We start from the raw sequence: 44,838 nt of genomic DNA, 5'->3' as shown, positions 1-44,838 counted from the left end.
CCCCCCAGGATGTACAGAAAGCCACGGTCGGCCAGGAAGGGCGGGGCGTTGCGCGCCCTCAGGTTCTGCTTGCCGGCGACATCCTCCAGCAGGGCGGGGCCAAGGATCGCGCAGATCACGACCAGCAACAGAAACAGCGCAGCGGCAAAGGCGAACTTGTCTGCCCAAAGCATCATCAGCACATGGCGGAACCGGCCCGGTATGTGGTTTGTCGCGACAGCGGTATTCGAGCTTGTGTCGGTCATGATGCCCCCTCAGGTGCGGATGCGCGGATCAAGCAGCGCATAGGCGAGGTCGATCAGCAGGTTCATCAGAAAGATCGCCAGCGCCGTCACCATGATCGCCGCAAGGATGACGTTGAAATCCCGTTGCAGGATGGAATCGATCATCAGTTTTCCGACGCCGGGAAAGCCAAAGATCGTCTCGACCACGACGGCACCGTTCAGCAGTGCGGCGGCCTGATCGCCGATCACTGTGATGACCGGCAGCATCGCGTTGCGCAGCGTATGGACGAATATGATCGGGCGGTTGCGGACCCCCTTGGCCCGCGCCGTCTTGACATAGGCCGATCCAAGCGCCGAGATCATCGACCCGCGCACCACTTGCAGGATCAGCCCGAAGGGCCGCACGAAAAGCACCGCCACCGGCAGGATCCAGTGCCAGACCGAGCCGGTCCCCGAGGTCGGCAACCAGCCAAGTGTCACCGAAAAGACCACAATCCCGACGATGGCGACCCAGAAATCCGGGGCGGACGCGCCGATCAGCGAAATCAGCGACGTCACCCGGTCGGCAAGCGAACCGACGTGAAAGGCGGCCAGCGACCCAAGGACGATGGCCGCCCCGGTCACAAGCGTCATCGTGATCAGCGCCAGTTGCAGCGTCCAGACAAAGCTTTCCAGCACCACGTCGATGGCAGGCCGCGCCTTGCGGATGCTTTCGCCGAAATCCAGCCGCAGCAGATCGCCGATATAGGTCGCGAACTGCACCGGCAGGGGTTCGTTCAGGCCGTGGATCTCGCGGAAATTCTGCCGCATCTCGTCAGACGCATCGACGGGCAGATACAGCGCCGCCGGATCGCCCGTCAGGCGCGACAGAAAAAACACCATGACCACCAGCACCAGCAGCGACACAAAGCTTGAAACGGCACGTTTTCCCAGCATGGACGACATCGGGCACCTCTTGGGCGGGATGGCGGGCAGATGCGCGGCAGGGCCGCGCATCACGGGGGTGTCGGCTTACCTGAAGCCGATTTCGGACAGTTGCAGGGAACTGTTCGTCGCGATGGTCGGGGCAAAGTCGATCCGTGGGTTCACCCGCGCATGCCCGACCATGTGGAACAGCAGGACATCCGCGACCACGTCGTCATGCAGATAGGCGAACAGCTCTGACCACAGGGCGCGGCGTTCGTCCCCGGTGGCGGCGGTGGCCTGCGCGATCAGCTCATCGGCATGGGTATCGCTGATCCCGGACTGGCGCCCCTGGGAATCGTATTTGAAATACATTGAAAAAACCGGATCGCCGCGCGAATTGTCATGCTGCGCGCCGACAAGGATCGGCCGGTCCTGGACAAAGGGCCTGGAATAATACTGCTCGTGTTCGGCGACCTCGACCATTTGCAGCTTTACGTTGAAACCGACCTCGGAAAGCATGCTTTGCACCGCCTCGTAAAGTTCGGTCGCGCCGGGGAAATTGCCGGTCCGACCGATCAGCGAAATCTCGGCCTCGACGGGAACACCGTCGGCCTTGGCAGCCGCCAGCAATTCGGCGGCCCTGTCCGGATCATAGGGCCAGGCCTTGACATCCGGGTTCCAGCCCAGGGTCGTTGGCGGCACGATCGCGGTGGCGATCTGCGTGCCCTCGGCAAGGATGGAACCGATGAACGCCTCGCGGTCCAGCGCAAGGTTCAGCGCCTCGCGCACCCGCTTGTCATCCAGCGGAGGAACCTTGTGGTCGATGCGCAGATAGGTGGTTTCCGAATTGGGATAGGCAAAATCCATCGCGGGATCGGTGGCATCCACCGCCGAAATCGAGGGCGATATGTCCGCCTCGCCCGTTGCCACCATCGCCGCACGCACCGCCGCATCGCTGCGGAACAGGTAATTCGCCCCGGTGACCTGAGGCGCGTCGCCCCAGTAATCGTCACGTCGCACCAGCCGGATATTCTGGCCGGGGTTCCATTCGGCCAAGGCATAGGGACCGGTTCCAACCGGATTGCGGGTAAATTCGACCGGCGTTTCGGATGGAACGATGGTCAACAGCGACAGCAGCAGCGGCAGGATCGGCTGTGCGGGCTGGGTGGTAAAGTCGATGGTGGTGGCGTCCACGACGGTTGGCGTGATCTCGATCCCTTCGTAATAGCGCGAAATCTCGCAGGTGATCTGATCGCTGCGCGCCCGTTCAAAGCTGTGCCGCACATCCTCGGCATCGAAATCCGTCCCGTCCGAGAATTTCACCCCCTGCCGCAGATGAAAGCGCCAGGTGGTGTCGCCGGTCATTTCCCAGCTTTCGGCAAGGCGGGGCATCAGCCCGCTGTCGCCGCGCACGTCCAGTTCGGTCAGCGTCTCGGATATGTTCTGCAACACCACCCGCCCGATATTGGACCGCGTGGACATGCAAGGTTCGACAAGATCGACCTCTTCGCCAAGAACGATGGTCACGTCGCTGCTGTCCTGTGCAGAGGCGGGGCCAAGGGCCGCAGCGGCCAGAAGAAAACCGGCAAGAAATATCTTGTGATCCATCTGTTCCTCCCTGGATCGGACTGCAATCGCATATGTCGGCCGAGCTTGCCCGACAGCATGAGTCGATAGTGGTAAAGTTGATAACGAAAGTCAAACATCATTCGCTGTTTGCTTGGAATAAGCACGAGAAAACTGCGCAAAAATATGTTAATACAAGCATTTTTTTCTGCGCGGGACCGGTAATTTTGGCGTATGAACATATCAACTTGACAAATTCATGGGTGACTTGTTTCCTGAATGCCAACGAAGCAGAGGAATTGCACCATGGAGCCGACAGAAATCGCGCAGCGGATGACGGGCTTTCTGCTGGCCCGGCCTGGCGGGGCCGAGGCCCTTTTGCCCGCCCCGACGATTCAGAACCATGCCGCCTTTCTGGCACGTCTGCCCGATGGCGCGCTGGCCTGCCTGTGGTTCGGCGGCACGCTTGAGGGCAAGTCCGACATCTCGATCTTTGCGGCGCTTCTGGATGAGGGCGCGGGGCAATGGGCGCCGGCGGCGCGGCTGACCGACGATCCCGACCGTTCGGAACAGAATCCGGTGCTGTTCGTCGCGCCCGACGCGCGGATGTGGCTGTTCAACACCGCGCAGCCCGCTGGCAATCAGGATCAGGCCCGCGTCCAGATGCGTCAGGTGATGCGACAGGGCGACCGGCTGGTTGCGAAGGCCGCCCGCGATACCGGTTTGCCATCGGGCACATTCATCCGCGCCGCGCCGCTGATCCGCGATGACGGTGCATGGCTTTTGCCGCTGTTTCGCTGCAATGCCCGCCCCGGCATCCGCTGGACCGGTGCCTTCGATACCGCCGCGACGGCATTATCGGCGGATCAGGGAAAAACCTGGTCCGTCAGTGACATCGCGGATTCCGCCGGTTCCGTCCATATGAGCCCCGTCAACCTGCCCGATGGTCGCCTGGCCGCATTATATCGCCGCCGTCAGGCCGACTTTGTTCACCGTTCCGAAAGCGTCGATGGCGGCCGTACATGGAGCGCGCCCGAACCGACCGACCTGCCGAACAATAACAGCTCGATCGGCGTTGCCGCGTTGCCGGACGGGCGGATCGCGCTGGTCTGCAATCCGGTATCGGCGGCGGAATCCTTGTCGCGCCGGGCCTCGCTTTATGACGAACTGGATGAACTGGATGAAACGGATGATCGCCCCGAGGCGCGGCAGGGCTGTTTGCCGGTCTGGGGCGTAGAACGCGCGCCGCTGTCGCTGTGCCTGTCGGATGACGGCGGCAAGACCTTTCCGGTCCGCCATGTGATCGAGAACAGCGCCGGAACATGCGTATCGAACAACTCGCTTGATGGCAGGAACAAGGAACTGTCCTACCCCGTTATCCTGCCTCGCCCCGATGGCGGTCTGGACATTGCCTATACGCTGCACCGGCGCGCAATTCGCCATGTGCGGCTTGAAGCCGGTGCCATTGCCGATCCGGTCCGCTGAGTCCCGGAAACAACCACAAAGGAACCGCGCCATGAGTGGAATGGATCGTCCCATCACCCTGTATCAGCCCCCGCGGCTGGAAATCGGCCCCGATGCCGCGCGCATGCTTGGCGCATGGGCCGATGGCGCGGAACGGCCGCTTGTCATCGCCAGCGGGCCGACCCGTGCCTATGTAGAAAGGCTGGGGCTGTCCGGGCGGGTCCGCGTGGTGGACGACGTGCCGCCCGAACCCGACATCCCCGCCTTTGACGCGGTTCTGGCCGTCGCGCGCGATCACCGGCCCGATCTTGTGGTCGGGCTTGGCGGTGGCTCGGTTCTGGATGTGGCCAAGCTGGTGGCGGCGTTGTGGGATGGTGATCAGACGCTTGATCAGGTGGTCGGGCCGAACCGCGTGGCGGGGCGGCGTACCCGGCTGGCGCAGGTCGCGACCACTGCCGGAACCGGGTCCGAGGCCGGGATTCGTGCGCTGCTGACCGATCCGCAGACCAAGGTCAAGGCAGCCGTCGAAAGCCCGTATCTTCTGGCCGATATCGCCATTCTGGATCCGGTGTTGACCTATTCCGTCCCGCCCGCCGTGACGGCGGCGACGGGGATCGACGCGATGGCCCATTGTGTCGAGGCATTCACCAATATCCGCGCCCATGACCTGATTGACGGCTATGCGCGGATGGGTATCGCGCTGGTCGGAAAATACCTGCGCCGCGCGGTCGAAAACGGCGCGGATACCGAGGCGCGGGCCGGGATGATGCTGGCCTCGTATTACGGCGGGCTGTGCCTCGGGCCGGTCAATACGGCGGCGGGGCACGCGCTGGCCTATCCTCTGGGAACGCGGCTGTCGCTGCCGCACGGGCTGGCCAATGCGATCATTTTTCCGCATGTCCTGGCGTTCAACCAGCCGGTCCGCCCCGAGAAGACCGCCGAAATCGTCGCCGCCCTCGGCCTGCAAAATGTCCGAGATCCGCAGACGTTGCTGGCGGCTGCGCATGGCTTTTGCGCCGGGCTTGGGGTCGAGATGCGGCTGTCAGCGCATGGGGCCGACGCCGTTGCGCTGGAAAGCTGGGCGGCCGAGGCCCATGCGATCCGCAGGCTGATGGACAACAATCCGCGCGACATGACCGCAGGCGACGTCCTGACCATCTATCGCGCGGCTTTCTGATCGCAGCTACAGCGACAGATCCAGCGTCCCGCCACCGAACAGACGCTGGCGCGAATTGGTGATGTGGCTGCGCATCACCTCTTGCGCGCGGGCGGCGTCGCGGTCGCGGATCGCCTCGTATATGGCCTGATGCTCGGCCAGAACGGCGCGCAGCGCCGCAGCGCCATCCGACATCAGGCTTTCGCCATGCAGTTTCATCCCGACATGGATGTGATCACGCAGCGCACCAAGCGTTTCGGCGTAATACTGGTTGTTCGATGCCTTGGCGATGCCCTGATGAAAGGCGAAATCGGCATCTTCGCGGTGCAGATGCGATCCGGTGGCGTCCTTCAGCAGATGCAGGGCGTCCCGGATGTCCTGTAGCGCAGCCTCGTTATGGCGTTCTGCCGCCAGCCGCGCGGCGGCAGTTTCAACCGTCAGGCGGAATTCATAGCAGCGCTGGATGTCGGCGATGGTTTCGACCGGCGTGTACCCAAGCGCCGCCTCGCGCTTGACCCGCACGAAATTGCCGGCCCCCTGTCGGGAATAGATCAGCCCCTCTTCGCGAAGCTGTTCCAGTGCCACCCGCAGAACCGGGCGCGACACGCCGAACTTGACCGACAGATCCTTTTCGGGGGGCAGCTTCTCGTTTGCGCCGAAATCGCCGCGCATGATCCGGCTGTGCAGGGCGGCATAGACCTTGTCGGACAAGGGCGCACGGGTGCGTGCCTGAGGGGTATCTGCCCTGGCCTCGGTCGCTTTGTTCACCCTTGCCTCCCTCGGGTTGTCATGACGCGCCGTCTGACGACAGCAGGATATCCCGCAGCAGCGATGGTGCGCCAAATCCGCCGGATTTCGTGACCAGCCGGACCTGCCCCCATGATGTGCCGATGATACACATGGGCAAACCCGGACGAAACTCGGCGATAACTTGTAAATGATCGACCCGCAACTGGTCCAGCACCGCCTGCGCCGTTTCCCCGCCGCAGATCAGCAGGCCGCGCGGCTGTATCCGCAGCGCCGCCGCCGCAGTTCCCTGCGCAAAGCTGCGCCCGGCCCCGGCCCCGTCCAGCCCGCCGCCGCCATCTGTAATCGAGATCACCGCCACAGGCCCCGTGACGCCCTCGGGCACATGGCCATCGGGGGCCTGTGCTACAGGCACCACCCCCGCAAGCGCAGCAATCTGTGCCTGTGTGATCGGATCGCGCGAGCCATTGGCGATCAGGACCGGTGCGTTCAATCCGGGTGCGGGCGTCGCGCCAATCCCCTGCCGCCGTGCCAACGCCATGGCCAGCCCCCGCGCCCCGACCCACAGGACCGGGCCGTCCCCAGCGGCGACAAGGGCATCCAGGTCGGACTGGTCCAGACTGTCGGGGCATTCGACGGGTTGGGTGAAACACGAAGCGATATCAACAGGACGCGGCACATCCGGCCCGATCAGAAGGCCGCCGCTGACCACCCGCCCCATATCGGGGATTGCCGGGGCGGCGACACAGCGGGCCGCGCCCATCCAGATGGCCAGTTCGGCGGTCTCGGCACCCGGATGTCCCTTGAGTCGCGAATCGACCTTTTTCATCACCACCTGAAAATCGTCCGGCGACAGATGCGCCAGCGCCGCCTTGACCTGCGCGCTGGCCGCACCGGCCGCCACTTCGCGGCTGCCGGTGTTGACCGCCAGAACGTCAGGGGCCGCAGCCAGCGCCGCAGGGACCGCCGAGGGGCTGCGCGCCACCAGTACCCGCCATCCGGGCGACGCGAAAGCCACAGCAGAATCCAGCGCGCCGGTCAGGTCATCGGCAAGAACAAGGACTAAGGGCATCCGCCTGCCTCTTGGTTAAGTTGTAAAATTTATGACATATCAAAGCCGGGCATAAAACCCAATTCCGCCCGGACGCTGTGGAAAATCGCTGTGCCCTGCCGGAACCAATTTGACAATTCGACCGCAGGCTGGCGGCGGTGCTATTTCAGCTTGCGTGCGACATTGGCGAATGACTGCCGGATCTGGCGTTCGAATTCGTCGCTGTCGATCCAGTCGGCAAGCTTTTCCATCGTGCGGATAAAGGCAGCAACCTCGTCCGGTTCCAGCTTGAGGAACAGCATTTCCAGCCCCAGTTCCGAAAGGACATCGGCGGCGTTTCGTTTCTGCTGGCCAAGGCTGGTGATATAAAGCCCAAAGCGCCGGGCGTCGTTTTCGTCATTGCGGCGTTCGACCAGCCCGTTGCGCACCAATGTCTGAATCAGCCGCGATGTCAGGCTGCGTTCCAGCGCGCCCAGTTTGGCGATCTCGGCAAAGGTGATGCCGGGATTATTGCCGATCAGACGCAAGACACGGATCGTTCGAATATCCAGCCCGACGATATCGACAAACCGCTCCTCGACCGAATCGACCGTGGCATTCGCCAGCATATTCAATTGGTAAACGGCATTCCCCTGCCGAAACCCTTTTGACCATTCCCTGTTCATTCGGCCCCGCAAATCAGCACATCGCGCAGCATATCAGCGCCATTGCCGCGCCTTACGCAATCAAAAAACAAATTATTCTTTGGTGCAATCATCTTATTATGCAAAGATTGATACATGCAATTAACTTAGGGTGATTCGAGGAGATCGGAATGGGCATGATCAGGGACATCGTCGCGCAGCATGACGAGTTTTCCGGCTGGCGGCAGGCAATGCACGAAAATCCCGGTATCGGCTTTCAGGAAAGTTTTGCCGCCGATCTGGTCGAAACCAAGCTGAAGGAATTTGGGCTGGACGAGGTTCATACCGGCATCGGAAAGACCGGTGTGGTTGGCGTGTTGCGCGGCAACCGTCCGTCAAACCGCGCCATCGGCCTGCGCGCCGATATGGACGCCCTGCCCATCGCCGAGGAAACCGGCAAGCCCTATTCCTCGAAAATACCGGGGGTGATGCATGCCTGCGGCCATGACGGGCACACCGCGACCCTGCTGGCGACCGCGTGGCATCTGGCGCGGAACCGCGATTTTGCGGGCACGGTCTATTTCATCTTTCAGCCCGCCGAGGAAGGTCTGGGCGGCGCGCTGGCCATGATCAAGGACGGGCTTCTGGACCGTTTCCCCTGTGACCGGCTTTACGCCTATCACAATTTTCCGGGGATGGAGCTGGGGCATATCTATACCCGCGCCGGACGGATGATGGCCGGCTGCGCCTTTTTCGACATCAAAATCCAGGGCAGGGGCGGTCACGCAGCCATGCCGCAAACGACGATAGACGCCGCGCAGATCAGTTCGAACATCGTGATCACGGCGCAAAGCATCGTGGGGCGCAACCTGAACCCGCTGGATGCGGGGATCGTGTCCTTTACCGACGTTTATGCCGGCAGCAACAGCTATAACGTCATCCCCGACAAGGCCGCGATCAAGGGTTGCTTGCGCTATTTTGACAAATCGGTCGGAACCCTGCTGCGTGATCGCCTGACCGAGGTGGTCAAGGGCGTCGCCGCCACCTATGACGCCACCGCCACCATCGAATTCGATGAAAATTTCGTGCCGCTGGTGAATGACAGTGCCGCAACCGAGGTCGCGCTGTCCGTTGCCGCCGAAACGGTCGGGGCCGACAAGGTGCATGACGACGTTGCCCCCTTCACCGGCAGCGAGGATTTCGCCTTCATGACGGAAAAGGCCCCCAGCAGCTATGTGATGGTCGGCGCAGGCCCCGGCGCGATGCCGCATAATCCGGCCTATGATTTCAACGACCAGATCATTCCGACCGCCGCCAGCTATTTCTGTCGGCTTGTCCAGACCGAATTGGCCTGACCACAATGCCCGCAACCGGGTGAAAACCAACAGGGAAACACTATGGACCAAGTATTGCAGATCGCGAATGGCCCGGCCTTGTGGCTGCTGGCCACCCTGATCGTCAGTATCGTTGTCGTGCAGGCGTTGCTGTATTTGCGCATGACGCTGAATTTCTCGAACCAGTTCCAGATTCTCACCCCCGAGGACCGGCGCGTCGTTTACAAAACTGCCGTCATCAACTCGATCGGCCCGGCTGTCGCGATCTTTTTCGTGGCGGTCTCGCTGATCGCGATGGTGGGCGGGCCGGTCACGCTGATGCGGATTGGCGTTATCGGCTCGGCTATCTTCGAATTTGTCGCCGCCGATCTGGGTGCCAAGGCCGTGGGCGCCGAACTGGGCACCGAAAGCTATGACCTGCAGGCCTTTACCACCTCGGTCTGGGTGATGACGCTTGGCGGTATGGGCTGGCTGGTGACGACGCTGCTGCTGACCAGAACCCTTGATCGCACGCAGGACAAGCTGAGCGTCAGCAATCCCGCCCTGATCAAGGCCGTGGGAACCGCAACCCCCATCGCGATTTTCTTCATCCTCGGCGCGCAGCGGGCGATCAACAAGCAATGGCTTAGCAATATCTCGGTCAGGATCGACGATCTTGCCGCCATTCTGGTCAGCGCCGGGTTGATGGTGATCCTGCACCGCGCGGGTCATCACCGCCCCTGGCTGCGCGAATGGGCAGTCGGCTTTGCGCTGATCGCGGGCATCTCTGTTGGTTATCTGCTTGGTCGGACACTGGCCTGACGTCACATCACAGGAGTATCGATCATGTCTGACCAGAATATCGACATTTTCTATAAATCGACCTTTATCCCCCGCGCCCATCGCATCGGACGCGTGACCCTGATGATCGCCATCGTGATGTGCCTTGTTCCGGCCCTTTACCTGTCCTTCGGCCTGGGCGGTTTTCCCGGAATCGGCCCGATCCTGACCGGTTTTCTGGCCGTCGTCGCCTTCGTCGGAGTCGTCTGGGTGGTGGAACCGATCTCGTATTTCCCGGTCCTTGGTGTCTGCGGCACATATATGAGCTTTCTGTCCGGCAATATAGGCAATATGCGAATGCCGGTCGTGATTGCCTGCCAAAGCGCCATCGAGGCCGATCAGGGATCGCGCAAGGCCGAAGTCGCCGCCGTGATCGGGATTGCGGTTTCGGTTCTGGTGAACCTTGGCTTCGTGATCCTGCTGGTGCTGGTCGGCGGCGCGTTGATCGAGATCCTGCCGGATCCGGTCGTCGACGCGGTCAAGGGCTATACCCTGCCGGCGCTTTACGGCGCGGTTTTGGTCATGTTCATCAACAATGCCACGCGCCGCAACGCGCTGACCGGCGTTCTGGTTGGTCTTGCGGTATTCCTGTCGCCGGTTCCCGTCCCCTCCGGCTCGGCTGCGGCAGGGCTGCTGGCAATCGTCGTGACCGTCGCGATGAACTGGGGCAAACGCGAGGCACAGCCCACCACCTGACCTTGCCGAAAACCAGCCGCCGGAATCGCCTTCCGCGATCCCGGCGGCGCGCTGTAACGGCATCAGACCAGTCCTGCCGCCTCTGGTTGGGCCCTTCAGTCCTCGTCCATCTCGCGGTCGCGCCGCAGGGGCAGGGCGATGCCCATGGCAAAACCGGCGATGGCGCCGCCAAGATGCGCCTCCCATGCGATAGAGGGCATCAGCAGTGTCATTGCCAGGTTCAGCCCGCCGATGATCAGCACGCCGCGCCAGACCGGGCGCATGGACAGGCCGCGCCAGCGCCGCCAGATGACCGCCTGTCCGATCAGCGCCCCCGCCAGCCCGAAGATCGCGCCTGACGCGCCCACCATCGGCCCGCCCTGCGGCGACATCAATGCGAACAGGGCAGCGGCAGCAATCTGGCTGATCAGATAGATCAGCGCCATCTGCCGGGCAGTGACAAAGCGCCCCAGTTCGCGGGCGACGGCGGCCAGCGACAGCATATTCATCGTGATATGCGCCAGCCCGGCATGCAGCAGCCCATAGGACAGGAACATCGCTGCGGGCTGGCCGGGAAAGATCGCCTGCCCGCCATGCAGCAGCCCCGACCAGAAGCCCAGCAACTGAAACACCACCTGCTCGATGGGTAGCGAGACGTAAAAGCTCATCCGCCAAGGCAGTCCCGTGGACCTTTCCATCCGCATCGGGATGCCGTATCCCAGCAGGTCAGCAAGCGTCAAAGCGGCCTGAATTGCGCAGCACAGCACGATCAGGACAATGATCCAGCGTGGCAGCGACGGAGCGTTACGGTTCGATGTCATGGGGTTGACCTATCTGCTGCATGATGCAATGACAATCGGCCCCTGCACCGGGTGGCCTCAATCCGCCTTGATCTGCCGCGCCTCGTCGATCAGCATGATCGGAATCCCGGCGCGAATCGGAAAGGCCAGTCCGGCGGCGGCCGAAATCAGTTCCTGCCGCGCCGCGTCAAAGCGCAGCGTTGTGTGCGTGACCGGGCAGACCAGCGCCTCAAGCATGTGGCGGTCATAGGCCGGGGTGTCGCCTTCAGTCATTGCAGCCTGTCCTCGTGGTTTTCGCTGTTATGCAGCGCAAATTCGATCAGCCCGTCCAGCAATTCGCGCCGCTGGGTCAGTGTGGGGGCCTCTAGCAGGGCCTGCTTTTCAGTGTCGGAAAAGGGCAGCATCATCGACAACGCATTGACTAGTGCCTCGTCCCCGGCATCGCGGATGGCGGCCCAGTCGGTGGACAGGTCGTTGCTGGTCATATAGCGATCCAGCCTGGCCAGCAGCGTGTCGCGGTTCAGCCCGTCATCGCTTTCGGGTCCGCTGCGGTCGCGCTTGAATTCGGACCAGTCGATGCGGGCCTGAAGATAGGGCAGAAAGCCGTCCTCGACCTCGGACAGGCGAAAGCGCGACACGGCCTCAAGCGCGATCATCATTCGCCCGTCATCGTTTTCCGAAAACGCGCGGATCCGGCCTGCGCATCCGATCGAGGCCAGCCCTTCGCCCTCGGGCTGGATCATCCCGATCAGGCGGTGATCGGTTTTCAGCGTATCGTCCAGCAATTGCAGATAGCGCGGTTCAAAGATGTGCAGGGGCAGCCGCGCGCGCGGCATCAGCACCGCCCCCGATAACGGGAACAGCGCGATCCGCGCGGGCAGGTCGAACGGCAGGCGCATCACGCGAAGATCAGCGATGACAGACGCCGCCGGCCCTTTTGCGCGACCGGATCGGTCGGCTTAAGGCTGTCAAAGATGGTCAGAAGCTGCGCTTTGGCCGCGCCCTCGTTCCAGTCGCGGTCGCGGCGGAAACTGTCCAGCAGCATGTCGATGGCATCCTCGACCCGCCCGGCGGCATGCAGCGCCCGCGCCAGATCCAGCCGCGCCTGCTGATCGGCGGGATCAGCATCAACCCGCGCCTGCAATTCGCCCAACGGCCCGGCATTCGCGGCCTGCTGCGCCAGTTGCAACTGCGCGCGCGCGGCCTCGACCGGGGCCGATCCGGCGATGGCGGCGGGTACCTGCACCAGCGCGGCCTCGGCGGCCGCCACATCGCCCGCAGCCGTTTGCGCGCGGATCAGGCCGCCCCAGGCTTCGGCGTTTTCCGGTTCCTCCTCGGCGATGGCGGCAAAGGTTTCCGCTGCATCGGCGGCTGCGCCCTCGTCCAGCATCGCCTCGGCTGCGGCCAGCGCTTCGGCCAGCCCGCCATCGTCGCCGCCAAGTGCGGCCAGCTTGTCCACGAACTGCTTGATCTGGCTTTGCGGCAGCGCGCCCTGAAAGGCATCGACCGGGCGGCCCTGAAAGAACGCATAGACCGTCGGGATCGACTGAACCCGCAATTGCCCGGCGATCGCCTGGTTTTCGTCCACATTGACCTTGGCCATCCGCACCCGGCCCTTGTGACGCGCCACCTCGGCCTCAAGCTGCGGACCCAGGGTCTTGCACGGCCCGCACCAAGGTGCCCAGAAATCCACGATCACCGGGACGTCCATCGATTTCTCGACCACCTCGGCCATGAAGTCGGCCTCGGTGACGTCCTTGATCATATCGCCCGGCACCGGCGCATTCTGCGCCCCCTCGAAAAGCATCGTCATGTTGCCACCGTCCTGTTCAAAGTCGTTGGCGGCAATATGGGCAAAGATCACCGCGAACGAAAGGGGCGGCTTGCGAAAATGCCCCGATTACAGATCGAACCGGGCAAAGACCGGGGCATGATCGCTGGGTTGTTCCCAGCCGCGCGCGGCCCGCAGGATCCGGCTGTCATGGCCCGCGCCTGCAATATCGGCGCTGGCCCAGATGTGATCCAGCCGCCGGCCCTTGTCGGCGGCGTCCCAGTCGCGGGCGCGATAGCTCCACCAAGAATACAGCAACCCCTCGGGGATGTCCTTGCGGGTGATGTCGATCCAGTTCCCGGCCTCTTGCATTTCGGCAAGATGTTCGACCTCGATGGGCGTGTGGCTGACCACCTTCAGCAACTGCTTGTGCGACCAGACATCATCTTCGCGCGGGGCGATGTTGAAATCGCCGACCATGATCGCGCGCTGCGGGCGGTCGGCGCGAAAGGCGTCGCGCATTTCGGTCAGGAAATCCAGCTTTTGCCCGAATTTCTCGTTCTGGTCGCGGTCGGGAATATCGCCGCCCGCCGGGATATACATGTTGTGGATGACTACGCCATTTTCCAGCCGGGCCGCGACATGCCGCGCATGCCCTAGCCCCGCCCAATCGCGCGAACCCGCATCCTCGACCGGCAGCCGCGACAGGATCGCAACGCCGTTATAGCCCTTTTGCCCGCGCGCGACCATGTGCCCATAGCCCAGTTCGCGGAACCTGTCGAAGGGGATTTTCTCGACCGGAGATTTGCATTCCTGCAAGCACAGCACATCCGGCGCTTCTTCGCCCAGCAGCCGCGCCACCAGCCCCTCACGCAGACGGACCGAATTGATGTTCCAGGTGGCGATGGTGAACATGGGGCGCTCCTTTTTTCGGGAACCTAGAGGGATTGGTCGCCACTGTCGAGGCGGGGGAAGGCGATGGGCAAGCGGTCATCCGGACCGGCCCCGCCATCCGCAGCCCTACAGCGCGCAAAGCGCGCGCCCGGCCGGGCGGCAGCGACGGGACGGGCTTTGCCCGTCCCGCACCCCCTATCCACAAATACAACGCCTGCCGGTCTGGTGATCGCTGGCCCTGCGCCGCGCCCGTGATCCTTGCGTCAACCGGGCGCGACCCGAATCGGCCATTGGCCATACCTCGCGCGCAGATCTGCCGGCGGTCGCGGTGGCTGACGGCCGGTTTTCGGCAGGACGGTACAATCCTTGTTGAAAACGCAAGCGCTGTGTATTGCATTTTGGTCGATGCTTCCCGGAAATATCCGGGATATGTGAATTGTCAGTCCGCAGCTATTTTGAACAGGCTTTCAATAACAACCCAGGCTTACCTAACGGCCTCTGGCGACAAGGCGTGCAACTTCTGCACGCGCTGCATATTGGTGGTATCGCCTTTGCGGATCCCTCATCTGCGGCCTTTTCCAAATTGCGGGTCTTTCCTTCGACCCGGCCCAGGGCCACAACCCGCGCGCTGTCCGGCAGCGCACGCAGGCGTTGCACGGCACCGCGTCGGCAAGCTGATCACGCGGCATATCGTGACAAGTCGTCCCGGCCTGATGCCGACAGGCCCGCGCGCCTCTGTCAGGCCCGTGCAATCCCTGATGTCGCGACCGGAAGGATCGGTGCCTTTTTCCGGCGGAATGGCTTTTATTCGAACGACACGGCATGGTTCTTCCGGTCGGGTCTTTCGGTGTCAAAGCATTGCGTGAAATGCTCGCAGCGCCTTGAAAAAAACCCGCAAAGACGGTGCGTTTTTTTATCATGGTACCACACGTACGATCACATAACAGCACGGTTTAGTTGAGTTTTTCCAGTTGACACAACCATGAGTGCAAAGCTACCGATGGGGGGTTAACTGTGTATATTTTCCGAGTAAATATTTGATGAGGCAAGCAAATGAACTCTGTCGCGGTTGTTGGCTTGGCATGTCGTCTTCCCGGTGGTCTGGATAGTATCCCCGAACTCTGGCAAGCTCTTCTGAACAAGGTGAATACAGCGGATACCGTCCCGAAAGATCGCTGGGATGCCGAAAGATACTATTCCGACGACCCCGCGATGCCTGGCAAGGGTTATGTCCGGCGCGGAAATTTCCTGAAACAGGATTTCCGCAGTTTCGACGCAGCCTTTTTCGATCTGCCGCCGCGCGTCGCCGAAAATCTGGATCCCCAGCAAAGGCTGATGCTTGAGGTCGTCTGGGAGGCGTTCGAGAACGCCGGTCTGGACCTGCCCGCACATGCCGGGCGCAATATCGGTGTCTATACCGGCGGGTTCATGCTGGATCACATGATCACCATGATGTCGCTGCCGAACCGGGCGCTGATCAACCAGAATACGGCGGCCGGAATGATGATGACCATGCTGTCGAACCGCGTGTCTCATGCCTTCGACCTTCGTGGACCCAGCCTGTCGATCGACACGGCCTGTTCATCCTCGCTGACGGCGTTCAACTATGGTTTTCAGGACATCCGCAGCGGCAAGGCCGAGATGGCGGTGATCGGCGGCGTCAACGTGATGACCCGGCACGAATATCCTGTCGGGATGTGCAAGGGCCAGTTCCTGTCGCGCGACGGTGAATGCAAGTCTTTCGATGCGCGCGGCGATGGCTATGGGCGCGGCGAGGGGGCGGGGGTCGTCATCCTCAAGGATTATGACAAGGCGGTGGCTGATGGCGACCTGATTCTGGCAAAGGTGCTGGGGGCCGGGGTCAATTCCGACGGGCGGACGCCGGGCATCTCGATGCCCTCGGGCGAGGCGCAGGGGCGGCTGATTGCAGATGTGTGCCGCGAATACGACATTGCACCGCAATCGGTGCACTACGTCGAATGCCACGGCACGGGCACCGCCATCGGCGACCCGACCGAGGCGCAGTCGGTCGGATCGGTCTTTGGTGCCGGTCGCTCGGCGGACAAGCGGGTCGTGATCGGATCGGTCAAAAGCAATATCGGCCATACCGAGGCCGCAGCAGGAGTCGCGGGCGCGATCAAGGCGGTTCTGACGCTGCAAAACCGGCTTGCGACGCCTTTGGCGAACCTGATCGAACCGAACCCCGAAATCCCCTTTGACGATCTGGGGCTGCGCCTTCCGGTTAAGGCGGTTCCCCTTGGGACGCCCGGCGAGGCGTTGCGCGCGGCGGTCAATTCCTTTGGCTATGGCGGCACCAATGCGCATGTGATCCTTGAAAGCGTGCCCGAGCTTTCGGGCAACACCCAAAGCGCCGAACGGCCGGATTTTCCCTATATGCTGCCCATCTCGGGGCGATCGGCTACCGCACGGTCGGAACTGGCCGCGCGTTACGTACGCTTGATGACGCAGCCGGATGCGCCCGATCCTGACGACCTGACCTATTCGGCCTCGCAGCGGCGCGCGCATCTGAGCCATCGCGCCGTTGCCATCGGCGCGACGCGGGACGAACTGGCCGCGGCGCTTTCGGCGCTGGAGGCAGGGGGCGACCATGACGGCCTGGTTACTGGCGAGGCGGATTTCGCCGCAAGTGACGCGCCGGTTTTCGTCTATACCGGAATGGGTCCGCAATGGTGGGGGATGGGGCAAAGCCTCTACCGCGAAAATGCGGTTTTCCGCGATGCCCTGGACGAGGCGGACGCGATTTTCCGCGACATCTCGGGTTTTTCGATCCTTGCCGAATTGCAGAAGGATCAGGCCGCATCGCAGATTGCGCGCACTGCCTTTGCGCAGCCCGGCAATTTCATGGTTCAGCTTGGGCTGACGCGGCTTTTGCAGGCGGCAGGCGTGTCGCCCGGCGCGATTGTCGGGCACAGCGTGGGCGAGGTTGCCTCGGCCTGGGCCTCGGGCGTGCTGTCGCTGAAGGACGCGCTGACCGTCAGCTTTCACCGCAGTCAGGCACAGGCCCGGACCGCCGGAACCGGCAGCATGCTGGCTGTGGGTCTGGGCGAGGCCGCGCTGGCACCCTATTTGCAGGAATTCGGCACCGATCTGTGCGTCGCTGCGGTGAATGCGCCCGCCACGCTGACCGTTGCCGGCGATTCGGATGCGATCAGGCGGTTGGCCGCCGCGCTGACCGGGGACAATGTCTTTAACCGCGTGCTTCAGGTCGAGGTGCCCTATCACAGTCACCTGATGGATCCGATTTTGGGTGAGATCCGCGAAAACCTTGCCGGCCTTCAGCCCTCGCTGCCTGCGCAACGACTTTTTTCGACCGTGACCGGGCAAGAGGTGACGGGTATTGCCTTTGACGCGGATTACTGGGTGCAGAATGTCCGCCAGCCGGTCGCGTTCATGGCGGCGGTCACTGCGCTGATGCAGGAAGGGCAGACGAATTTCATCGAAATCGGCCCTCATCCCGTCCTGCGATCGGCCCTGCGCGAAACGGCGCGCTCGGTCGGCAAGGACATCCGCCTGACCGAGACATTGCGCCTTGATCAGCATGACGAGGTTCGGCGCGTCAATCGGGCCGTAGCGCAGGTTTTCGCGAACGGTGCCCGTATCGGCTGGTCGCGGCTGATCCCACGGGGCCGTTTCGTCAGCCTGCCGAACTATCCTTGGCAGAGGGAAAGGCTTTGGCTGGAATCCGACATCGGCCAGACCGGGCGGGTCTCGTCAACGGCGCAGCCGCTGCTGGGTATCAGGGGGCTGTCGGCCGATCAGATGTGGTATAGCGACCTGAACCACGATGCCGTGGCCTATCTGGCGCAGCATGTCGTTGGCGGGGCTTCAGTCATGCCCGCTGCGGGCTATCTGGAAACGCTGTTCGAGCTTGGCCGGCAAACCCTGCCCGATGGCGCGATGGCCGAAATCCGCGACGCTCGGATCAAGGCGCCGCTGGTCATGCAACCCGGACGCGCCGTCGAATATACGACGCTGTTCGATCCGGAAACCGGGATGGCGCAAATCCGTTCAGCCGAGCCGGGATCGATCGGGGCGGATCAGCTTCACATGTCGGCGCGGATCGGCATGGCCACGGGCGCCGCGGCGGGCACCCGCGATATCGGCGCGCTGCTTTCCGGCTTTGACGCGCCGCGGCGGATCGAGGATTTCTATCGTGACCTGTCGGCCTCGGGCCTGGCTTATGGGCCAGCCTTCCGGCCCGTCACCGAACTGCGCCTGCATCCGAACGGGCGCGAGGCCATGGCGCGGCTGGATCTGCGGCCCGAATTTGTCGCGGGGCTGGACCGCTATGCGCTGCACCCGACGCTGCTTGACGGCGCGTTCCAGATGCTGATCGGCATCCTGAACGGCGATGAAGGCATGTATCTGCCCACCGGGTTCAGGACCATCCGCCTGTTGTCCCGGACCCCCGCCCAGGGGCTGTGGTGTCATGGCCGGGTCACGTCCCGCACCGCAAGACATATCGAATGCGATCTGGCGCTGTATGATGACGACGGCACCCTTGTCTGTTCCGTTCACGGCATGGAGGCGACGGCCAGCACCGGACACAAGCCGGTCAGGCTGGACAGATGGGGCGATCCGGTCCGTCTGCTGGCTCTGGAACAGGTCTGGACCCCTGCCGCGCCGCTGTCGGAACCCAAGCGTGTGGGGTCGTGGCTGATCCTGCGCGACCAGCGCGAGGGGATCGCGGACAGGGTGCTGCCCTTCATCGAGGCACAGGGCACCGTCGTGCCGCGTATCGCGACCATTGGCGACGATTTCCGCGATCAGGGGCGCGACACCACGATCCGGCCCGGAAACGAAGAGGACATCGCAAGGCTGGTCGAGGCTGCAGGCCCCGTTGATGGCGTGCTGATCGCCTGTGGTCTGGATGCAACCGCTGACAGCGACGATCCGACCGGCGAGCAGGCAATCGCCACGATGATTGCCCTTGGCAAGGCCATTGCCCTCAAGCCCGTGGCCGAGCGGCCCCGAATCTATGTCCTGACCCGCAGCGCCTATGCCTGCGACAGGTCCGATACCGCCGTTGAACCCGCACAGCGCGCCATCAACGGCTTTGTCCGTGTCGCGCATAACGAGTTGGAGGGCTGCGCCGTCACCTCGGTGGATTTGCCGGCGCGGATCAGCGACCGGATCATCGACTCGCTTTGGCTGGAACTGCTTAGCGATGCCGCCGAGGACGAGGTGGCCCTGCGCGGCAGACGCCGCCTGTATTCGGAATTTGCGGAAAGCGATGTTTTGTCGCAACCGGTGATGCAGGAACGCAAGGCCAGCGACGGCGATGCTGTCATGGTCCGCCCGGCATCCGGCGACACCGCGCCCGGCATGGTCGAGCTGACGCATGTCGCGCTTGATTCTCCGGGTCAGGGCGATATCCGGCTGCGCGTACTTGCCATGTCGCTGCCTGCATCGCTGCTGGAAAGTTCCGGTTCCGCAAGCTTTGACCAGTCCTTCATGCAGGTCGTGGCCCAGGTCGCGGCGGTCGGGGCAGGGGTTGCGGATCTGCCCGTTGGTGCGGTGGTCTTTGGCTATGTTCCCGCCGATTTCGCCAGCCATCTGCAAGGCCCGCGCGGTTCGTTCCACCTTGAGGAACTGCCGGCCGGGACCAGCTACGAGACGGCGCTGGACGCCTTGTCGGCGCAGGTGATCGCGGCCTATGCGACGGACAGTTCATGCCTTGTCGCGGGCGACAGTGCGCTGACGCTGGCCAGTGACGGGATTGCGGTGGCTGTCGCCGCGATGCTGACCGAAGCCGGGGTAAGCGTTCACCTGCTTGGTGCGAATGACGCACCGGCGACCACCGCCGCCCTGGACGCGCTGGTGGCGCGGACCGGGCGGTTTGACGCGATCATCGCCCCGATGGGCGACTGGATGCGACGCTTTGGCGACGAGGCGTTGATCCCCGGCGGCATCCTGATCGACACATCCACGACAGCCTCGCCGATTCTTGCGCCCGAACAGGCATCGAACATCGTGCGCACCAGCCTGGATGTCGTGACCGGGCGCGGGCGGCAATTGCGGGCAGCCCTCAGGCGGGTGGCCGGAACCCTGACGGGCGGGCACAGCGGCAGCAAAAGCCTGTCGATCAACCTCAGCGATCTGGTTCTGCGGCGTCTTGACGTGGTCCTGCCGGATCTGCGCATTGACGTCCTGTTCGATCTGGACCGCGTTCCGGTGCCTGTCGCAGTCAGCCGCGCGCCGGAATTTTCCAGCGCGGCCACCTATCTTGTCACCGGGGGTCTGGGCGGTTTCGGTCAAGAGACCGCGCGCTGGCTGGCCGATCACGGTGCGCGGCATCTTGTGCTGGCCAGCCGTTCGGGTGCGAATACCGATGACAAACGCGCCTTCGTCGCCGAGCTGGAGGCCATGGGTATCCGCGTCGCGACCCCCTGCATCGACCTGTCTGACAGCCAGCGGGTTGCCGGGCTGATAGACGAGATCGGCAAGGGCAGTGCGCCGCTGAAAGGTGTGTTCCACACGGCGGCGGTGATCGAGGACGAGGATCTGGCCACGCTGGATCTGGCATCTTACCGGCAGGTGATGCGCTCCAAGGCGCAAAGCGCCCATGCGCTTGACCGGGCGACCGCGCATCTGGAACTGGACTGGTTCGTCCTTTATTCCTCGGTTGCGAATATGGTCGGCAACAAGCGGCAGGTGTCCTATTCTGCTGCCAACGGTTTTCTGGACGGTCTGGCCTGGGCGCGCCGCAAGCAAGGCAAATGCGGCACCAGCATCAACTGGGGTGCCATCGGCGGCGCAGGAATGCTGACCCAGGACGAGGCGACCGAGCAATTCCTGAAATACATGGGAATCCGGGCGTTGGATGTTCACGAGGCCCTGCGGCTGATGCATGCGGCGATGGAACGCGACCTGACCCAGGTTGGCATCATGCTGCTGTCAAGCTGGGCTGACTGGGCGCGCTATGAAACCATCGGGGCGGCCTCGCCGCGCTTTACAAAGCTGCTTGCCGCCGACGCCTCGGTCAGTCAGGGCGGCAGTTCCGAGGTCCGCGAAAGGCTGATTGCGGAACTGGCCGAACTGAACCCCGCCGAACGTCTGGATACGCTGACGGGTCTGATCAAGGTGGTGATCGCCCGCGAGTTGCACGCCGAGGCCGATAACCTGCCGGTTGACCGCGCGCTGAACGAACTGGGCATTGACAGCCTGATGGCCGCCGAGATCCAGATGCAGCTTGAAACCAGCCTGGCCATCCCGGTTACGGTGATGGACATTCTGGGCGCCGCCACGATCCGGTCCATCTGCGATCAGGCCTTGGGCGATTTCGGTTTCATTGAGCCCATTGCCGCGGAGTGACAGCATGACCTCGACACTGGACCGGCTGAAATCCAGCTTTCTCGACGATGTTTCGGCTTCGGCCGGGCGAAACCGGTTGCGCATGGTGCCGGAATATTACGATTTCGGAAAATTCCCGGAATATCAGGAATATGCCACGATGCAGTGGTATTACCAGCAGAACGGTTTCGAATGGAACCTGTTCCGGGATCATCTGGGCGTATCGGGCGCGCGGGCGCGGATCGGAGACCGCGACATGATCAACTTTTCGTCCTATAACTATCTGGGTCTGGCCGGGGATCCGCGCGTGCTGAAAGCGGCACAGGCGGCGGTCGCCGAATACGGCGTCTCGACCGGATCGGGCCGCGCGATCACCGGCGAGATCCCCCTGCATGGCGAATTCGAACGCGAGATCTGCAAGGCGACGGGGGCTGCGGATGCGGTGCTGTCGGTGGGCGGTTATTCCACCAACGCCTTCACCATCGGCTATCTGGCGCGCGGGACGGATCTGATCGTCTATGATGAGCTGATCCATAACAGCGCCCTGATCGGCAGCAAGACCTCGGGGGCAAGGCGCCTGTCCTTTCCGCATAACGACGCCGAAGCGCTGGACGACCTGCTTGCCGAACATCGCGAATATTACGAACGCTGCTTTGTTCTGATCGAGGGCGTCTATTCGATGGATGGCGACATTCCTGACCTGCCTGCCTTTGTCGAGGTCAAAAATCGCCATCATGCGCTGCTGATGGTGGACGAGGCGCATTCGATGGGGGTCATCGGCCCGCGCGGCCTGGGGGTGCTGGACTATTTTCCGGAACTTGAGGCCGGTGACATCGACATCCTGTTCGGCTCGCTCAGCAAGGCCTTCGCGACCTGCGGCGGCTATGTCGCCGGGTCGGAACCGCTGATCGCGATGCTGAAGCAATTCGCCCCCGGCGTGCTGCTTTACGGCGCTGCGCCAACGCCCGCCAACACCGCCGCCGGTCTGGAGACCCTGCGCCTGATGCAAGAGGAACCTGAACGCGCGCGCCGGTTGCAGCAGAACGCGGCCGCGTTCATTCAGGAGGCGCGGCAGGCCGGTTTCGACACCAGCGTCAGCCGCGACAGTGCCGTGGTGCCGCTGATGTTCCGGTCATCGGAACAGGCGTTGTGGCTGTCGGTCAAGCTGTTCGAACAGGGCATCTGCACCTTTCCGATGATGTATCCCATCGTTCCGCGCGAAAAATCCCGGCTGCGTTTTTTCATCAATGCCGATCATACCCGCGACGAGATCGACCACACCATCGCCACGCTTTCCGCCCTGTGGAAGGAAGTGCCGCCGGACCGGGGAATCATGTAACATGAAACAGATCCTGTTCGACCGCTTTGGCGTGCCCGCCCATGTCGCCGGTTGCCAGAACGTCGCCGCGCCGCCCGCGCCCAAACCGTGGGAGGTGTCGGTCGATATACTGGCTGCTCCGGTCAATCCTTCGGATATTGCCGTGTTGCGGGGGCAATATGGCATGCTGCCCGCGCGACTGCCCGCCACCGCCGGAATGGAGGCCTGCGGTATCGTGACCGCGACCGGGTCCGAGGTTTCCGGGGTCGCGGAAGGCGACCGCGTCCTGATGATCGCCAATGACAACTGGTGCCAGCGGCGAACGCTGCCTGCGCTGATGGTGATGCCGGTGCCCGATGCGCTGGACAGCGTCGCGGCCTCGATGGTCAAGGTCAACTCGCTCAGTGCCTATCTGATGCTGCGCGATGGTGGGGATCTGCAGCCCGGCGATTGCCTGATCCAGTCCGCGCCCCTGTCGGCAGTCGGTCGGATGGTGATCGGCATGGCGCGGGCGATGGGCCTGCAAACGGTCAATATCGTGCGCCGCCCCGAGGCCGAGGCCGAAATTCGCGCCCTTGGCGGGGATTTCGTGTTGGTCGATGGCGACGACCTGCCCGCCCGCGTCCGCGAGGCGACCGGCAACACCCCGGTCATGCTGGGGCTGGACGGGGTGGCCGGGGAACAGGTCATGCGTCTGGCAGGTTGCCTGGAGGATGGCGCGCCGTTGATCAACTATGGCATGCTGTCCGGCCAGCCCTGCCAGATCCTGCCCTCCGAGACGATCTTTCGGGATATTCGCCTGCGCGGGTTCTGGCTGGCAAAGCTGCTGAACCGCATGTCGGCCGCGCAGCGGGTCGAGGCGCTGAGGGGCTGCATCGAACTTTTGCTGGGTCACGGACTTACCAACCAGATCGACCGCACCTATCGGCTGGAACAGATAGCCGATGCCATCGGACGCGCGGAAAGCCCCGACCGGCACGGAAAGGTCGTCTTGCTGCCGAACGGAGAACCCGCCTGACCAACGATCGACGCCACCGCACAGCTTCTGTCCGACGATGGGCGACGGTCATCCGGCGGCTTGCGGCCTCGGGCCGCGCCGGTCTGCTGTCCGTCCCGATGGCCCTGGCCCTGGCCGCGCCGGTGGCGCAGGCGGATGTGGCGGGACAAGCCGCGCAGGTCAGGTCCGTTCCCGTCCGGGTCCAGCGTCTTGCCATCGGCGACAGGTTCTTTGTCGAACGGCAGTTTCCTGGCCAGACCGAGGCCGACCAGCGATCCGATCTGGCCTTTGAGCTTGGCGGATATATCCGTGGGATCAGCGTGGACGAGGGCGACGAGGTGACAAGAGGGCAGGTGCTGGCCCTGCTGGATACCGATCTGTTGCAGGCGCAACAAAGCGAGTTGCTGGCCTCGCGCGCGGCCATTGGCGCAAGGCTCGATTACGCGAAGCTGAACCTCGATCGGCTGCAAAAGCTGCAAAATTCGGGATCTTCCACGGTTGACCGGGTCGATCAGGCCCTGGCGGAACGTAACGAACTGGTCGCGCGGGATGCTGAAGTCGAGGCCGGGTTGCGCCAGGTGAACATCCGGATCGACAAGGCGCGGCTGATCGCCCCCTATGACGGCTTTATCGGCACGCGTCATCTGGACGAGGGCGATTTCGCCGGGGCGGGAATGCCCGTGTTGACGATTCATCAGGCCGGAGCCGTCCGCTTTCGTGTCGGTCTGCCGCCTGATCTGGATCCGGCGATGTTCCGGCAGACCGGGATCGAGCTTGGCGGCAAGGTTTATCCGGCGATGCTTGGTGCGATCCGCCCGGATCTGGATCCTGTCACGCATATGCGCATCGCGCTGTTCGACATAACGGGCGACCCGCCCCGCAATTTCGGCCAGACAGGCGTGCTGCGCGCCGATACGCTGCTGCATGTGACCGGCGCGATGGTCCCGCTGGATGCGCTGTTGCCCGGTATTTCGGACGCATGGACCGTTTTCACGGTGGATGACAACGACATCGCCCGCAGCGTTCTGGTCGAGATTCTGCATATCGGCACCGATCAGGCCATTGTGTCCGGGGCCTTTGACGATGGCGACCGGGTGGTGACGGGCGGCGTTCACAAGCTGTCGAACGGCCAGCCCGTCGATCCGGTGGACTGACCATGCGCCGCCTGCCGACCTTTGACGAACCGCGCTTTCTTGTTCTGGTCGTGCTGGTTCTGGTGATGGCCGGGCTGTCCTCGATACTGACGCTTGGTCGCCAAGAGGATCCGACGATCACCAATATCTATGCCACGATCAAGACGCGCCTGCCCGGAGCCGATCCGGCGCGCATCGAGGCCGAGATCACGAAGGAACTGGAAACCGAGCTGCGCGAGATCGCCGAAATCGCCGAGATCGAAAGCCTGTCGCTGAAAGGGATCTCGATCATCAATGTCGCGCTGGACGAAACCATGTCCGATGTCGGCATTCCACGGGTCTGGACCAGGCTGCGCAGCGCGGTGGACGATGCCCTGCCGCGCCTGCCCGCCGACGCCCTGCCGCCCGAAATCGATACCGAGGGGATCACGGCCTACTCCACGGTGATCGGCCTGACACTGGACCATCCCGGCACCAACCCCACCGCCGCCCTGCGCCTTGCCGATCACATTGCCGATCAGTTGCGCAATGTCCCCGAGACCCGCGTGGTCAGGCTGTTTGGCGCGCCGGATGAAGAGGTTCTGGTCAGTGTCGATCCGGTCGCCAGCGCCGCGCTGGGGATCACCGTGTCGCAGATCGCGGGCCGGATCGCGGCGGGCGATGGCAAGGTTCTGGCAGGGCATCTGCCCTCGCCCGAGACCGATACCAACCTGTCCGTCTCGGGCGAGGTTGTCGGCCTTGACCGGATCCGCGCGATTCCGCTGCGCGAGGGGATGCCGGGCAAGGGGCTGGTGGTCGCCGATGTCGCAAATGTCAGCCGTGGCGCGGCCTTGCCGCCTGCGGGGCTTGCGCTGGCCGATGGAAAGCCCGCGATCCTGATTGCGGCTCTGGTCAAGGATGGCGCGCAGATCGACCGCTGGATGGGTCAGGTCCGCGACCGGCTGGATACCGCCAGGCAGGTCATGCCGGCGGGCATGTCACTGAAATTGCTGTTTGATCAAAGCGCCTATACGGTGGATCGCCTGACCCAGCTTGCCCTCAGCCTGCTGCAAGGCACCGTCATCGTCATACTGGTGCTGATCGTGACCCTTGGCTGGCGTGCGGCGGCCGTTGTGGCGCTGATCCTGCCGCTGGTATCGCTGGCGACGCTGGCAAGCCTGTCGGCAATCGGGCTGCCCTTGCATCAGATGACCATGGCGGGGCTGATCGCGGCGCTTGGGCTTGTCGTTGATGCGGCCATCGTCATGACCCACGAGGTGAGGCGAAACCTGCTTGAGGGGCGCGCGCGGGCAGAGGCGGCCCGGCTTGCGATCGGCCGGTTGATGGTGCCGCTGGCCGCATCGACGCTGACCACCATACTGGCCTTCGCGCCGATGATGGTTCTGCCCGGTCCGACCGGAGATTTCGTCTCGGCCATCGCCATCTCGGTCGCAGTCATGCTGGTCTGGTCCTTCGTTCTGGCGATCTTTGTGACCTCGGCCATCAGCGCGCGTTTCCTTTCGGCGGCCCATCACGCGCGCGCCCGCGCGCCCGGCCTGTGGTCGCGCGCCATGGTGCACGGCCTGCGATACCCGTCGCTGATGCTGCTGGTCTCGCTGATCCTGCCGCTGATGGGGCTGTGGTTCGCGCCCACGCTGACGCCACAGTTCTTTCCGGTCGAGTACCGCAACCAGTTCCATCTTGAACTTGAACTGCCCGGCCACAGCAGCATCGCGCGGACGGAACAGGTGGTGCGGCGCGTGGATGCCGTCCTGCGCGGCAAGCCGGGCGTCGGCTCGGTCTATTGGGGCATCGGGGAATCCGCGCCCTCGTTCTATTACAACCTGATCGGCAGCCGCTCGGACGAAGCTTATTTTGCGCAGGCGATGGTGACGACCGACGACGCCGAGACTGCCGCGCATCTGTCCGAACAGTTGCAGCAAGAACTGGACTACGCCTTCCCCGAGGCGCGTGTCATCGTCCGGGTGCTGACTCAGGGGCCGCCGGTGGATGCGCCGGTGGAATTTCGGCTGGTCGGGCCTGATCTGGGCAGGCTGACAGAGCTTGGCGAAAGCCTGAAGGCCGTGCTGCGGCAGCAACAGGCGATCACTCATGTCAGGTCCACCATGTCGCGCGGCTTGCCGCAGATCCGTTTTGACATTGACAGCGTCCGCGCGCGCATGGTCGGGCTGAACGAGGTCGCCATTGCCGGTCAACTGAATGCCGGGCTTGCCGGACAGATCGCCACCACCATGGTCGAACGGGCCGAACAGATCCCCATCCGGGTCCGCGTGAACGAGGCGACGCGCGGCAATGCCGACCGGATCCGGGATTTCCCTCTGGTCGCCATGGATGCGGACGGGATGCCGTCGGTCGTGCCGCTGTCAAGCCTTGGCGACATGCGGCTGGAGGTCGCTGAATCGGCCATCCATCGCCGCGACGCCGAGCGCATCAACCTTGTGCAGGCATTCACCCGCGCCGGTATCCTGTCCGAACAGGCGACGCGGGATGCCTTGGCCGCCATCCAGAGATCGGATGTCGCGATCCCCGCAGGCTATCGGCTGGAACTTGGCGGCGATGCCAGCGAGCGCAGCGATGCCGTACGTAACCTGATCGCCTCGCTTGGGCTGATCGTGACGCTGACGCTGGCCACGGCAGTTGTGACCTTCCGGTCTTTCCGGCTGACTATCGGTGCGGTGCTGGTGTCGGGACTGGCTGCCGGGCTGTCGCTGCTGTCGCTGAAAATCATGGATTTTCCCTTCGGCATCAATGCGATGGTGGGGATGATCGGATCGATCGGAGTCTCGATCAATGCCGCGATCATCATCTTTACCGCCCTTCAGGGAAACAACGCCGCCGCACGGGGCGACCGGGCCGCAGGCGCGCAAGAGGTCGCCGCCGCCGCGCCGCACATCATTTCGACCACGCTGACGACCTTTGGCGGCTTTATCCCGCTGTTCCTGACCGGGGGCCTGTTCTGGCCGCCCTTTGCCGTCGCCATCGCGGGCGGAGTCCTGTTATCCGCGACCTTGGCCTTTCTGTTCAGCCCGGCCTTCTTCTTCATGTTCTACGCCCCGCGCCCCCAAAAGCCCCGCGCACCGGCGCGCTGAGCCTGCGGGGCGCGGTCAGTACATAACGGTGTAAAGTGTGATGTCTATCGGACTTTCGGGTTCAAGCTTTGCACTGCCTCGTGCAAGCAGCCAGCCATCGCTGCGCTCAAGCCGGGCGACGATCTGCATGGGGGCGGCGGCGTTGTCGGCGGTCAGCGGCAGGGTGAAGGCAACGGCCTTCGACGCGCCGTCGCTTTTTACCTTGGCCGAGGCGGCGCGGTTATGGGCGGCGTCCTCAAGATAAATCCTGATATCGCCCTTTGGCAGGACAGTACCATCCGCAAGCCGGACGCTGCCGCTGAGATCAGCCGAACGGGCCGAAGCGGTGCCTGCGGCAAGCAGCCCTGCCGCCAGCAGCAAGGAACGGCGATTGGTCAGGCGTTTCACCCCGTGCTTCCCTTCATGCTTTCGCCGCCACCGAGGCTGGCACGATGACCAGAGGGGCAGGGCGCGCTCGCCCCTCTGTCAGGCTGCGGCAAGTCAGATGATCATGAACTCGTCGGCTGTCAGGTCATGGCGCGGCCCGATATGGGCGAATCTGATCGCCTCGCCATCCCCCGATCCGTCAGCATCATAGGACAGATAACCGCCTCTGGTGTCATAGATGATCCGGTCGTCCTGATCCTGTGCATTGCCTGATGCTGTCGCACGGAACGCATCCGGGGACAGGGCTCCGGCCTCGCCAGTTTCGGTAAAGACCCGGTGGTCCAGGACGATCACATCGGACGCGCTGTCGAAATCGGTGATCCGGTCGATATTGTCAGCCCCCAGTGCGGTCGAGAAGCGGAACGAATCCGCGCCTGCGCCGCCCGTCAGCCGGTCCGCGCCAAGCCCGCCATCCAGCAGATCCTTGCCCGCCCCGCCAAGCAGCCGGTCGTTGCCTGCCGCGCCGGGTTCCGCAGGTTCGGGCGGAAATTCGACCGAGACGTTAAGCTTGTAGGTCGAACCCTCGGGCACCGCTTCGACCCAGCCGCTGCCAGGGGCGTCGGGCGACCAGGCTCCTTCCACGATGTAATAGGTTCCGGCCTCCTGGACCACAAAGACCGCGCTGGAATCGCGGCGGCTGGTTGATCCGGGGTCGCCGCCGCCATCGTCATTGTCGGTCATGATATTGCCCGCGCTGTCCAGCAGAACCACCCAGCTATCATGGATATCGGGATCGGCGATGCCGTCGATATCCACCGTGAGAACCGTTCCGGCCGCCAGATCGACCTTGTAGTAACCACCCAACCCGTTGCCGGTGGCATCGACCGTGGTGTGCAGGACGGTGGTGGAATCGAAGATGTCGGGATCCTCGGCCAACGAGAAATTGTCCGAAAGGTCAAACGCCGTCTCGAACGAATTATTCGTCGCATCCGGCCCAAGCGTGGCATAGCCGGTGCCCATGCCGGGGCGGGGCGCATCGTCGCGCAGGGCAAAATCCCCCAGCAAGGTATCGTCGCCACCATTGCCGCGCAGGGTATCGTCGCCGCCCTGCCCGGTCAGCACATTGGCCTCACGGTTGCCCGTCAGCCTGTCGTCATGGCCCGAACCGGCAAGGTTTTCGATCGAGACATAAATATCCCCGCCCGAGCCCTGGCCCGACAGGTTGAGGCGGAGACCGGCAGTCGCGTCGGCGTAATCCGCCGTGTCACTGCCCGCCCCGCCGTTCAAAGTGTCGGTGCCGCCCCCGCCGGTCAGCGTGTCATCGCCCGCGCGCCCGAAAAGCTTGTTGCGCGCGTCATCTCCGATCAGGTGGTCGCCATGGGACGAGCCGACGACATGTTCAAATCCCTCAAGAATATCGTGCCGGATGGCCGTGCCGCGCCCGACGATCTGCACCGGGCCGGTGCCATCGCCGCCGCTGGCTGTGCCATTGGCCAGATCGACCGTGACGCCATCCGGGCTGCCCGAATAGATGACCGTATCGATGCCCTTGCCGCCATTCAGGTAATCCTGACCGCCGCCGCCGATGATCGTGTCATGGCCGTCCTCGCCATAGATGATGTCGCCATCGGCCCCGCCATCAAGGCGGTCGTTGCCGCCACGGCCGTTGAACACGTCTCCACCGCCCCGGCCCTGAAAATGGTTGCCCGCATTTGTGCCGACGAACCGGTCGATCCGGTCGTCGGATCCGATCAGATTCTCGATGCTGTAGAAGGTGTCGCCTGATGCCGTGCCGCCGCGCGCGAGGTTCCGTTCCAGATTCACGATAAGCTGGAACGGGCTTTCCTGGCTGAAATCGACCGTGTCGCTGCCGCTGCCACCGATGAACACATCGACGCCCGCCTGACCGTACATCACATCGTCGCCGTAACCGCCGTCCAGCGTATCGTCGCCCGCGCCGCCATAGAGGGTATCGTTCCCGCGCCCGCCATAGATCGCATCAGCGCCATCGTCGCTTTCGGTCTGATCCTCAAGATCGGCGACGGGGATGGTGTTGTTGATGTCGCGGCTGGCCAGAGAATCGCGACCGCCAATCAGCAGGTCGTCTCCGCTCAGGCCAAGGATCGTCTGGCCCCCGGCACCGCCATCCAGCGTATCATTTTTGTCGTCCTCGCCGACAACGACGCTGTCCGGCGTGACAACAGGACGCGGCCCGGTTCCGCCTGTGCCGCCGTCAGTGCCGACCGGCGTGCCGCCGACCTCGATGATATTCTCGACATTGGGATAGGGATCGTCGTTCCGTGCCGGGCCGCTTGAAAACAGATAGACCGTGTCATTGCCGCCATCTGCCGTTTCGCGGATGACGTCGCTGTTGGAATCGACGAAATAGGTATCGTCGCCTGCGCCGCCGGCCATGCTGTCGGCCCCTCCGCGACCATCCAGGATGTTGTCGCCGTCATTGCCGATCAGAACGTCGTTATGATCGCTGCCAATCCCTCGTTCGATGTGATATTCGGTCTGGTCGGCGTTATGGCCCGCAAAGATCGAGACATTGTTCCTGTGACCATTGACGCTGGAGAACTGGCCCGCCCGCAGATCAAGGATCGTGCCGGCCGTGGAACCCGAAAAGTCGATCGTGTCCTGGCCGCCCGTGTCATGGATAAGAAAGCCGACATCGTGCTGCATGCCCGCTGACGTCAGGCCATAGCCGTATTCCGTGCTGTTGAACCCATAGACGTTGTCGCCGGTGTTCAGGTCGATGGTCTGATAGGTCCGCACGCCATCATCGTCCACAGTCGAGAAAAAGCGCCGGATCACGGCCTCGACATCACCCATCATCGGCGTTACCGCCGACCAGCGGGTATCCTCGCCGACATCGATCCCGTCGAAATAGGACATGACGCTGTATTGCTGACGGTCATAGATCCAGGTCGCATTGTTCAGATAGTTGATCTGAACCCCGCCCGGACCGCTGTAGTTGTAAAGTCCGGGATGATTCAGCCCGAATTCATGGCCAAACTCATGGACGAAACTGTCGAACACATAGCCGCCAATATCGGTCGGGTTCGGTTCCGTGTCGTGAAAGCGCTGGCCGATGCTGACATAGCGGTTCGAGGAATAGGCGCTGCCATCGTCCTCTTCGCCCAGTTCGGGGCTGACGACCATCATCCAGTGGACATCCGGATCGACGGGTACGTCATCGACGATCTCGAATTGCAGAGGCGTGACAGCCGACCACATGTCCAGCGCCCCGACGGCCGCGGCCTTATAGGCCGGATGGTCGTTCAGCTCCGTGACGTTGATCAACAGCGGTTCCGCAGCGATTTCCGGCGTCAGGCTGCGCGGCAATGCGCCCAGATAATCTAGAAAGGCCTCGTAATCGTCGCCCTTGCCAAAGGGGTTTTCTGGCGTCTGATCGTTGATCCACCACTGTTCGACTGGCTGGCTGGAAGAAGGCATTAAAAGCTCCCCGAATAAAATTTTCACTTTTGGGCGTCGGAAATAACAAAATAAATACAAATAACCTAGCGTCGCCCTGACAGCGAACGCACATGTTCAATGTAACAATAATGATGCCGCATCCGAACCCTGTCCACGATTTTTTATCAACAGATCATATCATAATTTTACAATTATTTTCAAAATGTTACGGCATATCGCCGAAACACTGGCGGAATCTGGCTTATTGGCCGTGGCCCGCAATCATCCACCTCTGCGGCGGTGGGCGCCCCTGCGGCAAGGGCGGTGGCAGTCGCCCCCCCTGCGCCACGTTTCCGCACTTGCGCGACCGGTCCTGACAGTGCATGTCCGGCCCCATGACGCCCATTGACGATATTCACGACATGCAGACGCTGCGCGCCCGGATCGACGCGGTGGATTCGCAGTTGATCGCGCTGTTCGCCCAACGCCGCGCCCTGATCGACCGGGCTGCCCGGATCAAGGCCGCCCACGGGCTGCCCGCGCGGATCGGCTGGCGGGTCGAACAGGTGGTGACGAATGCCCGCCAGCAGGCGGTCGAGGCGGGGCTGGACGGCGATCTGATCGAAGCGATCTGGCGTCAGCTTGTCGAGGCTGCCATCGCTCAGGAAGACCAGCATCTGAACGGAGAACGCTCGTGACAGCCGATGTGATAGATGGCGCAGGTTTCGCCGCCGGACTGCGTGCAAGGATCGCCACCGAGGTTGCCGCCATGGCGCGGCGCGGCATAAAGCCCGGACTGGCCGTGGTGCTGGTGGGCGAGGATCCCGCCAGTCAGGTCTATGTCCGCGCGAAAGGCCGGCAGACGGTCGAGGCCGGGATGAACTCGTACGAGCACCACCTGCCCGCCGCGACACCCGAGGCCGATCTGCTGGACCTGATCGCGCGGCTGAATGCCGATCCGGCGGTTAACGGGATTCTGGTGCAACTGCCGTTGCCTGCCGGGATGAACGAGGCGGCGGTGATCAATGCCATCGACCCGGCCAAGGATGTGGACGGGTTTCACATCCTGAATGCAGGGCGGCTGGCCACGGGGCAAAAGGCGATGGTGCCCTGCACGCCTCTGGGATGCCTGATGCTGCTGCGCGACCGGTTGGGCGATCTGTCCGGTGCCAATGCGGTGGTGATCGGGCGCAGCAATATCGTCGGCAAGCCGATGGCGCAGTTGCTGCTGCGCGACAGCGCGACCGTGACCGTCGCCCATTCGCGCACGCGCGACCTGCCCGCGCTGTGCCGCAGTGCCGATATTCTGGTCGCTGCCGTGGGCCGGGCACATTTCGTCAAGGGCGACTGGATCAGGCCCGGCGCGACGGTGATCGATGTCGGCATCAACCGGACTGACGACGGGCTGGTCGGCGATGTCGATTTTGCCGCCGCATGTCAGATTGCCGGGGCGATCACCCCGGTGCCTCGCGGCGTCGGCCCGATGACCATTGCCTGTCTGCTTGCGAATACGCTGACCGCGACCGCCCGCGCCAATGGCCTGCCCGACCCCGAAGGGCTGACCCCCTGACAACCTCCGCCGCCGCATTTTGGCATTCCGTCAGCTATAATTCAGCACATTACCTGTCCTGTGCATCCGGCAACGCTGCTGGCGGGTTCGGGAATACTCTTCCAGCGCGGCCCCAAGCCGCGCCGCGCCGTCACCTGTGGCGAGCAATGCGCCGTAAGCCGGGTGCGATGGGAAAGCCCTCTTACATGAAATCCCTTGGGATGCGGTGATTGAACTCGCGCTTTGATACGAGCCCGTCGCCGTCCCATGCGGCAACCACAGCATGTAATATCCACGCCTCGCGAGTGCAGGTCATCTCGGTCGAGACTTCGCTGCGAACCGACCAGTTGCCCCGGCGCATCTTGCAGGTCCAATGCGCCCGCCCTTTCATCGACAGTGGGTCATCCGGTGCGATCATCCAGATTTCATTACGGATTTCTCCGTGAATCATGCCGACCTCGGGAACTTCGACCAGACCGGTATCGTCATGGATATGATATTCGGTCCTGTTCTCGCCTAAATCACGCAAAACCCGTCGATAAGTCGTCCCCGGTTCATGGGTGACATATTCGGGCAGCGGATCGGGGTTTGCAGGCTCGGGCAGGGTCAGATCTTCATGCGTCCCAAGCAGAGGCAAATCCAGCATCAGGCTGCCGGTCCGGATCGTGACGCCGGGATCGGTGGGCGGCGGCAGGATGGTTGGCCAATATGAGGTCGAAAGCGCCAGCCGCAGCCTGTGGCCCGGCTTCAGGCGATAACCGCAGCAATCCAGCGTCAGGGCAATATCGACCATCTCATTTTTCGGCATCGGCCGGGGGGCCTCGTGTCCGTTGCGATGGGCGAGATTGAGGACGCCAAAGGAAATCCGGTATGCCGTGCCATCGGGATGTACGTCAACCAGACGAGCGCAGATATTCGCCCAATCATCGGCGCAAGACAGCCGCAGCCAGAGGACGGGTTGCCCCAGAAACTCGATGGGCTGGTCAGATGGCGCGGTTTCAAAGCATAATGCACCGGCATCATCCATGCGCTGATCCTGAGGCAGTTCGGCATCGGGCTTCAGCGTAAACCATTCACCCGACGCCGTGCCGCAATCCAGTGGACTGCGTAGATAGACATCCTCGCCCGCACCGCCGGGTTCAGGTGAAAGCTGCGGGCCATAAAGGCGCAGTGTTTCCGGTTCCCGCCAGAGATCGCTGGCAATCCAGCGGCCCGGATCGAATTCCCGTCGCGGTGCCGGACGCACCGCCTCCAGCATATAGGCACGGAGTTGTGGCAGGTTTTCCGCTCCGTTCTGCTCGTGGCAGAGCCAGCGGCGCCACCAGCGGATGGCTTCGGCATGGAAATCCGCGCGAGGTTTTGGCCAGGCGAAATGCGGGTATTTGTGGATCCACGGGCCGATCAGCACCTTGGCATTCGGACCCAGTCCCTGCGCCGCCTTGAGCGGGGTATTGCGATAGCCATCGGCCCAGCCAGCAATCACCAGCGCCGGGATCCTGATCGCAGAGAAATCTTCGCAGATCGAGCCATGTTTCCAGAAACTGTCGCGGCGTTGATGCTCCAGCCATTCGGGCATGAAGAACGGTTCTTGCTCCAGCCGCTCGACCCACATCTTGCGCCAGATATCGCCGACAAGGGCGGGATCGGGACTGCGTGACTGATAGGCCAGCATGGTTGCAGCCCAGGAAAGCTGCGCGGAAAGCTGGCAACCGCCCTTGTAATGGATATCGTCATTGTAACGATCCACCGTCGAGGCGATCGAGATCACTGCCTTGAGCGCGGGGGCCCCGAGTGCTGCGACTTGCAGGCAGTTGAAGCCGCCCCATGAAATCCCCATCATGCCGACCGCGCCATTCGACCAGGGTTGCGCTGCGATCCAGGCAATGATCTCGCAGGCATTGTCCAGTTCCAGCGGCGTATATTCACCGTCGATCACGCCCCCGGATTCGCCCGAACCCCGGATATCGACACGCACGCCGGCAATGCCCGCCGCCGCAAAGACGGGATAGGTGGAATCGTCCCGCGCCTCGGTGCCCGAGCGCTTGCGATAGGGCAAAAACTCCAGCACCGCCGGGACGGGATCACGAATGGCATCTGCGGGCATCCAGATCCGGGCGGCCAGTCTGGTGCCGTCCTTAAGCGTGATCCACTGATTTTCAATAATGGTAAAGTCGCGCTGATCCATGATCTGCCCCAAAGTCAGTTGCCGGCGCTTTCCATGCGCCGTTCTCTTATCGCCTTGTCCAGCCAGCCGATCCGCGCCTCGGGCACGGATTTCAGCAACAGGTCGGTGTAATCGTCGAAAGGCGGTGACAGAACCTGCGCCTTGGGACCAAAGCGCTGCACCTGACCGCGATACATCACGGCGATGGAATCGGCGATGGCCCGGACGATATGGATGTCATGGGTGATGAACAGATAAGAGACCTGCATCTGTTCCTGCAGGCGCAAAAGCAGCTTGAGTATGCCTGCCGCAACCAGTGGATCAAGGGCTGAAGTCGGCTCATCGCACAGGATCAGGTCGGGCTTTGCCGCAAGCGCGCGGGCAATGGCCACGCGCTGTTTCTGGCCACCGGACAGTTCGGCCGGATAGCGCCCTGCGAAACCGTCGCCCATCTCGATCGAGTCCAGCAATTCAGAGACGCGCCGACGCTTTTCTGCCCCCCGCAGACCGAAATAGAAAGTCAGGGGCCGCCCGATGATTTCGGCAACGGTATGGAGCGGGTTCATTGCGGTATCGGCTGATTGGTAGATCAACTGGATACGGCGCCTCGCCTCGCGGCTTCGCCCCCTGAGATCGCGCGAGAGGGGTTGGCCATTGAACAGAATCTGACCCGCCGATGGTGGCAGCAATCCCGTAATGACCCGCGCCAGCGTCGATTTCCCCGAGCCGGATTCACCCACCACGGCCAATGTCTGACCCTTTGGCAACTGCATTGACACATCGCTCAGGATATTCACGCCCGGCTGATAGCCTGCGGTGATATTCCCGATCTGCAACACCGGCTCGGGCTGGTCCTCGCGCTGGGGCCGCTCGATTGTTGCGACATTCAGCAATTCGCGTGTATAGGCCTCGCGCGGGCTTTCGACGATCTGGCGGGTTGGGCCATATTCGACCGTTTCACCATGACGCAGCACCATGATGTGATCGGCCACCTGTGTCACCACGGCAAGATCATGGGTGATATAGATCGCGGCGGTTCGGGTCTCTTCGACGGCGTGCCGGATCGCTGCCAGAACGTCAAGCTGGGTGGTCACGTCAAGCGCCGTTGTCGGTTCGTCAAAGACGATCAGGTCGGGATGCGGACAAAGTGCCATGGCCGTCATCGCCCGTTGCAACTGTCCGCCCGAGACCTGATGTGGATATCGCGTGCCGAAACTTTCCGGATCGGGCAATCCGAGAACGCCAAAAAGATAGCGCGCCCGCCCTTCGGCCTCGGATCGGTTCATGATCCCGTGCAAAAGCGCGGCTTCGATCACCTGATCGCCCAACCGATGTGCCGGGTTGAAGGCCGCCGCCGCCGATTGCGCCACATAGCAGACCCGCCTGCCGCGCAACTGTCGGATAGCGCGTGGTGGGAGGGCCAGCAAATCCTCTCCGTCCAACAGAACCTGCCCGCCCGAAATGCGAAGCCCGTCGCGCTGCCATGCCAGCGCGGCCAGACCGATGGTTGATTTTCCCGCACCGGATTCGCCGATCAGCCCCAGAACCTTGCCCTTTTCCAGATCGACCGAAATGCCTTTGACGATCTCGGTCTCACGAGGAGGCTCGCCGGACGGCCAGATTTTCGCCCGGATCTGAAGCCCGCTGATCTGCAAGATATCGCCCGTCGTCACCCGCGCCCTCCCTTCAGGTTCGAGGTCCGGTTCAGCAGCCAGTCCACGACCAGATTGACGCAAACTGCCAGTGTCGCAATGGCCGCGCCAGGGACCAGGGCCGCGCTGATGCCGAACATGATCCCATCCTTGTTGTCCTTGACCATACCGCCCCAATCGGCCGTGGGCGGCTGCACGCCGAGGCCCAGAAATGACAGGGTGGACAGAAACAGAACCGCAAAGGCAAAGCGCAGCCCGAACTCGGCCAGAAGCGGCGTTAATGTGTTGGGCAGGATCTCGCGGAAGATGATCCGGGGTGTGCCTTCGCCGCGCAGCCGCGCAGCCTCGACGAAATCCATCACGGCGACATTCAGCGCAACGGCGCGGCCCAGACGAAAGACCCGCGTGGAATCCAGAACTGCCATGACGAGGATCAGCACCCAGAGATTTTGTGGCAAAACGGCCAGTACCACCAGTGCGAAGATCAGCGTCGGGATCGACATCATCAGATCGTTCAGCCGCGACAGCACATGATCCGTGATCCCCCGGTTCACTGCGGCAATGAAGCTTAGCGTGATGCCAAGCGCGAAGGACAGGACCGAGGAACTCAGCGCGACAAACAGCGTGACCCGCGCGCCATATATGAGCCGCGACAGCAGATCGCGACCCAGATTGTCGGTGCCCAGAACGAAGTCATCGCCAATGGGCTGCCAAACCGCACCCACGATCTCGCGTTCGCCATATGGGGCGATCAACGGCGCAAAGAGTGCGCAGAACAGGGCCAGCGCGATGCCTGCCATTCCGACCAGCGCCGAGAGGGGGATCTTGCCAGGTTTCATCGCGGATGTCTCAGCCGTGGGTTCGAGACGATGGCAATGATATCCGCCGTCATGTTCAGAAGAATATAGACCGCCGCAAAGCTCAGCCCGCAGGCCTGCACGACCGGCATGTCGCGAACAGTGACCGCATCGACCATGTACTGGCCCATGCCGGGATAGACAAAGACCACCTCGACAACCACCACGCCGACGATCAGATAGGCAAGGTTCAGCGCGACGACATTGACGATCGGTGCCACCGCATTGGGGGCCGCATGGCGCAAAATGGCCTGCCATTTGCCCAGACCCTTCAACTCGGCGGTTTCCATATAGGGCGATGACATGACCGAGATGATCGCGGCGCGCGTCATCCGCATCATATGCGCCAGCACCACCAGCACCAGCGTCGCCACGGGCAGCGCGACCGTTTGCAATTTGTCCACCAGGCTCATGCCGTCGAATACCGTGGACGGAAAGGTCGAGATCCCCAGCGTGACCGCGAAGATCAGGATCAGCAGATAGCCGATAAAGAACTCTGGCAGCGAGATCGCCGCAAGCGTGATCACGTTGATCGCCCGGTCAAAGAACGTGTCGCGCAGCAATACGGTCAGCAGTCCCAGCAGGATCGCCAGTGGAATGGCAATGACGGCGGCAACAAAGGCCAGAAAGAGCGAGTTCGACATCCGCCCCAAGACCTGATCGGCAACCGGCATGCGGCTGGCCCATGAGGTGCCGAAATCGCCGCGGATCATCCCGCCCAGCCAATCGACATACCGCAGTGGCAATGGTCGATCGAGGCCCAGTTCGGCCCGGATATTGGCGACCGCCTGTGGCGTGGCCGCCTGACCCAGATATGTGGTCGCAAAATCTCCGGGCAGGGCCTCGACGCCGACAAAGATCATCAGCGACACGGCAAGCAGCAGCAGAAGGCCAAGCAAGAGCCTGCGCAGGATCAGGCTGGCCAATGGAAATCGCGAGGCGAGCCCGCGCAAGGATTCGGTCATGACAGGAGTTTCCCGAAACTGTGGATCGGGCGCACAGGATGTACGCCCGCCGGTCTATCCCTCCAGCCAGACACGGCTGGCGACTTTGCCGTTCGACAGATCATTGCCAATATCGGGCACGAACCCGCGCAACCGCTTGCTGCCGCCATTTATATAGTCGTTGAAGACCGGAAGGATCGTCCCTCCTTCGTCTCGCTGGATCATGGCGATCTGGCGATAAAGTTCGGCACGTATGCCCTGATCCAGTTCGGCACGCGCCTGCAGGACAAGCTTGTCGAAATCCTCGCGCTTGAACCGGGTATCGTTCCATTCCGCGCTGGAAATATAGCTGGTGGAATAGCGCGCATCCTGCGTCGGACGACCGCCCCAGTAAGAGGCGCAGAACGGCTGCACGTTCCAGACATTCGACCAGTAACCATCGTCAGGTTCGCGGCGCACATCCAGCGTGATGCCGGCAGCCGCTGCATTCTGCTGGTACAGCACCGAGGCATCGACCGCGCCCGGAAATGCCGCATTCGAGGTGCGCAGCGAAACCGGGCCGCTATGGCCGGATTTCTCAAAGTGAAATTTCGCTCGCTCGGGATCATAGGCGCGCTGCTCGATCCCCTGGGGGAAAAGCGCATAGGCCTCGTTGACCGGAAAATCATTGCCAAGAGAGCCATAGCCGCCCAGGATCTGTTGCAGCATCGCCTCGCGATCAATGGCGTATTTCAAGGCAAGCCGCAGGTCGTTATTGTCAAACGGCGCGGTGTCGCAATGCATCAGGAAACAGTAGAAACCCTTGCCCTTGGATGTCAGGATCTGGACCGTCGGCACGCGTTCCAGCAGCGCCACCGTCTTGGCGTCGATCATATCGATGAAATCCAGTTGGCCAGACGACAGTGCTGCAATGCGCGCGGTGGTGTCGTTCATGGACAGCATTTCGAAACTGTCTACAAACCCCCTGTCATCGCGCCAATCATCGGCATTCTTCTCAAAGCTGGCGCGAATGCCCGGCTGGTAATCGGTCAGCTTGTAGGGGCCGGTTCCAATGGCCGCCAGAGGGGCCTCGACCCCGCCTCCGGGTTGGATCATCAGGTGATAATCGGTCAGAAGCAGTGGCAGATCGGCATCGGCGGCGGCCAGCGTAATCACCAGATCGCCGCCTTCTTCCCCGATCGTTTCGATAGAGCTGAGCAGCCCGGCAGCGCCCGATTGCGAATTCGAATCCGCATGGCGCCGCAAAGTTGCCACCGCGTCGGCTGTTGTCAGCGGCGTGCCGTCATGAAATTTCACACCCTCGCGAATCCTGAAGCGCCACACCTTCGCATCGGCCGATGCCTCCCATGCCTCGGCCAGATTGGGCAGGGCCGCGCCCGTCTCGGGGTGGGATTCGATCAGCGTATCGCCCCAGCTATGGCCCACAACAAAGTTGAACGACCCGCTATAGCTGGCCGGATCAAGCGAATCCGTCGAGGCCCCGCCGGTGATCCCCATCCGCAGGTGTCCGCCGCGTTTGGGCGTTTGTGCGGCGGCGCTGCCGGCAAAGATCGCATTGGCCGAACCCATCGCCATACCCGCAGCCACAGCCCTGCCGATAAATTCGCGCCGTCCAATCCGGCCCTTGCGGGCTTGTTCCAGCAGGAACGTTGTCATCTTATCCACTTTTTCCCCCTTGCTTATTGCCCCGGACGAACCCAATCCTTTTAGATTGCGATATTTTTCAGCGTCGGCACAACAAATCATTCTTGTGGAACTATAGCCGACGCAGGTTCTGTCACAAGCATTTCCGCCATCCGGTCGCGCTCTGACAGGTTGCTGAAACAGTCCCCAAGCGGGACGACCGTCCCGTCATCAGTTTTATGTGGCGTGATCGCCATGTCTGTTGGCGCGCTCGACCTGTGCGCGTGCTGCTGTCTGCCGGGTCTGATCCGGGTCTCGTTTTGCACAGCATCGCGTGAAACCGTGACCCGGCAGGACCGGCTTTGTCGCGGCGTGGCGATGGCTTAGCAATCGTCGAAGCATCGCTGCGGAAAACAGTAATTTAACCCTGTAGTTCGATTACCCATGATCGGCGCAGATAACAGGGCGGCCCGGTCGTAACGGGTCCAGATGCCGCAACAGGGATGAGGTCGTCGGGATCGCAGGGGCACGCGCGCCCGGCCCCATCTGCACCTTCACCACAAGAGTAACCGCGAACGACCGGGCCACGGTCGTCACTTCATCAACACGGAGCCATCCATGAAAAGACTTCTTATCCTCGGTACGGCGTTTTCGGCCCTTGCCGCCACTGCCCATGCCGATCTGACCGTCATGAGCTGGGGCGGAGCCTATGAAAAAAGTCAGGTCGAAGCCTATAACAAGCCGTTCTCGGCGGCGACCGGTATCGCGGTCACGATGATGTCGGCTGACAATCCGGCCGGTCCGATCAAATCCATGGTCGAGACGGGCAATGTCACCGTCGATGTCGCGGATGTCGAATATACCGATGCCGTCCGGTTGTGCGACGAGGGGCTGCTTGAGGAAATTGACCCCGCCTCACTGCCCGCAGCACCCGACGGCACGCCTGCGACCGAGGATTTTCTGGACGGCGCGCTGACCGATTGCGCGGTGGCCTCGATGGTCTTTTCCTCGGTCATCGGCTATGACAGGAACAGGTTCACCGGCGACCAGCCGCAGACCGTCGGCGATTTCTTCGATCTGGAAAAATTTCCCGGAAAGCGCGGCATGCGCAAGAACGCGAAGCCCAATCTGGAAATGGCTTTGATGGCGGATGGTGTTCCGGCGACCGAGGTTTATGACGTGCTTGCCACGGACGAAGGGGTGGACCGGGCCTTTGCCATGCTGGACAAGATCAAGGCTCAGGCCGTCTGGTGGGAAACCGGCGCGCAGCCGCCGCAGCTTCTGGCGGATGGCGAAGTGGCGATGACCACGGCGTTCAACGGGCGGCTGTTCTCGGCTGTCGTTGCCGAGAACAAGCCTTTCGAGGTGATCTGGGACGGGCAGATCTATGAATATGAACTGTTTGTTGTGCCAAAGGGCACTCCGAACAGGGATGAGGCGATGGAATATATCCGCTTTGCCACTGACACGCAGCGGCTGGCTGATCAGACCAGATGGATCAGCTATGGCCCCGCGCGCAAATCCTCGCTGCCGCTGGTCGGCACCTATGAGGATGGCACGACCGAGATGGCGGGCTTTCTGCCGACGGCAGAGGCGAACATGACGAAAGCGCTGCAAATCTCGGTCGAGTTCTGGGTTGACCGGGACATTCAGCTTAACGAACGCTTCAGCACCTGGCTGACGAGATAGACAAGCGGCGGGCTGGCGTTTCCGCCGGCCCGGCCTGTTCGGCGGCCTGCGGAAACGAACGTTCGAACCCCGCCGTCCGTTCGGCGATATATTGCATGAAATCATAGATCGGGCGTTCCAGGCTGGATAAATGCCCCGGTCGCGCGGCATCGGCATTCAGGCCCCGGAACACCTTTTCGGTGCAGCCGCGATCCTCGGCATTCACCTCGTCCAGCAGGGCTTTCAGGGACGCGGCATATTCCCCGGCGCGCGGGTCGGCCATAAATTCGGGCGACAAGCCGCCGGCGAATACCATTGCCACCTGCCCGGTTCCTTTCGGATGCAGGGACAGGTACCAGAAATAGCCGGGCGTCAGGGTGATCAGGTGGCTGGGATACAGTGTCAGCAGCGCCGTTGTCTTGCGCCAGCGCCCTTGCAGCCGCGTGTTGTCGGGATGCGCGTTGCCGATTGCCAGCGTGGCCTCTTTGGTGATCCAGTGATAGTTGAAATTTCGCAGGCCGGGCGGGCAGTCCATCTCTTCCAGCTTTGAATGTCCGCCGACGGTGGCTGCGTGGCAGACCGGCAGGTGATAGCTTTCCATGAAATTCTCGGCCAGGACTTTCCAGTTCGTGTTCCAGACATGCGTTTCGCGGAAGCACTCGACATAGTTCTGCACCTCGTAGGGTGCGATCATCCTTTCGACCTCTTGCAGGTCTTGCGCGACGCTGGCGCGGGTCTTGTCCAGCGTGATATAAACCCAGCCAAGCCATTCCTCGCAGCGGATCTGTGGCAGGCGATAGCTTTCCTTGCAGAAGCCGCTGGTCCCGGTCATGAACGGTGCGCCGCGCAGCCTTCCGTCCAGCCCATAGGTCCATGCGTGATACGGGCAGACCAGAACCCGCCTGTTGCCGCTGCCTTCGACGATGGTTGACATGCGGTGCAGGCACACATTCGAGAAAGCGCGCAGCTTTCCCTTGCTGTCCCGTAATATGACCACTGGCTGACCGGCCAGGTCGCAGGTCAGGTAGTCGCCGGTCTGCGGCAGGCTGCTGGCGCGACCGACGCAGACCCATTCCCTTGAAAAGATCGTCTCGGTCTCGCGTTGCAGGAATTCAGGGCTGGTATAGACCGAAGGCGGCATCGCCCGCGCGTCCTCTGGTGGGCGGCGGGCGGCGGCAAGCAATTCCTCGACGGGCTGAACTGGCGACATGGCTGACCCTTTTGCTGCTTCTGTCGGAAAGCGCGCCGGTCCGCAGGGCGGGGCGGGCATATATTGTCCAGCTTGACCTTTTTTCAAGGAAGGTAAAAATTCATATTTCCGATCATAAGACAGCAAAAATATGGTTCGATTCACGTTGCGACAATGCACCTATTTCCGGGCGGTGGCGGCGCATGGCGGCATCGCGCAGGCGGCACGGGTGCTGAACATATCTCAACCTTCGGTCGCGCAGGCGCTTGAAAAGCTTGAGGCCGTGACCGGCCTGACACTGTTCGACCGCCATCATGCCCGTGGCCTGACGTTGACAGTGCAGGGGCGGGCGTTTCTTGAACATGTGGCGCGGCTTGAACGGCAAGCCGAGCAGGTCGAACGGGAAGCCGCCGCACTGGCTGCGGAACTGGCCGGCGAAATCCGTCTGGGCGTTTTCTGGACACTTACCCCCTTTTACGCCGCCGATCTGATCCGCAGCTTTGCCAGGGCCGAACCCGCGCTGACCATCAGGCCGCAGGAAATGTCGCTGGCGGGGCTTGCCGATGCGTTGCGCGAAGGGTCACTGGATTTCGCGCTGACCTATGATCGCGGGGCCGATACCGGGGGGCTGAACCTGCTGGAGCTTGCTTCTCTGCGCCCGATGGTGGTGGTTTCGGCGGAACATCGGCTTGCCCAAAGGGCTTCGGTCCGTCTGTCGGAACTGCTGGACGAACCTTATGTGATGCTGGACGGTCCGGGTAGCCGCCACTATTTCGATGAATTGCTGGCCGAAAACGGCATGGCGCCCCGGATCGCCTATATCTCGACCTCGCTTGAGGCGGTGCGCAGCGCGGTCGCGGCCGGGTTTGGCTTTACCTTCCTTGTGATGCGCCCGCCATCTTCGCGGACCTATGACGGGCGCGAGGTCAGGACGCTGGCCATCAAGGACGACATCCGCCCGCTTCGCGTTGTTCTTGCATCGCGGGAAGTGGTGAACCGGGGTTTCGTCTCCCGGCGCTTTGCGGAACACGCGCTTGCTTACTTTGCCGCGCTGGCTGGTCCTGCGGTCACGTAACCGAACGGGTAAGCGTGACCGGGTATGCCTTTCCCCGACAAGCGCCATTCTTCGGTGCCGTTGGTGTCACTCGTCTCCGGGAACGCCATAGGACGGGGCCTCGCGCGGATCAAGCGCGCGCTGGACATAGGCGTCAAGCTGCGGCTTGTAGATGTCCCAAAGGCTGGCGATAGCCTCGACCGGGCAATCAAGGGTCCAGTCGCAGCGCAGATCTGCAACGGGCCAGGGTACCTTGTCGGCGATCTTCAGGCCTGCCGAGTGTATCGGGCCGGCCTCGCCCCCCGCCGTGACGCCTGCGCGCATGGCCGCGATCAGCCGGTCGCCGATATGCCCGCTTGCCGACAGAAAGCCATCGACGATTGCCTGCGGCACGCCGTCATTGGCCAGCAGGTTGCCACCCGAGGCGACATTCGCGGCCTGTGCCGGCGTCCAGATTCCCAACGAATTGGG

The 44,838-nt window shown here is 62.7% G+C and carries 33 protein-coding genes and 1 pseudogene; 14 read left to right on the top strand and 20 right to left on the bottom strand.

Features of this window, described 5'->3' with window-relative positions:
* The 3 genes and pseudogenes from ACK5L9_RS04250 to ACK5L9_RS04240 form a co-directional block, all read right to left on the bottom strand.
* Positions 1–245 (bottom strand): annotated as a pseudogene (locus ACK5L9_RS04250) (ABC transporter permease); the annotation flags it as partial.
* Between the two features lie 9 nt (positions 246–254).
* The gene (locus ACK5L9_RS04245) at positions 255–1,169 is read right to left on the bottom strand and encodes an ABC transporter permease (protein WP_416910203.1); all 915 of its coding nucleotides are present in this window, start codon (positions 1,167–1,169) and stop codon (positions 255–257) included.
* A gap of 66 nt (positions 1,170–1,235) precedes the next feature.
* Entirely contained in the window at positions 1,236–2,738 is a 1,503-nt protein-coding gene (locus ACK5L9_RS04240; protein ID WP_416910202.1) for an ABC transporter substrate-binding protein, read from the bottom strand.
* 264 nt (positions 2,739–3,002) lie between these two features.
* Between ACK5L9_RS04240 and ACK5L9_RS04235 the strand changes: the two genes are divergently transcribed.
* Both ACK5L9_RS04235 and ACK5L9_RS04230 read left to right on the top strand, forming a co-directional pair.
* Positions 3,003–4,181 (top strand): sialidase family protein, encoded by a 1,179-nt coding sequence (locus ACK5L9_RS04235; RefSeq protein WP_416910201.1) that lies wholly within the window; start codon positions 3,003–3,005, stop codon positions 4,179–4,181.
* Between the two features lie 31 nt (positions 4,182–4,212).
* The gene (locus ACK5L9_RS04230) at positions 4,213–5,337 is read left to right on the top strand and encodes an iron-containing alcohol dehydrogenase (RefSeq protein ID WP_416910200.1); all 1,125 of its coding nucleotides are present in this window, start codon (positions 4,213–4,215) and stop codon (positions 5,335–5,337) included.
* A 6-nt stretch (positions 5,338–5,343) separates the two neighbouring features.
* Here the strand turns inward: ACK5L9_RS04230 and ACK5L9_RS04225 are convergent, their stop codons facing one another.
* The 3 genes from ACK5L9_RS04225 to ACK5L9_RS04215 form a co-directional block, all read right to left on the bottom strand.
* Complete coding sequence (locus tag ACK5L9_RS04225) at positions 5,344–6,084, bottom strand: FadR/GntR family transcriptional regulator (RefSeq protein ID WP_416910199.1); 741 nt, start codon at positions 6,082–6,084, stop codon at positions 5,344–5,346.
* Between the two features lie 19 nt (positions 6,085–6,103).
* Positions 6,104–7,135: a four-carbon acid sugar kinase family protein gene (locus ACK5L9_RS04220; protein WP_416910198.1), complete on the bottom strand. Its 1,032-nt coding sequence runs from the start codon at positions 7,133–7,135 to the stop codon at positions 6,104–6,106.
* Between the two features lie 140 nt (positions 7,136–7,275).
* On the bottom strand, positions 7,276–7,722 hold the full coding sequence (locus ACK5L9_RS04215) for a MarR family winged helix-turn-helix transcriptional regulator (protein WP_416910197.1): 447 nt from the start codon (positions 7,720–7,722) through the stop codon (positions 7,276–7,278).
* A 206-nt stretch (positions 7,723–7,928) separates the two neighbouring features.
* Here ACK5L9_RS04215 and ACK5L9_RS04210 point away from each other — a divergent pair, with 206 nt between their 5' ends.
* The 3 genes from ACK5L9_RS04210 to ACK5L9_RS04200 are packed head-to-tail and all read left to right on the top strand — an operon-like array spanning position 7,929 to position 10,586.
* Complete coding sequence (locus tag ACK5L9_RS04210) at positions 7,929–9,092, top strand: M20 aminoacylase family protein (protein WP_416910196.1); 1,164 nt, start codon at positions 7,929–7,931, stop codon at positions 9,090–9,092.
* A 42-nt stretch (positions 9,093–9,134) separates the two neighbouring features.
* The gene (locus tag ACK5L9_RS04205) at positions 9,135–9,872 is read left to right on the top strand and encodes a DUF5058 family protein (protein WP_416910195.1); all 738 of its coding nucleotides are present in this window, start codon (positions 9,135–9,137) and stop codon (positions 9,870–9,872) included.
* 24 nt (positions 9,873–9,896) lie between these two features.
* On the top strand, positions 9,897–10,586 hold the full coding sequence (locus ACK5L9_RS04200; protein WP_416910194.1) for a hypothetical protein: 690 nt from the start codon (positions 9,897–9,899) through the stop codon (positions 10,584–10,586).
* A gap of 95 nt (positions 10,587–10,681) precedes the next feature.
* Here ACK5L9_RS04200 and ACK5L9_RS04195 read toward each other — a convergent pair whose 3' ends face one another.
* The 5 genes from ACK5L9_RS04195 to ACK5L9_RS04175 all read right to left on the bottom strand — a co-directional run bounded on the left by ACK5L9_RS04195 (position 10,682) and on the right by ACK5L9_RS04175 (position 14,051).
* Positions 10,682–11,386, bottom strand: coding sequence for a rhomboid family intramembrane serine protease (locus tag ACK5L9_RS04195; RefSeq protein ID WP_416910193.1), 705 nt, complete (start codon positions 11,384–11,386; stop codon positions 10,682–10,684).
* A gap of 57 nt (positions 11,387–11,443) precedes the next feature.
* Complete coding sequence (locus ACK5L9_RS04190; RefSeq protein ID WP_416910192.1) at positions 11,444–11,638, bottom strand: Trm112 family protein; 195 nt, start codon at positions 11,636–11,638, stop codon at positions 11,444–11,446.
* Positions 11,635–12,264, bottom strand: a complete 630-nt coding sequence (locus ACK5L9_RS04185; RefSeq protein ID WP_416910206.1) for an LON peptidase substrate-binding domain-containing protein — start codon at positions 12,262–12,264, stop codon at positions 11,635–11,637. Before ACK5L9_RS04185 ends, ACK5L9_RS04190 begins: the two co-directional genes overlap by 4 nt.
* A complete protein-coding gene (gene trxA, locus ACK5L9_RS04180; protein WP_416910205.1) occupies positions 12,264–13,172 on the bottom strand; it encodes a thioredoxin in 909 nt (302 codons plus the stop codon). Before trxA ends, ACK5L9_RS04185 begins: the two co-directional genes overlap by 1 nt.
* 93 nt (positions 13,173–13,265) lie before the next feature.
* Positions 13,266–14,051, bottom strand: coding sequence for an exodeoxyribonuclease III (locus tag ACK5L9_RS04175; RefSeq protein WP_416910191.1), 786 nt, complete (start codon positions 14,049–14,051; stop codon positions 13,266–13,268).
* Between the two features lie 1,032 nt (positions 14,052–15,083).
* On the opposite strand from ACK5L9_RS04175, the gene ACK5L9_RS04170 reads away from it, so the two are divergent.
* The 5 genes from ACK5L9_RS04170 (at position 15,084) to ACK5L9_RS04150 (ending at position 27,881) form a co-directional block, all read left to right on the top strand.
* A complete protein-coding gene (locus ACK5L9_RS04170) occupies positions 15,084–21,365 on the top strand; it encodes an SDR family NAD(P)-dependent oxidoreductase (protein ID WP_416910190.1) in 6,282 nt (2,093 codons plus the stop codon).
* 4 nt (positions 21,366–21,369) lie between these two features.
* The gene (locus ACK5L9_RS04165) at positions 21,370–22,683 is read left to right on the top strand and encodes an aminotransferase class I/II-fold pyridoxal phosphate-dependent enzyme (RefSeq protein WP_416910189.1); all 1,314 of its coding nucleotides are present in this window, start codon (positions 21,370–21,372) and stop codon (positions 22,681–22,683) included.
* Between the two features lies 1 nt (position 22,684).
* Positions 22,685–23,680 carry a zinc-dependent alcohol dehydrogenase family protein gene (locus ACK5L9_RS04160; RefSeq protein WP_416910188.1) on the top strand — a complete coding sequence of 332 codons (996 nt, stop codon included), beginning with the start codon at positions 22,685–22,687 and terminating at the stop codon, positions 23,678–23,680.
* 98 nt (positions 23,681–23,778) lie between these two features.
* Positions 23,779–24,813 carry an efflux RND transporter periplasmic adaptor subunit gene (locus tag ACK5L9_RS04155; RefSeq protein WP_416910187.1) on the top strand — a complete coding sequence of 345 codons (1,035 nt, stop codon included), beginning with the start codon at positions 23,779–23,781 and terminating at the stop codon, positions 24,811–24,813.
* A 2-nt stretch (positions 24,814–24,815) separates the two neighbouring features.
* The gene (locus ACK5L9_RS04150; RefSeq protein WP_416910186.1) at positions 24,816–27,881 is read left to right on the top strand and encodes an efflux RND transporter permease subunit; all 3,066 of its coding nucleotides are present in this window, start codon (positions 24,816–24,818) and stop codon (positions 27,879–27,881) included.
* 15 nt (positions 27,882–27,896) lie between these two features.
* Here the strand turns inward: ACK5L9_RS04150 and ACK5L9_RS04145 are convergent, their stop codons facing one another.
* Positions 27,897–28,268: a hypothetical protein gene (locus ACK5L9_RS04145; RefSeq protein WP_416910185.1), complete on the bottom strand. Its 372-nt coding sequence runs from the start codon at positions 28,266–28,268 to the stop codon at positions 27,897–27,899.
* A gap of 93 nt (positions 28,269–28,361) precedes the next feature.
* Positions 28,362–31,706, bottom strand: a complete 3,345-nt coding sequence (locus ACK5L9_RS04140) for a M10 family metallopeptidase C-terminal domain-containing protein (protein WP_416910184.1) — start codon at positions 31,704–31,706, stop codon at positions 28,362–28,364.
* Between the two features lie 356 nt (positions 31,707–32,062).
* Here ACK5L9_RS04140 and ACK5L9_RS04135 point away from each other — a divergent pair, with 356 nt between their 5' ends.
* Positions 32,063–32,365 carry a chorismate mutase gene (locus tag ACK5L9_RS04135; RefSeq protein WP_416910183.1) on the top strand — a complete coding sequence of 101 codons (303 nt, stop codon included), beginning with the start codon at positions 32,063–32,065 and terminating at the stop codon, positions 32,363–32,365.
* A complete protein-coding gene (locus tag ACK5L9_RS04130; protein ID WP_416910182.1) occupies positions 32,362–33,237 on the top strand; it encodes a bifunctional methylenetetrahydrofolate dehydrogenase/methenyltetrahydrofolate cyclohydrolase in 876 nt (291 codons plus the stop codon). The genes ACK5L9_RS04135 and ACK5L9_RS04130 overlap by 4 nt, the downstream gene beginning before the upstream one ends.
* 181 nt (positions 33,238–33,418) lie before the next feature.
* Here ACK5L9_RS04130 and ACK5L9_RS04125 read toward each other — a convergent pair whose 3' ends face one another.
* From ACK5L9_RS04125 to ACK5L9_RS04105, 5 genes are read right to left on the bottom strand one after another with little or no spacing between them, the layout of a single operon-like run.
* A complete protein-coding gene (locus ACK5L9_RS04125; protein ID WP_416910181.1) occupies positions 33,419–35,401 on the bottom strand; it encodes a CocE/NonD family hydrolase in 1,983 nt (660 codons plus the stop codon).
* Between the two features lie 14 nt (positions 35,402–35,415).
* Entirely contained in the window at positions 35,416–37,053 is a 1,638-nt protein-coding gene (locus ACK5L9_RS04120) for an ABC transporter ATP-binding protein (protein ID WP_416910180.1), read from the bottom strand.
* Positions 37,050–37,871, bottom strand: coding sequence for an ABC transporter permease (locus tag ACK5L9_RS04115; RefSeq protein WP_416910179.1), 822 nt, complete (start codon positions 37,869–37,871; stop codon positions 37,050–37,052). The genes ACK5L9_RS04120 and ACK5L9_RS04115 overlap by 4 nt, the downstream gene beginning before the upstream one ends.
* Positions 37,868–38,854, bottom strand: a complete 987-nt coding sequence (locus ACK5L9_RS04110) for an ABC transporter permease (protein WP_416910178.1) — start codon at positions 38,852–38,854, stop codon at positions 37,868–37,870. The genes ACK5L9_RS04115 and ACK5L9_RS04110 overlap by 4 nt, the downstream gene beginning before the upstream one ends.
* Before the next feature lie 54 nt (positions 38,855–38,908).
* Entirely contained in the window at positions 38,909–40,489 is a 1,581-nt protein-coding gene (locus ACK5L9_RS04105) for an ABC transporter substrate-binding protein (protein WP_416910204.1), read from the bottom strand.
* Positions 40,490–41,074: 585 nt separating this feature from the next.
* On the opposite strand from ACK5L9_RS04105, the gene ACK5L9_RS04100 reads away from it, so the two are divergent.
* Positions 41,075–42,145 (top strand): ABC transporter substrate-binding protein, encoded by a 1,071-nt coding sequence (locus tag ACK5L9_RS04100; RefSeq protein WP_416910177.1) that lies wholly within the window; start codon positions 41,075–41,077, stop codon positions 42,143–42,145.
* Here ACK5L9_RS04100 and ACK5L9_RS04095 read toward each other — a convergent pair.
* Positions 42,123–43,334, bottom strand: coding sequence for an aromatic ring-hydroxylating oxygenase subunit alpha (locus tag ACK5L9_RS04095; protein WP_416910176.1), 1,212 nt, complete (start codon positions 43,332–43,334; stop codon positions 42,123–42,125). The genes ACK5L9_RS04100 and ACK5L9_RS04095 overlap by 23 nt on opposite strands.
* A 130-nt stretch (positions 43,335–43,464) precedes the next feature.
* Here ACK5L9_RS04095 and ACK5L9_RS04090 point away from each other — a divergent pair, with 130 nt between their 5' ends.
* Positions 43,465–44,388 carry a LysR family transcriptional regulator gene (locus ACK5L9_RS04090; protein WP_416910175.1) on the top strand — a complete coding sequence of 308 codons (924 nt, stop codon included), beginning with the start codon at positions 43,465–43,467 and terminating at the stop codon, positions 44,386–44,388.
* A gap of 66 nt (positions 44,389–44,454) precedes the next feature.
* On the opposite strand, the gene ACK5L9_RS04085 is transcribed toward ACK5L9_RS04090, so the two are convergent.
* Positions 44,455–44,838: DUF1028 domain-containing protein (locus ACK5L9_RS04085; RefSeq protein ID WP_416910174.1), on the bottom strand; the 384-nt coding region annotated here is incomplete at its 5' end.

This window comes from Paracoccus sp. (in: a-proteobacteria) (genome assembly GCF_047973135.1).
Taxonomy (GTDB): domain Bacteria; phylum Pseudomonadota; class Alphaproteobacteria; order Rhodobacterales; family Rhodobacteraceae; genus Paracoccus.
This window is presented reverse-complemented; position numbering and strand designations above follow the sequence as displayed.

Bases quoted from the DNA above. Each gene is read 5' to 3' on its own strand.
- ACK5L9_RS04110 (WP_416910178.1), bottom strand. From the start codon at position 38,854: ATGACCGAATCCTTGCGCGGGCTCGCCTCGCGATTTCCATTGGCCAGC.
- ACK5L9_RS04135 (WP_416910183.1), top strand. From the start codon at position 32,063: ATGACGCCCATTGACGATATTCACGACATGCAGACGCTGCGCGCCCGG.
- ACK5L9_RS04210 (WP_416910196.1), top strand. From the start codon at position 7,929: ATGGGCATGATCAGGGACATCGTCGCGCAGCATGACGAGTTTTCCGGC.
- ACK5L9_RS04160 (WP_416910188.1), top strand. From the start codon at position 22,685: ATGAAACAGATCCTGTTCGACCGCTTTGGCGTGCCCGCCCATGTCGCC.
- ACK5L9_RS04235 (WP_416910201.1), top strand. From the start codon at position 3,003: ATGGAGCCGACAGAAATCGCGCAGCGGATGACGGGCTTTCTGCTGGCC.
- ACK5L9_RS04175 (WP_416910191.1), bottom strand. From the start codon at position 14,051: ATGTTCACCATCGCCACCTGGAACATCAATTCGGTCCGTCTGCGTGAG.
- ACK5L9_RS04105 (WP_416910204.1), bottom strand. From the start codon at position 40,489: ATGACAACGTTCCTGCTGGAACAAGCCCGCAAGGGCCGGATTGGACGG.
- ACK5L9_RS04205 (WP_416910195.1), top strand. From the start codon at position 9,135: ATGGACCAAGTATTGCAGATCGCGAATGGCCCGGCCTTGTGGCTGCTG.
- trxA (WP_416910205.1), bottom strand. From the start codon at position 13,172: ATGCTTTTCGAGGGGGCGCAGAATGCGCCGGTGCCGGGCGATATGATC.
- ACK5L9_RS04220 (WP_416910198.1), bottom strand. From the start codon at position 7,135: ATGCCCTTAGTCCTTGTTCTTGCCGATGACCTGACCGGCGCGCTGGAT.
- ACK5L9_RS04240 (WP_416910202.1), bottom strand. From the start codon at position 2,738: ATGGATCACAAGATATTTCTTGCCGGTTTTCTTCTGGCCGCTGCGGCC.
- ACK5L9_RS04185 (WP_416910206.1), bottom strand. From the start codon at position 12,264: ATGCGCCTGCCGTTCGACCTGCCCGCGCGGATCGCGCTGTTCCCGTTA.
- ACK5L9_RS04190 (WP_416910192.1), bottom strand. From the start codon at position 11,638: ATGACTGAAGGCGACACCCCGGCCTATGACCGCCACATGCTTGAGGCG.
- ACK5L9_RS04125 (WP_416910181.1), bottom strand. From the start codon at position 35,401: ATGGATCAGCGCGACTTTACCATTATTGAAAATCAGTGGATCACGCTT.
- ACK5L9_RS04150 (WP_416910186.1), top strand. From the start codon at position 24,816: ATGCGCCGCCTGCCGACCTTTGACGAACCGCGCTTTCTTGTTCTGGTC.
- ACK5L9_RS04165 (WP_416910189.1), top strand. From the start codon at position 21,370: ATGACCTCGACACTGGACCGGCTGAAATCCAGCTTTCTCGACGATGTT.
- ACK5L9_RS04195 (WP_416910193.1), bottom strand. From the start codon at position 11,386: ATGACATCGAACCGTAACGCTCCGTCGCTGCCACGCTGGATCATTGTC.
- ACK5L9_RS04170 (WP_416910190.1), top strand. From the start codon at position 15,084: ATGAACTCTGTCGCGGTTGTTGGCTTGGCATGTCGTCTTCCCGGTGGT.
- ACK5L9_RS04090 (WP_416910175.1), top strand. From the start codon at position 43,465: ATGGTTCGATTCACGTTGCGACAATGCACCTATTTCCGGGCGGTGGCG.
- ACK5L9_RS04155 (WP_416910187.1), top strand. From the start codon at position 23,779: ATGGCCCTGGCCCTGGCCGCGCCGGTGGCGCAGGCGGATGTGGCGGGA.
- ACK5L9_RS04200 (WP_416910194.1), top strand. From the start codon at position 9,897: ATGTCTGACCAGAATATCGACATTTTCTATAAATCGACCTTTATCCCC.
- ACK5L9_RS04100 (WP_416910177.1), top strand. From the start codon at position 41,075: ATGAAAAGACTTCTTATCCTCGGTACGGCGTTTTCGGCCCTTGCCGCC.
- ACK5L9_RS04095 (WP_416910176.1), bottom strand. From the start codon at position 43,334: ATGTCGCCAGTTCAGCCCGTCGAGGAATTGCTTGCCGCCGCCCGCCGC.
- ACK5L9_RS04115 (WP_416910179.1), bottom strand. From the start codon at position 37,871: ATGAAACCTGGCAAGATCCCCCTCTCGGCGCTGGTCGGAATGGCAGGC.
- ACK5L9_RS04140 (WP_416910184.1), bottom strand. From the start codon at position 31,706: ATGCCTTCTTCCAGCCAGCCAGTCGAACAGTGGTGGATCAACGATCAG.
- ACK5L9_RS04215 (WP_416910197.1), bottom strand. From the start codon at position 7,722: ATGCTGGCGAATGCCACGGTCGATTCGGTCGAGGAGCGGTTTGTCGAT.
- ACK5L9_RS04230 (WP_416910200.1), top strand. From the start codon at position 4,213: ATGAGTGGAATGGATCGTCCCATCACCCTGTATCAGCCCCCGCGGCTG.
- ACK5L9_RS04245 (WP_416910203.1), bottom strand. From the start codon at position 1,169: ATGTCGTCCATGCTGGGAAAACGTGCCGTTTCAAGCTTTGTGTCGCTG.